We start from the raw sequence: 57,671 nt of genomic DNA, 5'->3' as shown, positions 1-57,671 counted from the left end.
CAGCAATATGCAATTTATACAGTTTCACCCGACTGCATTCTATAGTAATACGACAGGTCAACTACCTTTAATATCGGAGGCTGTAAGAGGCTTTGGAGCTAAATTGCGTACTGCTTCAGGAGAGCCATTTATGCATAAATACGATGATAGGGAAGAGCTGGCATCACGGGATATCGTAGCACGAGCCATTGATAATGAAATGAAGTTGCGTGGAGACGATTATGTTTGTCTGGATTGCCGACACTTAGATCAACGAAAGTTTCTCGAACATTTTCCAAATATCTATAAGCAATCTAAAGATGAAGGGCTGGATATGTTCATGGATTTGATTCCTGTGGTACCGGCAAGCCATTATCTATGCGGAGGAATCGATGTAGACTCATTTGGACAAAGTACAATAAAGAATATGTTTGCTGTGGGCGAATGTTCGAATACCGGACTTCACGGCGCAAACCGTTTGGCTTCCAATTCTTTGCTTGAAGCTCTCGTTTTTGCACATCGTGCAGCAATGAAAACGATAGAACGCTTGCATGAAGATAATTTTAATTATGATCATCTTCTAAAAATTCCGGAATGGAATCAGGAGGGGATGCGAGTGAACGAAGAAATGGTTTTGCTAAATTATCTTCGAAAAGAATTACAGACATTGATGAGTGATCTTGTTGGCATTGTGCGCAGCAATGCCCGTCTCAAAATGGCAAAGCAGAAAGAAGAAGAAATATACAAGTCTGTAAAAGAAATATATAAATTTTCGATATTATCGCCGCAACTTTCAGAATTAAGAAATCTGGCTAGTGTGGCTTATCTGATTATAACCCAAAGTATAGAACAAACCGAGAATAGAGGTACATTTTATAATAAAGATTTAGATATTCATGAATAGACCTTCATACGTAACTGATAGTAGATTATATCATTTTATTGATGAGGCCATCAAAGAAGATATTGGCGACGGAGATCACTCTACATTGGCCAGTGTGCCTGCTGATCTTCAGCAAAGAGCTCATTTGATCATAAAACATGACTGTATCTTAGCCGGTGTTGATCTGGCAAAAGAGATATTTCATTATTATGATAAAAATCTGGAAATAGAAATCCTCAAAAATGATGGGGATCAAGTAAAAGAAGGCGAGATCGCATTTATTGTATCAGGTGCGGCTCGGTCGATTCTCACAATGGAACGCTTAGTCCTAAATTGTATGCAGCGTATGAGCGGAATAGCTACATATACGCATCGGATGGTAGAGTTGCTGGCAGATACAAATACACGTATTCTGGATACCCGAAAAACGGCTCCAATGTTCCGTATGTGTGAGAAGTGGGCTGTGTATATCGGCGGTGGTCAAAATCATCGTTTCGGTCTTTTTGATATGATTATGCTAAAAGACAATCATAACGATTATGCCGGAGGAATAACCAATGCTGTAGAGGCCACAGTGAAATACTTGAAAGAGAACAATAAAAATCTCCGAATAGAGGTAGAAACACGCAACCTGAAAGAAGTAGAAGAAGCTTTGGCTACAGGTGCAGTGGACGTTATTATGCTCGATAATATGTCTTTATATGAAATGAGTGCTGCTGTAAAACTAATAAACGGAAGAGTAAAGGTTGAAGCCTCGGGGGGTATTACAGAAGATATGGTGCATGATATAGCTAAGACCGGAGTTGATTATATTTCTTCGGGAGCAATTATATATTCTGCTCCAAATATTGATTTAAGCCTTAAAGCATTTTAATTTTTATCTGAATTGCCATGAAAGCAGAAGAGATTCTATCCTTACGTCTATCAAACCATCAACTTGATGGTTCATTCCTGGGCGAGGCATACGAGTTGGTTTCGTGGATGGGAGCTATTCAGGCACAAGACTATAATATGGCGAAATGGGGCATCGGTATACGTATACCCCAGATTACCGATCAGAAGATTGAAGCGGCTTTGGACAAAGGTGATATTTTACGTCTTCATATCTTACGTCCTACTTGGCATTTTGTAGCCAAGGACGATATATACTGGATGCTATATTTGAGCGTTCCGAGAGTGAAAACTGCAATGCGATCTTATGATAAGGATCTGGGACTTGCCGAACCATTTATAGCCCGTACAAATTCAATTATAGAAAAGGCACTTCAGGGAAATTCATTAACACGCCAAGAGCTGAAAGATGTAATAAATAGGGCAGGTATAGATGCGGATAATAGAACCGTTAATCATATAATGATGCATGCCGAGTTGGATGGCGTTGTATGCAATGGCGAGATGAAAGGCAAAAAACAGACGTATGCTTTGTTGCAAGAAAAAGTTCCCAAAATGACCAATCAGTTCGATAAAGATGAATGCCTGTATAAATTAGCGTTCAAATATTTCAGGAGCCATGGCCCTGCTACTTTAAAAGATTTTATTTGGTGGTCGGGATTGACTACAGCAGAAGCCAGACAAGGGATAGCTCTGATAGGGAGCGATTTTATTCATGAAACAATAAATGATCAAACTTATATTTTTCACAGAGACTCTAAACTCGTCAGCAGTGATAATTTGATAAATCTTTTGCCTGCTTTTGATGAATTTACAGTTAGCTATAAGGATAGAAAAGAAAGTCTGCATATAGACCATCACCATAAAATAATAACAAGTCCGGGAATATTCAGACCTGCTATCAGCCTTGACGGCAAAGTTATCGGTACTTGGAAAAAATCATCAAAAAAGAATGAAACTCTTGATACCGAACTCTTTTACGCATCAAGTAAGAAAACGCACAATTTGGTTACTAAAGCTATCGAAGGATATAAAAAATACCTACTTTAAGTATATATCATATACACTACAAATACAACATAAAATGTAAAAGTAAGGAAGATAAAGAAGCTATTTATTCCTATCAGAACAAAAGATTTTAAATTCGATACGAATCTGTTTTCTTCAAAAAACACCCTGTTTCCTCTGAAAAAATAGAATGTTACGTATAGCGTAGCAAAAGAATATAAAAGAAAATAGAATGTGGTATTTAAGTTTAACCAATCGAACAGACAGCTTAGAGTCGTTGCTATAGTTATCGTTAGCAAGGTCGTAGAAAAGAAATGTAATGTAAAGACAGCACTGTCGAAATAATATTTTTTCTTTTTATTATGGAACAACCATAGCCAAAAGGCAAAGAGAGGCATATATATAAAGAGAACTTTCGGGATGTTGTGAATGAAAAACTCGATAGCTTTTTCTCCTTTTTCTTTATCTTTTACATTTTTTAATATACCTGCTATAAATTGTTTTGTCTCATTCTCTGTCTTTTCATCTACACCCGAATTATTAATTTTATCTTCTATCTTGCTGACTTTCTCCGGTATTTTAGCCTCATTAATGAGATTTTTTTTATTTACGTCCAGCTTTGCTATAATCGTATCTAAAGAGTCACTATTTACATTTTCGCTGATCTCTTTTTGTATTTTTTCTTTGTTAGGTGCTGATACTTCAGGAAGGAGAGGGGGGATAAAAAAGGCAATGAAACTGATGAATATATAAAGAGTAAAAGGGTTCACATACGATTTTCGTTTTCCATTCATATACTCCAATGAGAGTTTACCGGGAGAAAGAAACAGATATTTTGCTGTTCTCCAAAATGAACTGTCGTAATGCAAAAAATCGAAGACAAAATGAGTAAATACATGATGGAAAGATTGCCTGCTTTCGCTGTTTTCTTGTCCACATTTAGGACAGTAGTGCTGTTCAACAAAAGCTCCACAATTTTGGCAAGTCTTGTTGATCCTGATTTTATGTTTACTCATAGTTCAAAAAAAAGCTATTATAGTTATTTGCTGAATCGATAGGTGATACCTAGTGTACCGTATATATTGTAGAACGTGAATTTAATAGGATTTGATCCCGAATAAAAATAAGGAAGAAGCCCCCAGGTAAAACTGCCATAAAACCCGATACGGTTATTTAAGCGATATTCACCTCCTGCTAATAGTCCAAAATCATAGTCACGAGAGTCGTCCCCAAAGTCGAATGTTGCACCCTCTCCGCTTATTTCTTGTTTCTGACCTACCGGAGAGTCTATTCTGATGTATCCATCATTTACATATCCGTCAAATGTGGATGAAAGGGTTTTTGCTGCATATACGCCCAGTTTCACTTGCCATTTGTCATTGAATCGGTATGTGCCATATATTGGTATGGTAAGATAAGTCATATCTACATTTGTTACATTCTTTCCTACAAAGTAACCTGTAAGCTTTTCGCTCCCTTCGGTCAGAGTAACACTTGTGTACATGTACTTCACATGATCGGAAACTCGCATCCCTTTCCAATCGAGACTTAGTCCTGTACCTACACCCCATCGTTCGTTGAGTTTATAGACTAGATTGAATCCTAATTGAGGGTTGAATTTTGGGTTGTAACTATTAATCTCTCTTACTTCAGCCGGAATAGGCACAGGAGCAGTTGCTCCCATATTAAACCCTAGGATAAAGCTCAGATCAAATGTTTTGTTATCAGAATTCTGCGCTGAAATATTATTACTTATCATTAATACTGTTGCAAGTACTAGGATGATGTTATATTTTAATCTCATCGGATATATTCTTATTTTATAGGATCAGATACTAGTTCAAGGTCATCAGCAATGAGAGTACTCCCGACCGCTCCCTGGTATTCGTTTCCATCTTTGCTTGATGCCAAAACAATCGTAAGACGATAATCATTTTTCGTAAAATCAAGATCTTCTTTATATCTGAATGGTATAGAAAAATGTATAAACCCATTGTTCGCTGGCGCTTCCACTATACTTTCGTCAGTATGAGACCATTTGGCTGTTCCTACAACTCTAGGCGATGTCAGAATTGATTCCCCATCAAGAAATTCTTCGTTTGCAGGAGCACCTTTACTCACTTTGAATATTATAGCATACATCGACAGCGAATCTGTTCTGTTTGCTATAACTTTTCCATCTCTACCTGTAAAAATATCGCCCGAGGTATATTTGTAGTAGCCATTGAACATGATTGGTTTACCATTTTCTTTCGGATGAGCCTGTCCCAATATTAGTGACTTTAGAGGGTTAGACATATTCGCGGAAAAAGCTCCTCTAAAAAGTGATCCCGAAAAAATAGGGTAGTCTATTCCAAAAACCGTTGTGCCTTTTATTGTGCGTAGTATCGCAGCATATTTTCCCTTAACACAGTCGGTCGTTTTATCAGTAGGATAATGATCCAACTTTAATGATCCGGTGCCTACCAAAATAGATAGTCCCGAGTTTGCATTACTCCATAATAGATCACTTAAAATCGGATACGGTGCTTTTTCTGTACCCGCTGTTGTCCATTCTTCGAACGTATTTTTGAGACTAATCTTGGAGGTTACTGTTACAGTATATGTTTTTGTATACTTCCCATCTTAGGAAGTTACTGTGTACATAACATTTTTTCCATTCGAAAAATCTTGAGAAGTTCCCGATTTTGGTTCGATCGTAGCACCCGCAGTAACTTCAATTATTGGTGTAAGGTGTGAGTAATCAGCATTGTCAGAAACGAAAAGCTGAACAGTATGCTCTGTTATAGCGCGAGTGATAAATACTCCATCTTCAACTTTCATATCTATAATGTCCGCCTCCATATTTAGCGGCTCATCTTTTATGCATGAAGTAATACTTAGCATACACAAGATAAATAGTGATAGATTCTTAATATTCATAAATTATTCTAAAAGAAACGATGATAAAGTTACACAATGATTTTGTGGCAGAAGTTTTTAGTTTTGTAAATTAATGCTTTTTAACGCTAAAATCTTCTGAGATAATTTATCATATTTCCTTCTGAGAATATGATATAGTTCCCGAATAGAGTCACTTCCTAGTAGTATATTTCAGTAGGAGTACTACTTAGTTCAACGTATAGGTTTTCATTTTTGACTGAAAAACGTACTTTGTTTTCCTTCGAGAGCCAACCTAATGCAAGAAGTATCAACGAATTTTTGTAATGTGTTAATTCTTCAATTTCCTGAACCGACATTTTGCCTCTTTCTGACAGATACTGCCAGATAGCTGTGGCGTTTATACGAATATCTTTTTTTAGCATGGCGAATAGTTTTAGTTTGGTTAAATAAAGCATATCTTATATGTAAATATACTAATTTTAATTGATTAACGTGACAACTAAGCCTCCTAATATTGTACCAAAACCACAATTTACCCAAGATTCAGCTGAAAGGGGATATGTTCCCCAATAACATGCAAAATAGTACCAATAGATATATGAGGCTATGAAACCGATCAACATACCTATCAGTACAATTTTGTTATGCAATATAAATTGTAATATATCTTTCATTATTGATTAAGCTAAAGAATATAGACCCGCATGACTTGTTTCAGGGAGTATAAGGGATTCTTCTTGTACACTTGGGAATACCGCTTCTCTAATGGCTCTGGCAAACATATTGTTTATTTTATGTCCAGGACAATTAGCTATAACTTTTCCCTTTATAAAACGACCGACTAAAGCTAAATCACCTACAATGTCTAACAATTTATGTCTGGCCGGTTCATTCGGATAAAGCAAAGGCTTGTTCATGATATATCCTAGCTTTGTAGAATCTTTTCTTTTTGCTCCCAGCATGTCAGCTAATAGATCGAACTTTTCTTGCTCTATTGGCTTATCGTATATAACAATAGCATTATCCAAATCTCCACCTTTCACTAAGTTATTATTGAGTAGAGATTCAATTTCTTTTACAAACACAAATGTTCGTGCAGAAGCAAAATCTTTTGGAAACTCAGATAGGTTATGCATTGTTGCATCTTGCCTTTTTAGGAATGTAGAGTTGAAGGATATATGTGATTCTATACTAAAAGACTCATCCGGAATTAGTATCATTGACGATCCGGTCGCTTTATCTACAACCTTAATTTTTTTGCGTTTTATCGAAATATATTCTCTTGCTGTATTCTGTATTTCTGTACCGACTTCTTTTATTTTGCTCACATACAAAATAGAGCTTCCATCTAATATCGGGAATTCAGGTCCATCTACATCTATCAGGCAATTGTCTATTTCGCATGCGTATAATGCAGCCATAGCATGTTCTACTGTACTCACATTAACACCATTGGCTGATACTACAGTTCCTCTTTGGGTAGCTGTAACGTTCTCTGCCAAAGCATTTATAATCGGTTTCCCGGGTATATCTACACGTCTGATCTTATATCCATAATTTTCAGGTGCCGGATTGAATGTGATATGTATATTTAGTCCTGTATGCAATCCTTTCCCTTGTAGGGAAAAACTGTTTTTTAAAGTACGTTGATAAACCATAATAATATTTCTTTAATTTTATATTTAGGGAATCTTGATCAGGCATGAGCCTGCAGAATATCCCCCGCCGAAGACCGATATGCATATCAGGTCTCCTCGTGCGATTTTTTTTATATTTTGTGCCAATACCAATAGGGCACCTGTTGAGCCGGTGTTGCCTAACTCTTGAATATTCGTTAATACTTTTTCTTCGGGTATTGCTAGTTGTTTCGCAACATTCTTTAATATTCTCATATTAGCTTGATGTCCAATGAAAAAGGTTAGATCATCTAACGAATATCCGTTGATTTCGACTATATCCTTCGTGTTTTGCGCCATATATGTGCAAGCCTGCATAAAAACATCCTTGCCATGAGGCATTTTCAAACCATCTCCTTTCGGATCAAGATACACTGCTCTCGAAGCTAATCCTATATGACCTAATCCTTGTGTTGTGATATCTATAATCTGAGGATCTTTTTCTGAATAGGACTCGGTTGAGAAAAAGTAAGCCGTAGCTCCGTCTCCCCACAAATGTCCAGATACGCAATCTGTATCATCCGAATATGTTGAGTTCCGATCGGCACAGATAAGCAATGCTTTTTCGGCTATCTGCGATGCGAAGAAAGAATATATGATTTCTATCGCATTGAGTCCCGATGAACATGCTGATGATACAAAGAATACTTTTGCATTTGATATATTGTATTTGCGCTGTACATAATGCCCTGTTGTAACAATTGTATCGCTAGGCGTATATGATGCAAAAATAATCAGATCTATATCTTCTATTTTGTAGGGAAGATCCGGTAATGCCGATTCTATGGCTTTGCTAGACATATAGTCTATCGTTTCTTCCTGCGAAGCTCTTGAACGAGTTAAGATTCCTGTACGTTGACTTATCCAATCACTTGTTAATCCGTTTATTTCGGTGAAATAATCGTTTGGAATCCTTGTTTTCGGGACGTAATATCCTATTGAGTTAATAAACATATTAGTGTGTTGTTTTATATTACCTACAACTATTTAGCAATCCTACTATAGATAATTTCCAGATTGGAGGTTGGAACTAAACCCATAATGCGACTTATTTCTTCTCCATTTTTAAGTATCAAAGTACAAGGAACCCCGGATATATTATGCCTTTTATATAATTCGGAGTTCTTATTTACTTCCGATCTGTAAAACTTACTCTTTTTGTTTGTTAGCTGATTTATATTATGCATCATTTTACCACAAATATTAGAGTCTTCTTTGTAAAAAATAATAGACACAATCTCAGTCGAATTTTCTATTTCAGACAAATCATATATTTCTTCTATTTGCGCAATCTCATTTTCAATAGAGTATGAGTTCCCGTTTATAGATATTAATCCTATAATATTTACCAGAATAAAAAAAAGGACGAATAGTAGAACGAAATGCCATGTCTTGAAACGAAATTTTTTTAATTCAAACATTCTTAAAAGAAATTATAGAAATTAGGTTTTATACAAATACCTACTCTTATATTCATCGTGTATTGATTGTAGCCGAGCAGACTCTCTCCGTACCCTTGGTAGAAACGAGCAAATAAATATTGGTTTGATCTGTCTGACATTTTAAATGCAGCGGTGAGTGTTGTATTTACATTACCCCATCCTTTTCGAGGATTGATATCTGCTGAAAGCCACCAGCGATGTTTATCACTTGTGTAGTTGACCGATACAAAGCCGAGTCCTCTATAATCTAGCAAATCTTTATTATTCCCCCCGTCTACATATGGAATCCAAACTTCCCCAGAAATATTGAATCGGGCGTTGAAATAATATTTCATTGATAAACTTAAATAGTTCCAACTTCTGGATTCTTCTTCATCACGCCCGTTGGATTCATGTTTCAACTGTACGAAGGCGGCACCAACTACTCTGTCTTTATACAATATATACTTTCCAAGCCCTACACCCGGATTGTAGTTTGTATCCCTGAATGGACTTGATTGAGCATATATGTTCCAAAATGATTTTTGTGTATAAGTTAAATACAAAAATGATTTGAAAGGTAAGATACTTCTAGTCAGTCGTTGTCTTATACTTAGCTGGAAAGTTACATCAGCAGAGTTTTCTGTAATTTTCTCATCCAGTGGTACCCCCGTAACAAAATAGGTGTCTCTATATACAGCGAATGCAGGCATTCGGTCTGCCATTTTTATAGCATCCCTCTCCGATATTTCTAAATGCCTTGGACGAAAAATGTGAGGGTCTTTCATTGCACTGTCGTACTGCTGACGTATGCTATCGTTGCCTAAATACATTAAATCTGTATCATTTTGAGCAAGTAGTGTAACTGATGAAATAATAAATATTATAAATATATAGCTTCTTAACATGAGGTAATTAGTATTATAAATTGTCTAATGATGATGAGTGTATAAATGAATTCTCTTTTCTGAGCGTTGTCTTGATATTTTTTTCTATGTTGCTGTTTTTATAATGAACATTCATTCACATTTCATTGTTCATCAACGCTATACTTTTATTAGGCTATATAAATAACGCATTACTTCCATCCTCCGATTCATATCCTGCATAACATTAATAGCGAATGAAGAATCGTTACAATCCCTGTCAGAGGTTTCTTTCACACTTGTATTATTAAACAAGATAGCTAAGATATCGATGTCTATATCATCCTTAATTTCACCAGCTTTTATACTATTTCGCATAGCATCTTTCCATGACTCCAAAGATCGATTGTTTATTATTTTGAAGCGTTCCAAGAAATTGGGATAATGCTTGCCGGCCTGTATTACAAGAGCTGTATAATTTAAGAAAATGGTATGAGTAACCCCTGCTCTGGTAAAAGCATTGACAAATATTTTTTGCCGCCTATGCATTACTTCTATAAATTTCTCTAAAGAGTATGTATGCTTATCCATATTGTGCTGCAACTTATCGAATATCTTAAAGAAATATTCATCGATAACAGCGTTAAAAAGCTCTTCTTTATTTTTAAAATAGCGATACAACGCACCCCTAGACATCTGTAATTCTTCTTGTAAGACAGATATTGAAGCACTATCATAGCCTTTATTCATGAAAACATCAAAGGCTCTCCTTAATATATATTCTCTACTATATTTCATTATTTGAGTTAAAAATAAAAGACGTGAACGATCGTTCACGTTGCAAAGATCATGATAAAATTTAAAAATGCAATATCTTTTTTGTTAAAAAATATTTTGCAAATGCTTAGGTTTGGATATGCAATCAATAAGATTAGCGATGATCTTATTGATTGCTAGAGTATAATAGAGGGTGATTATTTGTCACGATAAAAATCGTGGATGGAGAGGGGATTTAAAAAAAATGTTTGTTAAGAAAATCCATGAATTTGCTTTTATATGATTCGGAGACAGGAATATATTCTTTCCCGAAAACGATACAATTTCGTTCTATTGTTTTTATTTTTTTCAGATTGACAATAAAAGAACGATGTACTCTCATAAATAAATTACTTGGCAGTTTTTCTTCAAGCGATTGCATACTCATTAAAGAGCTAATTGGTTCTTTTTGATTTTCGAGATGGAACTTCACATAATCTTTCTGGTTCTCTATATACAGAATATTATCAAAATCTATTTTTTCCATTCTGTAACCCGATTTGATAAATATACTTGTTGTTGAATGGGATATATTTGCCAGTTTAAACCACTCTAGTGCTTTGTTTGTTGCCTGTAAGAAATCTGTGTAGTTGATTGGTTTGAGTAAATAATCCAAAGCGTTTACACGGAAGCCTTCAACCGCATATTGATCATATGCTGTAGTGAAAATAATACGTGTAGATGCATGTATTGTTTTTGAAAACTCAAGTCCATTGATCTGAGGCATATTGATATCAAGAAATAGTAGATCTATCTGTCTCTCATTTATTGTGCTGATAGCAGATAGTGCGCTATTAAATGTTCCAACTAGCTCCAGATAAGATGTTTTTAAGACGTATGATTTTAGTAAATCGATAGCCAAGGGTTCATCGTCTATTATTATACATTTGAGAGTCATACTGTTATTTCTGTTTTTTTGAAATCTATCCTCAATAATGTAAAGAAGCGATCAGAGCGTTTTTCTGCGATGAATTCATATCTGTCGGGATATAACAACTCCAACCTCTTTGTAAGATTTACAAGTCCGATTCCTGAATTATGAGTTTCCATATTTTCAGCTTTTTCAATCAAGCTATTTTCTACAGTGCATAAAACACCTTTTCCCGGATCAACCAAGATACTTATATTAATGAAGCTATTATCTCCATTGTTTATTCCGTGTTTAAAAGCATTCTCAATAAGTGTAATAAACATCAGGGATGCAATCAGATCTTTGCTTCCTGCGCTATTTATTTCAACATTGAGCTTTACCGTAGAACTAAGACGAAGTCTCATCAAATCGATGTAGTTTTTTGTGAATTCCAGTTCTTTATCCAATGGTACAAATTTCTGATCATTATCATACATAACATATCTCAGCAAGTTGCTCAAGCGATGTACTGCATTCTGAGCTCTGTTTTGATCTATGGCAATAAGCGAGTATATGTTATTTAATGTGTTGAATAGAAAATGAGGATTCAGCTGACTTCTAAGATTTCGCAAATCCGCTTCTAATTGTACACTTTTTACTTTCTCGAAAGTGATAGAATCTTTATACCAACGGGCTGTCATTTTTATTGCAACACTAAGACCAATGAGAAAGAAAATAGACATATAGTCTATAATAAATTTCATCAAAGGAGGACCTCCGGGACCACCTCTTCGATGTTCTTCCATTCGTGGGAATTCTCTTGGATGTTCCTGCATATTGACAGGTATGGAAAAAACGAGCAGGTCTGATATTACTGTTTGTAATGCAACAATAATGATAACAAGCACAATATTTATACTTATATAGGTAATAATCTTACGGTTGAATAAAAATTTCTCTATCAAATATAAATAATTGAGGTAAAACAGTATCGCTAGTAGGGCAACACGTATACAATAATTGTAGAAAGGCTTGATATCAAATACCCCTTCTCTTGACATCAGATAAGTAGGAACAATTAAAACAATTGTCCAGATAAGTACATGTGGAAATATTCTTATAAAGTTTTTCATCGTTATTCGTATCTGAGTGCATCTATAGGGTCGAGAGTCGACGCTTTTTTTGCCGGATACCACCCAAAAAATATTCCGGTAGCGGTACATACTATAAAAGACAAAGCTATAGTATAAACTTGAATATCTATAGGCCATGCTAAAATATTTTTCACAATATATGCACTGCCAATACCAATGATCACGCCTATAACGCCTCCTGTAACGCTCAATAGTATAGATTCTATAAGGAATTGCATCAATATATCAAATCCCTTGGCTCCGATAGACATTCGCAAACCTATTTCCCTTGTGCGCTCGGTTACCGAGACATACATGATATTCATGATACCGATGCCACCAACAAAAAGAGATATTCCGGCAATACATGCCAGCAAGATAGTCATCATGTCGGTTGTAGAACTCATCATGGTTATTAGTTCCTTTTGCGATCGTACATTGAAGTCATCTTCCTGATTACCTGTTATTTTATGTTGTTGCCGCATTATATTTTCTATACTCGAAATGGCCTGATCTGTAGCAGCTTCGCTAACCGCCGAAACCGATATGGATTGTATATAAGTTATTGCCAATATACGCTTTTGTACCGTAGTGTAAGGTGATATCATCAGGTCATCCTGATCCATTCCCATTGTATTATCGCCTTTTGATGTTAATACGCCGATGACTTTGAACGGGATTTTATTGAAACGTATCGTTTGGCCTACAGGGTCTTCTCCATTCGTAAATAGGTTCTCAACTACAGTTTGTCCTATCACACACACTTTTGCAGATGTCTTTACATCGGCATCGGTAAACATTTCACCTTGTGCTATTGTATATTTGCGGATATCAAGAAAAGAAGGATTTACCCCATAGATAGATGTTGGGGCATTATTTGCTCCAAAAATCACTTGCCCCGAAGATTGAACTTCTGGCGATGCTGCAGAAATGAATTCTGCCTGATCTACTATTGCCTGATAATCTTCCATCTTTAATGTTTGCATGCTGGAAGAGCTTTGGCGCACACCCCCAAATTGTCCGGTTCCGGGACGTATATTTATCATATTAGAGCCCATCGTGGAAATCTGATCCTGTATACTTTTTTTAGATCCTTGACCTATTGCAAGCATCGTAATAACGGCAGCTACACCGATAATTATACCAAGCATAGTAAGGAATCCCCTAAACTTGTTACCGCTAAGGGCTCGTAATGCTATTTTAAAGAGATTGATGAAATTCATTTTAATATATCAGTTTTCTACCGGTAATTTAGCGAGAAATTCTTTTGCCGATTGAATATTTGTATTCCTTGTATCTTCTTTGATACGTCCGTCTCGTATAACAATATTACGACTGCTAAATACCGATATTTCAGGGTTGTGTGTAACGAATATAATAGTACGTCCTTCGGAGTGTAACAGCTGCATCAGTGATAATATTTCGAACGAGGTACGAGTGTCCAAATTCCCTGTTGCTTCGTCTGCTAATATGATAACAGGCTCGTTCACTAATGCTCTGGCAATGGCTACTCGTTGCATTTGCCCTCCCGACATTTGATTCGATTTATGATTCAGTCGGTCTCCCAGTCCTACATCTTGCAAAGCCTTTATGGCTCTTTGGTGACGATCTTTTGCCGATATATCCGGATTGTACATTAATGGTAACTCTACGTTTTCAACAGCTGTTGTTTTTGCCAGTAAATTGTAAGACTGAAATATAAATCCAATCTTACGATTGCGGAGAGTTGCTCTTTCATTTTTACCCATTTTGCGTACAGAAATCCCATCCAAATAATATTCACCATCGGACGGTGTATCCAAACAGCCCAGTATATTCAATAAAGTAGATTTACCCGAGCCGCTTGTACCCATGATTGTGACAAATTCGCCTTCGGATATACTAAAGTCTATTCCTCTCAAAGCATGAACCGTTTCATCCCCAACAATATAGTTTCGCTTGAGGTTTTCAACTCTTATAATTTCTTTAGTCATTACGTTATTTTTTCTTATTGTCTTCGGGGCGTTTTGGCATAAAAGGGCTAGATTCTCCATTGCCATTGGTTTGTCCTTCGGGTTTATCACCATTTGTCTTTTGTGATACTCCGGTTACAACTTCCTCTCCTACATGCAGTCCTTCTATTATAGCTGTATGTATGCCGTCGGTTTTACCAATAGCAATATGTTTGGGTAATAGCTTATCTCCTTCCTTTATCCATACTATTTTCTGAGTTTTATCATTATTAGAATCAACAGGACCTCTTTGTTCTGATACCTTTAACCCTTCTATATCTTTCATTACTTCGGGTGCAGGGTTGAAACGTAAAGCTTTTGAAGGAATCAATAGTAAGTCTTTTTCTTCCATTGTATAGATGTTTACGTTTGCTGTCAGCCCTGGTTTTAATTTGAGATCAGGGTTGGGAGCATCTATTACAACTTGATATGTAACTACGTTAGATGTAGTTGTTGCTTCCAGTCTTACCTGCACTACTTTCCCCTGAAATTCGTCTTCGGGAAAAGCATCCACAGTAAAAGATACTCGTTGTCCCTCTTTTACTCCGCCTATATCTGCTTCATCTACATTGGCTATTACGCGCATCTTGGTCAGGTCGTTTGCGATGGTGAAAAGAGTCGGAGTGCTGAATGATGCAGCTACCGTTTGTCCTTGTTCTACAGCACGGGAAACAACTACTCCGTCTATTGTGGAAGTAATAGTTGCATAACCAAGATTGGTTTGAGCCTTTAATACGGCTGCTTTGGAAGATGTTACAGCCAGTTGAGCGGTTTTGTATGTCGATTCGGCATTTTCCCAATCAACCTTGCTGATCGCTTGTTTTTCCCAAAGGCTTTTTTGCCTCTCATAATTTTTCTTTTGAAGATCCAGATCCACTTGTCTCGATTGAAGTGCTGCATTAGCATTTTCCAGTTCAGATGCGAGTAAGCGTTTATCCAGTTCGGCAAGTACTTGTCCGGCCTTGACCTCCGAATTGTAATCCACATATATTTTAGATATTACACCCGAAACCTGTGTACCTACTTCTACTAGGGTAATGGGTTCTATTGTTCCTGTCGCTGTGATGGCTATAGAAAGGTTCCCTTTGTCTACCTTAGCTGTTGTTAATGTAGTTATTGTCTTTTTCTCTTGTGGGAATATAAGAAAAGCTATACAGCATAAAGTGAGTACTATAGCTCCTATTATCAGATATTTCTTGGATTTTCTTTTCATCATTATCTTATTAAAGCGTTAATTCTTGTCCTTGATAGAAATTTAGTAATTTCAAACTTAGCAATGCTGTATATTTGGCTTGCAGTAAAGACTGTAAAGCATTGGCATAATTATTTTTTTCGGTAGTGAGTTCTACTGTATTGCGCATTCCTAATGAATATTGCTCTAGTACGAGCTGATAACTCAATTCCGAAGATTTTACTTGATCCTTAGCTGCTCTATACTTGCTTTGCCCCGATACTGCATCTTGGTATAAGGTTTCTATCGTCTTTAATAATGTTTTTTCTGTATCTATCAAGTCAAGTTGAGCTGTCTGTATGTCGAGTTCTGCCTTTTTTACGTTTGACTTGTTTTGTTTATTATCGAAAATAGGCACACTAAGCGTAAGTCCTATAGACTGATTGAAATTTCGTCCTATTTGTGTTGCAAAAGAGGGTGAATTATTAAATATATTACCGGTGCCCATACTTCCTGTAACAGAAACAGTAGGTAGATACCCAGCCTTTGCAGATGATTTACTGAGATTAGCCAGCTGTATATTTAATTTGCTATTTGCTACTTCGGGCATTATATTTAGAGCTCTTCTGTAAACTTCGTATTTTGAAGGAATAAATAATAGTATATCTTCGTCATTTATCTCAGGAAATACAATGTCTATCTCTTCATCATAATCTAATTCGAGCAATTGTTTCAGTTGTAACTTATAACTTTCGTAAGAACTTTGTGCTTGTACAAGATTGTATTTGTCGGAACTATATTGAGCTTCCACCTGAGCATATTCACTGTGTGTAATACTTCCTGCATCAAGAAACTCTTTGCTCTGTTTCAATTGCTCTTCATCCGATGCTACAATATTCTCGTTGTTTTTTATCGACTCTCTACTATATAAAATTTGTAAATAAGCCTGTGTAATAGATATCTCAGTCTGATTACGGATATTTTCTGTATTTAGGTTTTGAGCTTCTTTTTTTAGTTGAGCTTGTTTAATATTATTCTTATTTTTTCCACCATTGTATACTGTCCAGTTTGCATTTAATGTATATTGCCCATTGAACAATCCCTCATAATGATAATTCCCGGCACCATCCGGTGACTGAGAGTTTGTGTATCGCTGCGAAACACTTCCGCTTAAACTCGGAAACAATGCAGCCTTCGATTGCGAAATATCTACATTGTAACTTTCTGTAGTGATAATGGACTTCTTTACTTGGATGTTTTCTTGTCTGGCATAGTCTATGCACTCTCTTAATGTCCATTTTTTTTGAGAGAAAGCAGCAACCGGAATGAAGAGTCCGGTTACTGCCATTACTAAACCTAACAAATTTTTAGTAAAATAAATGCTCATCTTTAAATTGTATCTTAATGTTTTCAAAACATTCCATCTGGTGATTCATCGGGAGCTGTACCTTCGTTTGGCATTACTGAAGGGCGTTGATCTCCTTTCTCTTCGAGTCTCCTTCTGGGTGGTTCGCGGAACTCCACGCTTTGTTTCTTTTCAGCAAATATGTGGTATTGTTCGGCTGTAAGTATAGACTTGTACTTTTTGTCGTATTTCTCTTGTTTAGTCTTAATCTTCTCGTCTGTTTTACTTATTTTTTCTGTAAGTTTTAATCTTTCTTTATTCGCTATTCCGGGATTCTCTGATCTCATTTTTAGCTCTTGTTTCTCTTGCATCAATTTGAAGATATCCTTCCGTTCATCCGAAATCGTTTTACTCAATTTCTCTCGTTGTTCAAGGGTTAGGTTCGGAATGTCAGGTATACCCATAATAAAAAAGCTCTCGTCTCGAGAATTACCTTGATGCATAGGGGCATGGCCTTCCCCTCGTCCTTTGCCTCCTCCGGGAGGTCTTCCTCCTCCCATACCTCCCATAGAGCCTTGTGCAGCAAGACTGCCGCATACTATAGCAAGGGATGTTATCAGTAATATTTTCCTCATTTTATTTCTCTTTTTACTCAAAAGTATATTTGTGTATTTCGCTACACAATGGTAATCGATGAATAAGTCTGTTTTATCGACAAATAGATCATATTTAGGTTTGATCTGTTGGCTAGTCCAGATATTGGCGTACCGTAACTAAAACGAAACGTTTTCTTGAATTAAACTTATTGAGGGTGTAGTTCTCTTGTAACAAAAATGTAAGTGATTTGCAATGTAAAATATCAAATAAATATATGTTTAAAATTGACTATTCAGTGAAAAAGAAGAACCGCAACTTACTAAAATCAATGTTGCTTGTATTTGCTTTATTATCAATAACTACACTTTCTGCTCAGACCATTCTGACCGGAAGTATTGTAGATGCAAAAACAAAAGAATCTCTACCGGGAGTTACCATTTCTGTTAAGAACACAACAATAGGTGCTATTTCTGATGAAGATGGAAAATATGAATTGAAGCTTAGTCCGGGGAAATATACCCTCGTAACTTCTTACATCTCATATCAACCATTAGAAATTACAGATGTAGAGATCAAAAAAGGAGAGCCCACTGTAGTAGATATTCCCATGATAGAAGCATCGCATACATTAGGCGAAGTATACGTTGTAGCCTTGGGACGTATAAATTCTGAAGTGTCTTTACTCAGCTCTATACGAAAGTCGAACGCAGTAGTCAGTGGGGTATCCTCACAGCAAATTGCAAAAAGTCAGGATCGCGATGCATCGGAGGTGATAAGACGTATTCCGGGCATATCGATTATAGATGATAAGTTTGTTGTAGCCAGAGGGCTTTCTCAAAGATATAATAATGTATGGGTAAATAATAGTGCTATACCAAGCTCGGAAGCCGATAGCCGATCTTTCTCATTCGATATATTGCCAAGCTCACAGATAGAAAATATTATGATTGTAAAATCTCCCCAACCAGAGCTGCCGGCTGACTTTTCGGGAGGTTTTATTAAAGTAGAGACAAAGGGAATCCCAAACGAAAATTCTATCCAGGTCAGTTACGGAGCCGGTATAAATACGCAAACTCAATTCAAAGATTTTAAATACAGTAAAGGTAGTGGAACAGACTTTCTTGGATTTGATAATGGTATGAGAAGTCTTTCTAATGCATTTTCATCCGGACGTATAGATAATGATAATTCTCAGCAGGTAACAGATCTCACTCAAACCGGATTCAATAACGATTGGCTTGTAAAAAACAAGAAACCATTACCCGATCAACGTTTAGGTTTTGTTATCAACCGAAAATACGCCGGAGCCAACAACAGTATGTGGGGACTTATAGCTGCTCTGAATTATAGCAATACAAGTAAGACTTTTACCGATATGGAAAACTCCCGATATGGAGTTTATGATTCGGACAATGATAAACCATACTTTACATTTAAATATAAAGACAATCAGTACAACAATGATGCAAGGGTAGGGGCTTTGGCTAATCTGATATACATGCCGAACGATAAACACCATTTCGAGTTTAGAAATATATTGAATCAAATAGGTAAAAACAGATATACTGAGCGCGAAGGATATCAGAATACAAGCGGCTTCTACGGGCAACGAAAAGCAGAATATATCTATAGCAGTCGTCTTGCTTATTCTGCCCAATTTGCAGGGAAGCACACCTTGACCGAGAAAGATAAATTAGATTGGGTATTAGGTTTTTCTTACAGCAATAGAAATCAGCCTGACAGACGTATTATCAACTGGGAGCAAAATGGTTATCCGGGTGATGCACACTATATGGAATACCAAATCGATCAAAATGATATAACACGCGACTATAACAAACTAAACGAATATAATTATTCCTTTTCTGCCAATTATACACATGATTTCTCTTTTGATAATGGGTTTAAACCGTCTATAAAAGCAGGTGTATATGGAGAATATAGAGATCGGAATTATAATACACGCTATTTTAAATATCGCTGGATACCTGAGAATCTGGATGAAGACTTTGGATATAAAGATGTTTATACTCAAATGCTGATTCCTCAAAACTATGGAGCAACCAAGCTGTATATTTATGATGATACTGATCGATTAAATGATTATTCGGGAACAAATACGCAGGCTGCAAGCTATATCGGCTTCAATATTCCACTGAATAAATTGAATATTTATACCGGAGTTCGTTTAGAACACAACAAAATGTCATTGAAGAGCTATACAACAATATCGGGAGATAAGTCAAAAACATCAGATTATAACTATACGGATATATTTCCTTCTTTGAACGCTTCTTACAATTTATCTAACGATCATTTAGTAAGATTGGCTTATGGGCGATCTACAAACAGACAAGAATTTAGAGAAATATCATCATCGTCATACTATGATTTCGATTTGTTCAGTTTTGTTTCGGGTAATCCTGACTTAAAGCCTGCATATGTCAATAATTTTGACTTAAGATATGAGTTTTATCCTTCCAACTCAGAAATTTTCTCGGTAGCTTTATTTTACAAAAACTTTACGAATCCGATAGAATGGACTTATCTCGACGGAGGTGGAACATATATCTATACTTTCAAAAATGCGGATAAGGCTAACAACTATGGTATTGAAGTAGACATAAAGAAAAGTTTAGACTTTATAGGGCTTAATAACTTCTCTTTAACCTTCAACGGGTCTCTGATAAAAAGTGAGGTAAAGTTTAAAGAAAGAAGTAGTGCCAACTACGATCGTCCTATGCAAGGTCAATCTCCTTATCTGGTAAATACAGGTATATTCTATCAGAACGAAAAATTGGGAATTAATGCGACGGCGCTCTATAATATAATTGGGAAACGGATAGTTGGTATTGGCCGTGTATCTACTACTTCTGGTGGCTCTGTGAACAATGATATTCCTGATATGTATGAGATGCCAAGAAGCGTAGTAGACTTTATTATAACTAAAAAATTCGGAAAGCATTTTGAATTAAATGCTGCAGTAAAAGATATACTTGCCGCAAAAGTAAAGTATGCTCAATTTCCTAAGTTCATAGATGCTGATGGTAATACACAAGAAAGAGAACAAATAACAAAAGAATTTAAGACCGGACAAAATATATCATTAACAGCTAGATACTCTTTTTAGAAAACAAATTATAAATCAGAAAATAATACATTTTAATAATATGAATATGAAGACATTAAATTTATTTAGAAAATTATTTTTAGTTGCATCTATCGCTATTCTATCAGCTTGTTCTGATAATGGCAATGATGATCCAACAGTAGATCCGTCTAAAGAACAGATCCTATTTAACAATGGTACAGAAATAGGTAATGGTGAACAGGAATTTAGCATAAAAGAGAGCCATACACTTGCAAAAGGTACTTATGTATTGAAAGGTTGGGTATATATCGAAGATGGTGCTACACTGACTATCGAGCCGGGTACTATTATCAAAGGTGATAAAAATACAAAAGCAGCAATTATAGCAAAAAGAGGAGGAAAGCTAATCGCCAAAGGAACAGCTTCTGCACCTATCGTATTTACTTCTAATCAGGCGGCAGGAAGCCGTAAGCCGGGAGACTGGGGAGGTATTATACTTTGCGGTAGAGCAAAAAATAATATCGATATCGTAGATGGAATGCAAATAGAAGGTGGAGTAAATGCCAAACATGGTGGTAATGACGATAATGACAACTCTGGTGTAATCAGCTATGTGAGAATTGAATATGCCGGATTTCCTTTTGCAACAGACCAGGAAATTAATGGTTTGACAATGGGATCTGTAGGTCGTGGCACACAAATAGACCACGTACAAGTATCTTATTCTAATGATGATTCTTTTGAATGGTTTGGCGGAACTGTAAATGCTAAATACCTTGTAGCATATCACGGATGGGACGATGATTTCGATACAGATAATGGTTACTCAGGTAATCTTCAATTCCTTTTAGGTGTTCGAAACCCTCAGATTGCAGACCAATCTTTATCTAATGGTTTCGAATCAGACAACAACGCAAATGGTACAACCGACGAACCATATACAAAAGCTGTATTTAGTAATGTGACTCTAATAGGGCCAATCGGACAAGCTACAGATTTTGCTAATACAACTCAATACATTACAGGTAATGGACTAAATCCTAATAATGGATCAAGACTAGGTGTATTCCAAGCTGCAATACAAATTCGTCGTAACTCTCGTTTGAATCTTTTCAACTCTGTTGCAACAGGCTATCCGGTAGGTTTAATATTAGACAATCAGAAAGGAACAACTCAAAAATGGGCTGAAGACGGCACACTTAAACTACAGAACAATGTTTTTGCCGGAATGAACGTTCTTGGTGCTGATATCAATAAACAATCGCCTACATGGACAGACCAATTGTCAACCAATGGAACATCTATAACTGACGAAACAAAAGCATCATTCTCAAGTACATTCTTTAAACTAACAGCTAACAATAATAAAGTTTTGACTAGTATTTCAGACCTGAAATTGAAACAACCAAACAGTAAAGCAAGTAATCCGAACTACGGTCCTGTTTCAGGTAGCCCTGTAATTGGATTGGCTTCTTTCTCAAATGCTTCGTTGTCAGATTCATTCTTCACAAAAGTAACCTATTCAGGTGCTTTTGCCAGTGACTCTAGCAATGATAACTGGTTGCAAGGATGGACAAACTTTGATCCTCAAAACACTACTTACTAATAATAACAGAAATTTTCAAAATGAGAAAAGGTCGGATGTGAAAAACATTCGGCTTTTTTATGCTTAATATTGGGGGATATCAATAAGCATATAAGTGCATAAAATAGAAGAGAATGCAGCGTATATTCTCCTTTCTTAATATGACTCTGGAATTGCATTGTTTTAACAAAGAGAAATTATATCACGGTAAGATTAACCCTTAAATTGATACTTTAATCATATCTTTGTGTCTTTAAATCCATAATTTTTAACCATAAAAAGGAGATTATGTCCACATACACAGAAGATAACCGCAAGGTCACTACTCGCCGCCTGATAGAAATGAAACAACGTGGCGAAAAAATTTCAATGCTTACAGCGTACGATTTTTCAATGGCATCTATTATCGATCAGGCGGGAATGGATGTTATCTTGGTTGGTGACTCCGCCTCTAATGTAATGGTTGGTAATGTTACTACTCTTCCGATGACTCTGGAACAAATGATTTATCATGGGCGTTCTGTCATGAATGCAGTTAAACGATCACTCGTTGTTGTTGATATGCCATTTGGTACAGTGTCAGGTAACCCATTAAAGTCTCTCGAATATGCTATCCGCATGATGAAAGAAACCGGAGCTGATGCTATTAAGGTAGAAGGTGGCGAAGAAGTTATCTCGGATATCAAGAAGATAATCGATGCCGGTATTCCAGTAATGGGGCACTTAGGGCTTATGCCACAATCTATAAATAAATATGGAACTTATAATGTGAGAGCAAAAGACCAGTCGGAAGCAGATAAACTACTAAAGGATGCTCTTAAACTTCAGGAAGTAGGTTGTTTTGGTGTCGTATTAGAAAAAATTCCTGCTGAACTGACAAAAGAAGTTACATCAAAACTATCAATTCCTACTATAGGTATAGGGGCGGGACCTCATGCCGACGGACAAGTTTTGGTAGTACATGATATGCTTGGAATAAATAAAAATTTCTCGCCTAAATTCTTACGTCGTTATGCAGATTTACATTCTGTAATGACTGAAGCTGTTCAGAATTATATCAAGGATGTAAAGACTTCTGATTTTCCGAATGAGAACGAAAGTTATTAGAGCTTGATCTCTGTTGCAAAGTATAGCTGATCTATTAAATATTATAATATCTATAAAAGGAGTTGACAATAAATGAAGGTTTGTATTGCAGAAAAACCAAGTGTTGCAAGAGAGATAGCAAGTATTTTAGGTGCGAATGCTCGTAAAGACGGCTATTTTGAGGGCAATGGCTATCAGGTAACATGGACCTTCGGACACTTCTGTACACTCAAAGAGCCTCACGAATATACCCAGGAGTGGAAAAAATGGTCTCTATTCGTATTGCCGATGATTCCACCTCGTTTTGGTATAAAGGTTATTGATAATGATGGTGTTAAGAAGCAGTTTTCAGTTATTGAAACCTTGATTTCTCAAGCTGCTGAGGTTATAAACTGTGGAGATGCCGGACAGGAAGGAGAACTAATTCAACGTTGGGTATTGCAAAAAGCTCAATGCAAAGTTCCAGTAAAACGTCTGTGGATATCATCATTAACCGAAGATTCGATACGCGAAGGGTTTAATAATCTTAAAGAAGAACGGGTCTTCGATAAGCTTTATGAAGCCGGATTGTCCAGAGCAATAGGCGATTGGCTGTTAGGTATGAATGCTACTCGGTTATATACTGTAAAGTATGGGCAAAATAGATCGGTACTGTCTATCGGACGAGTGCAAACACCTACATTGGCACTAATTGTCAACCGTCAGCTCGAGATTGAGAACTTTAAGCCTGAGCCCTACTGGGAGCTAAAAACAGTTTATAGAGAAACGACGTTCTCTGCAACTAAAGGACGGTTTCTGGTAAAAGAAGAAGGTGAGAAGTTTCTTGAAGAAATAAAGCAAGCTGATTTTGAAGTAACAGATGTATCAGTAAAGAAAGGCGAGGAGGCACCTCCACGCTTGTTTGACCTTACTGCTCTACAGGTGGAATGCAATAAAAAGTATGCATTCTCGGCAGAAGATACATTAAAGACGATACAGTCGTTGTATGAAAAGAAACTGGTGACATATCCTCGTGTTGATACTACATTCCTTAGTGATGATATTTATCCTAAAATTCCCGCTATCCTCCGTGGTATAAGTGGCTACGAAGAGCTTGTAAAACCTTTATTGGCAGCAGCAAAGATTCCAAAGTCAAAAAAGGTTTTTGATAATAGTAAAGTTACCGATCACCACGCTATTATACCTACAGGTGTAAGGGCGAATGCGATAGCAGGTAACGAACAAAAAGTTTATGATCTTATAACAAGGCGTTTTATTTCAGCTTTTTATCCAAATTGTAAAATAGCAACAACGACCGTTCTAGGTGAAGTAAATAAAATAGAATTTAAGGTAACGGGCAAACAAATTCTGGAACCCGGCTGGCGAGTAGTATTTGAAAAGCAAGCAGAAAGTCAGGATGAAAAAGAAGAGGATGCCGATGATAACATACTACCTGCTTTTGAAAAAGGAGAATCGGGGCCTCATATCCCTGCCTTGAACGAAAAATGGACTCAGCCACCTAAATATTATACCGAAGCAACTTTGTTGCGTGCCATGGAAACCGCAGGGAAGCTTGTGGATGATGACGAGTTACGTGATGCCTTAAAAGAGAATGGTATAGGTCGTCCTTCTACACGGGCCGCAATAATAGAAACTCTGTTTAAACGGAATTATATCCGCAAGGAACGAAAGAATCTGTATGCTACTCAAACAGGGGTTGAGCTTATTGGTACAATCAAAGAAGAGCTGCTAAAATCAGCCGAACTAACGGGAATCTGGGAAAAAAAGTTGCGCCAGATAGAACGAAACGAGTACGATCCTCGTCAGTTCATTGACGAGCTCAAGCAAATGCTAATCGAGATTGTAGCCAATGTGAAAAATGATTGGGGAATGACTATTACAATACAAGAAGCCGTAAAAGAAGAGGCTAAATCAACAAAGAAACCTGCGAAGGAGAAGAAAAGTACTGAGAAAAAAACAACACCAAAGCCTAAGAAAGAAAAGAAAACCGAATCTAAAAATAGCGAGCCTCTATCTTGTCCTTTATGCAAAGTCGGTAAAATATTGAAAGGGAAAACGGCTTACGGATGTTCTGAGTGGAAACAGGGCTGTACCTTCCGTTTGACTTTTGATGAAGTTGGTGATAGTTTGACTGATGATGAACTAAAAGAAATATTTGAAACGAAATATAAATCTTAGCTATTTTTGTGACAGTCACATATAAAAAGAAAGAGCTATCAATCAATGATAGCTCTTATTTTTACCTTAAGTTTTAATTACTTTTTCTTATCTGTAGCAGCTTTGTCTTTGCAACAAGCTTTTTTCTCTCCGTCTTTTGTACAAGCTTTTTTGTCGGCAGCAGCTTTATCTTTACAGCATGCTTTCTTTTCTCCGTCTTTAGTACATTCTGTTTTAGATTTAGGACAATCTTTTTTAGGTGCTTTGTCTTGAGCCATTACACTTGTTGATGCAATTAAGGCTAAACACATAATTGCCGACATGATCATTTTTTTCATACTTTGTACGCTATTAAGTGAATATTAAGATTTTCGTTTGGATACAAATATAGTAGCAAATCAAATAGAATTTAATTAACTAAAGTTAAATTTGATAATCAAATACAGTAACTATTCCTAATTAATATTCAAATCGGCCAAATTCACTATCAATAAGCAGTTCTGTCTTCTCCGACTTCTCAACATATCCAACGATCTGAGCATCGATACCGAAAGATTTTGATATATCAATTACTGCCTCTGCATATTCTGACGGTAAGTATATTTCCATACGATGCCCCATATTGAATACTTTGTACATTTCTTTCCAGTCGGTTCCCGATTGTTCCTGTATCAGTTTAAATAAAGGCGGCACAGGGAACAAGTTGTTCTTTGTTATCTTTACTTTATCTACAAAGTGGAGAACCTTTGTTTGTGCACCTCCGGAACAATGTACCATACCGTGTATTACCGGACGTAATTTATCCAGTATCTGTTTTATAACAGGAGCATAAGTACGAGTAGGAGATAGAACCAATTTACCGGCATCAATTCCTAACCCTTCGATCATATCCGTTAACTTCATATTGCCTGAATAAACCAGATTGCTAGGAATAGACGAATCATAACTTTCCGGATACTTCGTTGCCAAATAGTTCGCAAACACATCATGGCGGGCAGATGTTAATCCGTTGCTACCCATACCGCCATTATACTCTTTTTCGTATGTGGCTTGTCCGTATGAGGATAGGCCGACAATCACATCACCATCCTGTATATTGTCATTAGATATTACATCCGATTTTTTCATGCGGCAGGTAACCGTACTGTCCACTATTATTGTACGTACGAGGTCGCCTACATCGGCAGTTTCTCCACCGGTAGGATATATATTTACTCCTAGTGACGATAATTCTTCACAAAGATCATTTGTTCCCTGTATAATGGCAGAGATCACTTCGCCCGGAATCAACATCTTATTACGCCCTATAGTAGACGACAATAAAATATTATCAGTAGCACCTACACACAGCAGGTCGTCTATATTCATTATCAATGCATCTTGTGCAATACCTTTCCAAACCGACAGGTCGCCGGTTTCTTTCCAATACATATACGCTAACGAAGATTTTGTTCCTGCTCCGTCGGCATGCATGATATTGCAATATTCGGCATCGCCACCTAATATATCGGGGATTATTTTACAAAAAGCCTTAGGGAATATTCCTTTATCGATGTTTTTTATAGCATTATGTACATCTTCTTTCGATGCTGAAACGCCACGCTGGTTGTATCGTTGGTCACTCATTATTATATGAATATATTTAAGCTGCAAAGTTAATAAAATAGAGGTAATATCGAAATAAGAAATACAGTTCTAATTTTTGCAATCATACAATACTATATATAACTCTCTTTTAGGCGAGAATTATGTGAAAAAATGAGGAGAAATTAAGCGCATACTTACATGTAAATTTTATCTTTGTTGAAATAGAAGTCATCTTGACTTTTTAGTTTTCTTTATTGCTACTAAAATATCTTTCAATTTATTATAATATGTCATTTTCACAGTCATTGTTGCGCAGTAGAGGGAATGGTATCGCATCTGTTTCTTTCTCCGAACTTCTTTTTGACCTTATCTATGTATTTGCCGTCACCCAGATATCTCATTATCTCCTACATCATCTTACATGGCTTGGATTTTTACAAAGTGCAGTAATCTGGTTTGCCATGTGGATGGCTTGGCAGCATACTACATGGATGACTAATTGGTTTGATCCTAATACACGAAAAATACGTATTTTTCTGTTTATCTTAATGTTGATAGGGCTTATCATTGCTGCAGCGATACCAGATGCATTTGGAGATAGGGGGCTCATATTTGCCTTGTGTTATATTGTTACTCAAATCGGACGTTCGGGTATTATTCTTTTCATGCTTGGCAAGAAGTATCATCTGACAAAGAACTATACTCGTATATTAATATGGTTTTTTATCTCAGCCGTATTCTGGATCGTAGGAGCTTTGGAAGAAGATTTCATTCGATTGATATTATGGACTATCGCTGTTCTGTCTGACTATATAGCTCCTATGCATGGTTTTTATCTTCCCATTCTCGGTCGTTCCGATTCGAGCAAAGAATGGACAATTGAAGGACACCATCTGACTGAAAGGTGTCAGCTTTTTGTAATTATTGCTTTTGGAGAAACCATATTGATGACAGGTGCATCGTTGAGCGAATTTGAAGTTTGGACACTTCCTGTTGTGGCAGCAGCCCTTTTGTCTGCTGTCAGCAGTCTGGCTATGTGGTGGATCTATTTTGATACGAGTAGCGAAGTAGGTGCTGAAAAAATCCAGAAAGTGGACGACCCCGGAATGTTAGGGCTGAAATACCATGCTGTGCATGTGGTACTGATAGGTGCACTGATAATGAGTGCTGTTGGAGATGAACTGACTGTCAATCATCCTCTTGGCTATATTTCTTTAGCTGCAATCTTTGTCATAATAGTGGGACCTGTCATTTATCTTGTGAGTAACATGGCCTATAAATGGCTTACTTGCCATATTATAGCAAAATCGCATATTGTGGGCATAATAGCTTTATTGCTGATAATTCCGTTTTCTCCATACCTGAATCTGTTAATAATTAATGCCTTGTCTGTGTTCGTATTTGTGGCAATCAGTATTTATGAAATAATGAATCCAAATGTTGAATGACAAAAATTGAGAACAAGAGTGCTAGAAATATGTTTTATAAATAAGAAACAAAACTTATAATAGAAATGAAATATGGAAACAAAGGAATATGAATTGATAAATAATACAGATGAAAGCCAGTATGAATTTCATGTAGGAAAATACATTCCCAAAATAAAATATATGAAATCGGTCAACAATGAGATTTATCTGACACATACCGAAGTACCTTCCGAACTTGGAGGTCAGGGCATAGGCAGTCAGTTGGTAGAAAAAGTGTTGCAGGATATTGAGATGCAAAAACTTCAATTAGTACCATTATGTCCTTTTGTTGCGGGATATATACAAAAACATCCAGACTGGAGGCGTATTCTTATGAAGGGAAGGGGATAAATGTATAACGTAACATATCTTAAAAAAAGAATCAATTAAAAAATATTTCTATAAAATGGAAAAAGTAATAGAATACACAAACGGGGAAGTGACCGTAATATGGAAACCTGAAATATGTAAGCATGCGGGTATTTGTGTTAAAATGCTGCCAAATGTTTATCATCCTAAAGAAAGGCCATGGGTAAAACCTGAAAATGCTACCACTGAGGAACTAATAGAACAGATAGATATGTGTCCGTCCAAAGCTCTTACCTATCGGATGAATAAGACCTAATTTACTCTTCTACTTTATCCTTAAACTTTTTATATATAAATACTTTATCAAATTCAGACTTATATTCAAACTTATTTATATAGTCAAATCGTAAAGCGGAAGATTCTGTACAAAAAAATGGTAGTGATAACAAGCTAATTCTAATCAAAATAATTTCTATATTTAGAAGTCAAGATGACTTTATAATAAAAAAGACTTTAATGCAAGAAGAAATATTTCCTCTAGTAGATGAACAAGGTATTGTAGTTGGACAAGCATCACGTAGTGTCTGTCATGATGGATCAAAGTTGTTACATCCTGTAATTCATCTCCACATCTTTAACTCTAAAGGTGAATTGTATTTACAAAAACGTTCTGCTACAAAAGATGTACAGCCCAACAGGTGGGACTCTTCCGTGGCGGGGCATATAGATTTAAACGAGACACCCGAAAAAGCAGCATTGCGCGAGGCTTCCGAAGAATTAAATATATCGGATATTATACCTCGCTATATAACCAAATATATAATAGAGACAGATCGGGAACGTGAATTAAGCTATTGTTATTATGCTATATACAATGGTGACTTTATACTAAATACCGAAGAGCTTGCCGACGGACGTTTTTGGACGATCGATGAGGTACAAAAAGAGTTGGGTAAAGATGTATTTACCTTAAATTTTGAATCCGACTTCAGATTATTCCTACACAAAGGCTCTCAAAATATAACTCAATATTAGTCCTATATTTAGTTGATATATTCGATGACTTGTTTTAGATCTGAAAAATCTGAAATTATAAAATCGGCTTTACCTTGAAGTTCATTTTCGGAAATTGTAGTGGAAACACCTACAACACGCATTCCGGCATCTTTGCCTGCTCGTATTCCATGAAAAGAATCTTCGAATACAACACATTCTGAGGGAGATACATTTAGGTCTTCCGCAGCTAATAGATAGCATGCCGGATTAGGTTTACCTTTGGTTATGCGTGCCGCTGTAACTTCGGTATCGAATGTTTTGGATAAATTTAATATATCCAAAGCACGTTTCATTTTGAAGTCCTGCGAACTAGTTACCAATCCTATTTTATAGTTATTGTTTTTCAGATACTCAATAAACTCCATCACACCGTCTACCAAAGGAAAGTCCATTTGCAATTCGAATTCACCTAATTCTCTCTCTACGGTTTTTACTTCTTCTTTGGGTAAGTGGCTAAAATATTTTTTTAGTATGTCCGGACTAGTTGTTCCTTTTACTTTCAAAGCAAAATTTTCGATACCTAGATTATATTTTTCACCTAAAGCATCAATGTATATATCATATTGAGGCTCGGTGTTCGCTATCACTCCATCAAAATCAAACAGTACGGTTGTTATTTTTGTCATATTTCAATATTATTTCTTCTTTTCCGCTGCAAAGGTAAGGTTTTAAATCGTTATTAACAATTAGCGTTTGATTTGTAAAGAGTTAGTATGTTTTTCTGTTTAAAATATCTATTATAAAGTACTGTTGCGATTGAAATCTAAATTCATTAATCGCTTGTTACTTGTAAAAAGCATAGCAGAAAAGTGACAATAATAATTATATAAAAAAGTGTCACCTTTGTCACCTTTTGCTATGTAATTGTTTGCAGTATATTGTGTTGTGATATATTCCGGATTGTCACTTTTTGTACCATTATATAAAGAATGTCATAAAAGTTGGAATTAAGGTGCAATTAATACTTATTTGCTAAAGAATCGGTGTTGTAAAAAAGCCTCTTTATTTATTTTATTTATATTTTTGTATATTTGATTGTTTAAGATGAGAAGAATATTCCTGATAGGATATATGGGTGCTGGAAAAACAACAGCAGGGAGAGAGCTTGCAAAAGAGCTTAATCTAGAATTCGTTGATTTAGACCACTTCATACAGGCTCGCTATCAAAAAACAGTAGGACAGATTTTTTCAGATGTTGGAGAAGGTGAATTTCGTAATATTGAAAAGAGCATTCTGAAAGAAGTAGGTGAGTTCGAAGATGTAGTGATATCTACAGGTGGAGGCACACCTTGCTTTTTTGATAATATAGAGTATATGAATCAAGTAGGTACAACCATTTATTTGAAAGCATCGGCTGATGTGCTGGCTTCGCGATTGAATGATTGTAAAGATAAACGTCCTTTGATAAAGGATAAAAATGAAGAGGAACTACTTCGGTTTGTAACAGATACTCTAGAAAAGAGAGAGCCTTTTTATTCAAAAGCGAAAATTATATATGAAACTGAGGTGTTGGTCACTCGTGAAGATGTAAATGAGTATGTTCGGAAATTAATAAAATTATTATGAACTTAAGTCTGATTCGTTTTTTAGCAGGTATTACTTTGTTATCCTGTATTATTTCACTCTCTGCCCAAGAAAAGCAATATAGTTTCAATAAAGATAAATCGAAATTGACTCTCATTGTTGAAAAAGAAAATACAAAATTATTAGTAGTAAAAAACAATGTAAAAAGAAGAGGCCTTCCACTCAAAGAGGCTAAGATTTATACATTAGATATAGCTTCCGACACAGTTGGTACATGGTCGGTATTGCCTACAAAAGAAAATGTTTGGAAGTTGTCTTTTGATATTCCTGATGCCAAAGGGTTTTATATAGGATTCGATGATTTTTATTTACCCGAAGGGGCTCAATTATATGTATATGAAAAAAGCAATGTGAAAAATGCTATTGTATACAAACATGAAGATAACCCACAAGGTGGAGCTTACTCTCTCGAGAATCTGAAAGGAGATAATGTTGTACTTGAATATGTAGCACCACAAAATCTAGGAACTCCACGATTGCATATATCCGATGTAGGGTATAAATATGTTGATGAACAAGGCGACCCAATCAGTGGCTTTAATACTGCCTCTAATTCTTGTATGGTAAATATAAATTGTGCAGAAGGTGGCTTTTGGAAGAATCAGAAAAAAGGAGTGTTGCAATTGCGTGTCAAAAGAGGAGGTAGTACTTATCTTTGCTCGGGTACGTTAATTAATAACACGAGTGAAGATAAAACTCCCTATGTGTTAACAGCATATCATTGTTTTGAATACTTATCGTCGTCAATAATATCTAATACTGAATTCTTTTTTGATTATGAGACCCCCGAATGTGAAACAGAAAACAGACCCAACTATAAATATCATAAAGGTGCAAAACCATTGGTACTTAATTCAATCGATGATGGTTCTGACGGTGCTTTACTTAGGTTGTCTGAGTCAATTCCCGATAACTGGGATGTCTATTACAACGGTTGGGATAGAACAAATGATGGCGCGAGTGTAACAGGTGGAGCGGTAATTCATCACCCTCTGGGAGATGTTAAAAAAATAACTCTATTTAATAAACCTCTTACTTCGAGTAAATGGGATCCGGACTCTGAAGACGAGCCAGATGGTACTCAATGGAGTGTGACTTATTATAAAGGCGCTACAGAGGGTGGTTCTTCGGGAGCTCCTCTCTTTAATCAAAACGGTTATGTGGTGGGTACATTATCAGGAGGAGAAAGTAATTGTTCAAATCAGGGGTTAGCTGATTCTTTTGGTAAATTTTGGTTTCATTGGGATCAGTACTATGATGCAGATCAGCATATGTCTAAATATTTGGATCCCAATAATACAGGAGCTACTAAATTGAAGGGGTTGAGTTCGCTTGGAACTGACGAGCCAAATCCTGATCAACAACCAGAATTCCTCATATATTTTAAAGGTGATGTCTTGCGCATATATGCTAAAGATATATTAAAGAAAGTAAGTATTGCAGACTTAAACGGACGAATATTGTATACTAAAACTACAGGTTTTGATTCTTCTATATTTGAAGAAACGTTATATGGATGGCGTCCGGGAGTATATATTGTCTCTGTGGATGTTTCGGGAAGGTCTACGAAGTCGATAAAAGTAATGAAGTAAAGAAGAAAGATCCAATAATAAAATGGCTAAAACCAAAACAGTATATGTTTGTAACAACTGTGGAAATGACTCTCCTAAATGGTTAGGGAAGTGTCCTGTATGTGGAGAGTGGAATACTTATGTAGAAGAGATTGTTAGTAAAGATAGCTCATCGAGAGGGAACTCCAACTTATTTGAAACATCTAAGGCGAAGCCATTATTATTGAAAGAAGTAGAAACGGGAGAAGAACCTCGTATAGACTTGCACGATGGAGAATTGAACCGTGTGCTTGGAGGAGGACTGGTTCCCGGTTCGTTGGTGCTGATTGGTGGTGAACCCGGCATCGGAAAGTCGACACTTGTTTTACAAACAGTCTTAGGACTGAGAAAAATAAAAACACTATATGTTTCGGGAGAAGAGAGTGCCAGGCAATTGAAATTGCGTGCCGATCGTATAAACTCCAATAGTGAGAACTGTTTTATCGTATGCGAGACAAATCTCGAACAGATATTTGTTCATATACAAAATCTAAAACCGGACTTTGTTATCATAGACTCTATACAGACAATATTCACAGAATCAGTAGAATCGTCTCCGGGTAGCGTATCGCAAGTCCGCGAATGTTCGGCTTCAATCCTTAAGTTTGCAAAAGAGACAGGAACCCCTGTGGTTCTTATCGGGCATATAAATAAAGAAGGAAGTATTGCCGGACCAAAAGTGCTGGAGCATATTGTAGATACAGTACTGCAATTCGAAGGAGATCAGCATTATATGTATCGTATCTTGCGAAGCATAAAAAACCGTTTTGGGAGTACTGCCGAACTAGGTATTTACGAAATGAGGCAAAATGGGCTTCGTGAAGTTAGTAATCCCTCCGAATTGCTATTAACTCAGAATCACGAAGGGCTGAGCGGTGTTTCTATTGCCGCAGCTATAGAAGGAATACGTCCCTTTCTTATCGAAACTCAGGCTTTGGTAAGTACTGCTGCTTATGGGACTCCTCAACGTTCGGCTACAGGTTTTGATCTGCGACGGATGAATATGTTACTTGCGGTATTAGAGAAAAGAGCAGGATTTAAGCTGATACAAAAAGATGTATTTCTTAATATCGCAGGAGGGCTTAGAGTGAATGATCCTGCTATGGATTTGTCAGTAATTAGCGCTGTATTGTCTTCAAGCTTGGATATCTCCATAGAGAAGCATGTTTGTATGACTGGAGAAGTGGGCTTGTCGGGTGAAATACGTCCCGTAAATCGTATTGAACAAAGAATATTGGAAGCAGAGAAGCTGGGCTTTTCTAAGATACTTGTTCCTCAAAATAACCTGAAAGGATTTACCTCGAAAGTAAACATTGAGATCGTGCAAGTACGAAAAGTAGAAGAAGCTTTTAGGCAATTATTTGGATGAAAATATAACGATATTAGAATCGTATCAAAAAGGAGTATTGACGACATTATCTTTTTTGCTTATTACGTTATTTGGAGGTTTGATAAGTATGTCATTTTCCATTGTATTACAACGGATAAAGAAAAAGATAGAAGAATAGTTTATAATGAATTACGAAGAAACACTAGAATATTTATATAATCAATTACCTGTTTATCAAAAAGTAGGAGGTACAGCCTATAAAGAAGGATTGGATAACAGTCTGTCCCTTGATAAATATTTTTCACACCCTCATACCCGATATAAGACGATTCATATTGCAGGAACAAATGGGAAAGGATCTACGTCTCACCTTTTGGCCGCAACGTTGCAACAGTCTGGTTACAAGGTTGGATTATATACATCTCCGCATCTAGTTGACTTCAGAGAGCGTATCCGTGTAAATGGAGAGAAGATATCGAAACAATATGTTTTGGATTTTGTTACAAAACACAGAGAGGCTTATGAGCCTATACAGCCTTCTTTCTTTGAATTGACGATGATGATGGCTTTTCAGTATTTTGCCGATACAAATGTTGATGTTGCAATAATAGAAGTCGGACTAGGAGGAAGACTGGATAGTACTAATATTATAACACCGGTGTTGAGTATAATTACCAATATTAGCTTCGATCATATGCAATTTTTGGGCAATACACTAGAGAAAATTGCGGCTGAAAAAGCAGGTATAATCAAGAAGGATATCCCCGTTATTATTGGAGAGGCAGAAGGTGATGTCCGTAAGGTGTTTGGAGATACTGCAGAGAGGGTAGGAGCGCCTATCATTTTTGCAGAAGATGAAAAACTGATACACTCAAGCTTGCGTACTGCCAGTGGGTGGTTGTATGATACAAAATACTATCAGCAGCTCAAAGGTGAACTTTCGGGTTATGCCCAGATAAAAAATACGGCGACAGTACTATGTGCTATACGTGAACTTCAAAAACAGGGCTATGTAATACCATCGAAGGCTGTATATAATAGTTTTGCCTATGTGAATGAATATACCGGACTAATGGGACGCTGGCAAATATTACAAGACTATAATCCCAAAATTGTATGTGATACAGGGCATAATGAAGCCGGAATGAAATATATATCAGAACAGCTTGTAAACGAGCGTTATGATACCTTACATATTATTCTGGGTATGGTAAATGACAAAGATATTTCATCTGTATTATCCTTACTCCCTAAAAAGGCTATTTATTACTTTACTAAAGCGTCTGTACCTCGATCGATGAACGAACGAAGCTTGCAAGAATTTGCTGTCAAAAAAGGGCTTACAGGCTATTCATATCCTACAGTGAAAGAAGCTATTCGTGCAGCAAAAGATTGGGCTACACCAAGTGATTTTATATTTATAGGAGGAAGCAACTTCGTTGTAGCTGATGCACTTATCGAATTCGGCTATGAATAGAAGCAATACAGGGTATTAATTCTTTTGCTCTTTTTTTACTTTACTATGTTGCGGCTTTAGTGCGTTGAGTATTGCACTATCATATCCATACACATCATCAGCATAGTATAGCATATCGTCGTCAGGATACATATAGACTGTGTAATAATCGATGAATAAAGAAATCTTGTCTTTAGGATTAAGAATATCTGGGAGCTTTTTTAACTTGTTTTCTTGTGCGAGCTTCTTTCCTGCTTTTGACATAGGTTGTTTATCTATACTATAAAATAATTGATCTTTGTATATGTCGTCTGATGTTGTCGACATACAAAAGAAAGCCAGATCGAAAGGCTTTTCTACTCTGACACATCCATGACTTACGGTTCTATTTTTTCTTCCGAATGCCGCTTTAGATGGGGTGTCGTGTAGATATACCGAAAATGCGTTGTTAAACATGAATTTTATTAAGCCGAGAGCATTACTTTCGCCGGGACTTTGACGAATTGTATATGAAAACTTAGAAGGGTCGACTTCTTTCCAGTTTATAGTCGTAATATCTACTTCTTTGCCGTTCCTATACAGTTTCATGTTGTGACGCTTAATGTATGTCGGATCTTTTTTTTGTAATACTGCTACTTCTTTCTGTGCTATACTTGTTGGAATATTCCATATCGGATTCAGATTCAAGTAGCTGATATCACTTTGTAATAAAGGCGTTTTATTAGTAGCAGTGCCAACACAAACCTTCATGATCAGAGGAAGGCTATCTTGCTCCGTGGCCATAAGATATGCCGATGCAACATTTACTTCGATATGCTTGTTATGCTTTGCTTTTGTCATTTTCCAACGATACCGTTCCATGTTAGCCTGTAGCTTTTCGAGATAGTAATCCAATGGCCTGTTTAGCGCATCTATAGTCAGCTTGCCTACTTCTTTTTCTTCCGGATATGAGTTCTTTTTTCGGAATACATTTATTGCCTCGAGCAGATTTTCATCCAAGATCATATCTGAAGAATCATCTCCGATAGAGTCGCCTTCTTCCATAATATATTCTCCTGTTAGGGCTAATCTTCTGGCAATTTCAGATATATGTTTATTTTTATCTCCCAACTTATAGGTTTCTGTACTTGTTATCTTTTTAAATCCTTGTTCTTTGTTATCTTTCAGATTTTGGTATTCTTTTTGAAGTCTCAGATAGATCGGGTCTGTAGGCACAGAATTAATGATACTAGAGATCGGATCTTCTTTCAACCCCTTATATATCTCTTGATAGAAAGCAGAGTCGGCGGTTAATACTGATATATCATAATCTTTTTTGTACAATTTTTTAGGGTTGACAAAACCGTATTTCATCCCTTTGATGTATTTTACAGCAGTCAGAGTAGAAGTCAGTTCCAGATCAACCATCTTTTTATACAGATCGTCAAGGTTATACAATCCTGCGTCTATGGAATCTGTAATAGCTTCTATTCTACTCGCAGAGAAATATTCTGATGATAAACCATGTTTATCACTTTCTTTCAGAACAGAAACAAAGTCCTTTATTCTCGCTACGTCTAATGTATCATGTGACCAAACAGGATGATATACATCTTCGGTATAAAATGGCAGCAATAGGGAGTCTTTTAGAATAAGCTCATGTATAGTCTCTTTTATCTGCTGAGGATTATAGTCGGGATATAGTCGTGCAAATTTAGACTTAGCTACCTGTTTATTTGTCGATTCGCTAAGCTTTGTAGTTTCCTTTTCTTTACAGTCCGTGAAGCTAAAAATTAAGAATGCTAAGACTAAAGAAATGGATAATGTTTTTTTCATAAAAGTAAAGTTGATCAAGTACAAGTGTTTTTATAAAGACAAAATTATACAAAAAGTTATGATAGTACAAACGTGTTAAGGTGCCTGATGTTATTATCGTTATATCAAAAAAATAGCATCAGCAACAATTGTGTGAAAACGATTCGAGCAAACATGGATACCGGATACACTGTAGCATAAGCAACGGCAGGTTCATCACCGTCGATAGTAGAATTGACATAGCTTAAAGCCATCGGATTAGCCATACTACCACATAGCATTCCTACATTCCGGGCAAAGTTGATCTTATATACTTTCATCCCTATCAGAGCAACAATAAGTACCGGAACAACTGTAAGTATAAAGCCAAAACCAATCCATATCAATCCTTCGGTTTGGAATACTGTTTCGAAAAAGTGTTCTCCTGCTCCGATACCCAGACAAGCCAGATATACTGTTAAACCAAACTGGCGCATCAGTAAATTGGCACTTTGCGTTGTATAAGTAGTAATATGAAATCGAGGGCCAAATGATCCCATCAAAATTCCTACAATAATAGGACCGCCGGCAATCCCTAACCTGATTGGAAAATCCATTCCCGGAAAAGGTATAGGTAACGCTCCTAGTATAAGACCTAGTGCGATTCCAAGAAATATTGCTATCAGATTTGGTGTATTCAGTCGCTTTTCCTCATCACCAAGTATTTTAGCAACATTGTCTATCGATGCTTTTTCTCCTACTACAGTGAGTTTATCTCCAATTTGTAGCATAAGATCCGATGATGCTAATAGGTCTATACCTGCACGGTTAATACGTGTTATGTTTATTCCATAATTATTGCGCAGTTTCAAGCTTCCGAGTTTCTCACCGTTTATTTTGCTATTGGTGATAATGATTCTTCGTGATACTAATTGGCTATTGTCTATGTGGTTCCAGTCTATATCTTCTTTATTCCAGTCAACGTTTTCTTGTTCTCCAAATAGAACTTTGATATGTTCTACATCGCTTTTTTTAGATATAATAAGCAAGTGGTCATTATGTCTGAGAATACTCGCAGAAGTAGGAATAGTAACTATACCATCGTGCCAGATACGTGAAATAACGAAATGCTTAGCCGTTAATTTCATTATATCAACTATCGATTTTCCTTCTATAGCCGGATTAGTTATATGAAATTCACCTACGTGCATTTCATTTTCTTTCTTTTCTGATAGCTTCGCAAATTCATCGTTTGGCACAAAGCACTTTCTAAGAAATATTATAGCCAGAATAACTCCCACTACCCCTAATGGGTAGGCAATGGCTGTAGCCAAGGCCATGTCGGCTATTACCCTTTGATTTCCGCTAATTTGTTGTAATGCCTGCTGAGCCGCACCAAGAGCCGGTGTATTTGTAGTAGCACCGCATAATATTCCTACCATATTAGGAAGGGATATGTCACTCGCATAGCTGAATATAACGGTGAGGATTAGTCCTAGAAATACAACTCCCAAGGCAAGCATATTCATACGCAATCCTCCAGCCCTTAAAGATGAAAAGAATCCCGGACCTACTTGCAATCCCAATGCATATACAAAAAGGATCAGTCCAAAATTTTGAGCAAAGTTGAGCATGTCTTTGTTCAGGTCGAAATTGAAGTGACCAATAACGATACCAACAAAGAAGACAAAAGTAATACCAAGAGAGATATTGAGGAGTTTTAGTTTTCCTAGCTGTAGTCCAACAGCAGAAACTATAGATATAATTATAATTGATAGAACCGATGGTGATTCTATTATGGTTTTCATAAACCAATCCATACAATTTACTACTTAGAAATGGACTGCAAAGGTAAAACATTTAATGTGAAAGAGCCAATATCCGCATGTGAAAAATAAAAAGAGAGAAGAATATATATTTTCCGTCTCTCATTATTCAATTACAGAAGCTGTTAATGATAATTTGTGGACTTCCTATTTCTTGCAAATGTTTGTGAATATACACCACTTACAAGCTTCTCCGGTAGGTGTTTGCGTAAATGATGTTTCAGGGTCGAATATCTCATCGAGGCACGTATCGAAGTACTCTTTGAATTCTTGTCTATACATTGAAAAGTCTGTTATATGGTCATCGTTGCGTCCCGATTTATTAATTACTCCCGGCTCAAATTTAGCATCGAATAGATTTCGGAGATAGTATATGCCTGGTTCTATTATTTTATTCGGATATTTTTGCATATAAAGATGTGAATACATAAATACCTGCATCACTGCTTTAGGGCGATCTTTAAGATCTTTATCAAAAAGATCTTTCATTTCTTTATATCGTAATACTCCTTTTCCTGTCTTATAATCGATAATACGGGTACGGCCTTTAACTTCATCTACACGGTCGATAAATCCTTTTAAGGATACAACTTTCCCCGATGGTAGAGTATATTCCATTTTTATTCTTTCTTCTGAGTCGACATAGATAAAAGGTGTAAGTCCCGCATCAGTAACTAAAACTTGTTTGATATATTTACGAAGCACTTCTCCGGTCAGATAATTCTGCCCTGTCAATTTTTTTATTTTGTCAGTTTTAAAATAGTTTTCAGCAAAAGATCGTTCTATATTTTCTGTCAGCAGCTTTTCATCCTTTCTGATCTTGTGTAACAAGTCCGCAGTAATCATCTTTCCCTTAAATGGATCGTACAACCATTCCATTATTGAGTGAAAAATTGTTCCAAACATACTGGCCTCTATTGTTTCCACTACCTCATCCTCTTCTGCCATGTTTTCTACTACAGAGAAATAAAACTGTAGAGGACAATTGAGATACATATTGATAGCACTGGCAGATAGTTGTTTGTCTCCTCCTTGCAAAAACACATTCATCTTTTCCTGTATCTCAGGAGTTTTAGATACTGAAATGGGAAGACTCTCGGTAGAAGAAACTTTATAAACAGTGAGCTTTTCCCTTATATCGAATGAATTGGCATATAAATGTTTTATCTGTTTAAAATAGCGGCTCACTTCGCCCGATTGTAAGCCTTCGGTGCGAGTATCATACAAAAGATAAATTCGTTTAGCCCGGTTTATCAAACGATAAAAGTGATAAGCAAAAATACTGTCCTGATGCTCGTAAGTCGGTAAATCAAATCCTTTTCGAAGATTATATGGTATAAAAGAACTGGTAGCACGTTTGAGAGGGAAGATACCTTCATTCATCGATAGGATAATAAGATTGTCGAAGTCTAAAGCACGAGTTTCGAGCACTCCCATAATTTGTAATCCAGATAAAGGCTCTCCCGTAAAAGGCACGCTGATGTTTACTATCAACTTTTTCAATAATTTGAAATACGTATCAATTTTAATTTCAAAGGATACATTTTGCAAAGCATCGTTCATTTTATTGATCGTCTTGTAGTATTCCACAATGAATTCGCCTTCAATGTCTACCGAACGGGCACTTATTTGCTCTTCTTCGTTCTCTGTTTCTTTCTGATTATACAAAGATCTCCTTAGTGTTGATAATATATCTTTTAAATACTCAGGTGCATCGTACCAATTATCTATTGTTTTGAATATGAGACTAAATAACGGATGAATTTCTAATTCCTTGACCGATACTATAATCTTATTGTATTGAAGTATATTTTGTCTTAGTTGTTTAGCTTCCTGTTCGGCTATATTCGTTATATATCGGTGATTGAGTATAGCCAATACCGGTTTGTAATAAAAGCCTGCGCTATTTTCGGATCTTCTTACATTCTTTTGCAATTCAAAAATGTGTTCCATCAGTCCCGAAACAGAACTATTGTTCAGGCTATACCCCATTGTTATGTTTATCTTATCTATCTCTTGGGGTATGGAGTACAGCGTTGGCAATAGAAGATTTTCATCAGGTAGCACTAACGCTGTATTCATAGCTTGATCGGATGACACTATCTGATTTTCTGCCAACAAAGACTTGATGATTGTATGCACATATTTAGCTTGTCCTATGGATGACGGAATGCCAATAGCTTCCACTGTCGGTTGATCAAGGCTTAATTCTTCCGGTTGTAACGCGAGCTGAGACGGAAATTGCACCTTATTCTTATCCATAAAGAAAGATGCTTTGTTCTGAGGATCGCGCACTAAAGGTGATGAGTAATCCCAATAAAAATCGGCAATACCTTTTTTATGGAGGTAATTAAGTAATTTCTCTTCGGATTTGCTATGCCCGTTTAGGCCTATAAATATTATTTTTTCGTATGGAAGTTCATAATCCGGATTCTTTGAAAAAGAATCTATTACATCTCTGAAAATCATTCCTTCATAGGCTTGATTTTTTTCTGCAAGTTGGTTTCTTAGAGAAGAGTATAGCTGAAAGAGTACTTCCCACATTTCGAGGAAGTCTTTCTTTTTGTCATTTTCTCCTACAGGCAAAAAGTTTGACCAGAAACGTCGTATAACTTCTATCTGTGTTTCGGTTAAGTATGAAAATCCGGCGTCAATATCTTTTAAGTCTTTTATATTTCTGAACAGTTGGTGTGCATCAACCAAATATTTATCGATGTCGTCAAAATCATTGAGCAGCATTTCTCCCCAATATAGAAATTCATCGAATGTTTCGTTGGTCTTACCTACCTGTTTGTATATATTGAACAACATAAAAAGCATCTCAATGCGATCTGCTTTTTTATATGGACTTAGTTGTTCGAACAAGTCTGCTATTGTCAGTATTTGGGGCGAAAAAATAGGCTTATCCGCTATCTGCGATAAGTAATGTTGGAAAAAGACTCCGGCTCTACGGTTCGGAAAAACAAAAGTATAACGACTTATATTTTGTCCATCGGCCTTATAGTATGCTTGAGCTACATTGTATAGAAAAGGAATCATTTTTTTAGAAAGTAGGTAAATCAATTACATACAAAAATACGAATTTAAGACATTGGCTGTATTATTTTCTTCAAAAGATTACCGGGTAAAGTTTTTATTCTTGATGAAGTGCTTTATAATTAAAATAGATTCCTTACACGACTATAAAGATTCTGGTTCTCTTATGAGAAAGGGATGCATTTAGTATGCACCCCTTTGCCAATTTGGTTAAATGTTTAATTTTTATAATCTTACAAGGCTCATTGATTTTGTTGCATGAAATAAGCTTTACCGTTATTATACCATACTTCAAATCCTTTTGATTTTAGCAAATCCATGATTGGTACGGGCTTGAATGGTGCAGTTAATTCCATAATCTGATTGTTTTGCAATTCCTTTGATAACCGGATAATCTCTTGCATGGGGTTTTCTCCAGACTCTATAATAGGACGAGCATCAAACCGAATTGTGATATTCATTTCGCCAAACCATTCCGGCTTATTTTTCTGTTCATTCTCTATATCTATTGATTCATTACTGTTATCAATAGGCAACCCGGCGGCTTGGCGCAGTGTTTCAAGAAGTAGAATAGGGGAGATGCCCGCAACTATTGCAGCCTGCTGTAATGTCGTAACCTTTGCTACAGTACGGCGCAAAATAGGATTCCGCAGTTTAGAGAATGCAGGAGAAAGTTCCAATAGTGTACCCTCTAACTGAGGATATGCATCCAGCAAATCAGAAACCTTTATATGTAGATTAATATCCATGACTCTTTATTTTGAATAAGAAAGTAACCTCTGATCTCCTTCCAGCTTTCGCAAATCGGTTATATCCTGAGTAATTTCTATCACGCCTAAATATTCTCCGTCCTGTCCCCTGAGAGCGGTATAATCTATATGCACAAAGCGTCCTTTGAAGTTAGATATCCAAAATGCGGCTTTGTTTTCTTTGCCGGTCTTGAAGTCATCAATGATTTGTTCTACGATATGAACACTGTGGGGAGGATGGCACATACGTACATCACGCCCGATAATAGAACGATTTCTCTCAAATACACGATTAGGACTGTGAGAAAAGAACTTTACTTTATCATCTTTATCAACAAAAGTGATATCTACCGGAAGAGTAACAAAAAGAGCTTCTAACTCTTTTATATCGAAGCTGCCTGAAGATAGCTTAATTGCATTACCCGGCATAAAGATCGCTTCTTCTTGCTTTACACGTTCGGGTTTCCACTCTACGCTTGGATCATAAAGGCAAAAACCGTATATCGTTGTTTCCTTATGTATTTGATACCAATTTTCTTCAGTGAGTGTATCCAAGCACATCGGCAATAGAATTTGTTCTTCTTTCATTATCATGCCTTCTATTGCATCGATTGCAGGTTGCAAAACCAACGAGCAAACCGTTTCCAGCTCTTCTCTTGTCAGTTCGCTTTTGAGAGCTTCATGAGCGGCTTTCAATAATTCCCGGGTTTCATCATGTTTTCCCCACATCACCTTCGGTGGACCTGTAATTCCTGCCTTCTCCAGAAATGGAAACAGTAAATACTCTTTGCGCAAATAGTGTTTATCTACATCCGATAGTTGATTAAAGAGGCTTCGCAATCCCATCGTATAATCTGCAATGTCACTATCTTTCAAGTTTTTCAACACATCGAACATCCCATAAGTCAGGTCGATGCGCTTTTCCAGTTCTCTGTTTTCTTTGATAAAAGTATCTACAGGATGTCCATCAGGTACACCTTTGGCGGTTGATGTATCTATACTTCCGTCGAGTACAGCCGTGTGTATATCACAGAGACGTAATATATCTTCTTCGGGAAGACCTTCAGCTATCAATTCCTGCTCTACCTCTACTACCTCATTGTATGGAACCGAGTGTAGTAAATTTATCAGATGGCTTTTCACTTGTTCGGGAGCTTCGCCGTTATGTAATTGAAGAATAAGATGTTTAAGTAACTCTTTTCTTTTTTCGGAATTATTGATTAGCTCGCTCATCGCCTATTCTTTTATCATGGTTAATAACATCTTAAAAGACTCCACAGCTTGAAGTGCATGGGTTATGTTAGCCGGCATTATAATAATCTCACCTGCCTTTACCCTGTGAGGTTCGCCATTTATGCGAATCTCAGCTTCACCATCCAGTACTTGTACAAGCGCATCGAAAGGTGCTGTATGCTCGCTAAGTCCTTGTCCCTTGTCGAAGGAAAATAATGTAACATTTCCTGCTCGGTTTTTAAGTATTTGTTTGCTTACTACTCCTCCTGTGGAATAATCGATTTGCCCCGCAATATTGAATACGGTTGCTTTAGCGAATGTATTTGTTTCCATTTTTAATGTTTTATGTAATTATGTGCTGACATTATGAAGCAAGAAACATCTTCATATCTTCGTCAGGTGTGGTAATAGAGCCAATACCAAAATTATCAACCAGCACTTTAGCCACGTTAGGCGATAAGAATGCCGGGAGTGTTGGCCCTAAGTGAATATTTTTTACACCGAGTGATAACAATGCAAGAAGAACGATAACAGCTTTTTGCTCGTACCATGCAATGTTGTATGCAATCGGTAATTCATTAATGTCATTTAGTTCAAAAACTTCTTTAAGTTTCAGCGCAATCAAAGCGAGAGAGTAACTGTCGTTACATTGTCCGGCATCGAGAACACGAGGAATACCACCTATATCACCCAGAGGCAATTTGTTGTAGCGATACTTAGCACAACCGGCAGTAAGGATAACTGTATCTTTAGGTAGATTTTCTGCAAATTCAGTATAATAGTTACGTCCTTTCATACGACCATCGCAACCTGCCATTACAAAGAACTTCCGTATAGCTCCTGTTTTTACAGCGTCAACGACCTTATCAGCAAGAGCAAATACCTGTGCGTGAGCAAATCCTCCGATAATTTCTCCAGACTCTATTTCAGTAGGAGCTTTGCATTGTTTTGCATGCTCTATCAATTTTGAAAAATCTTTAGGCTGCCCGTCTTTTCTGTCTTCTATATGTTGGAAGCCGGTAAACCCTGATGCACCGGTAGTATATACTTTATCTGCGTAGGTTGACGTAGATCGTGGAGGTACAATACAGTTAGTTGTAAATAGTATTACGCCATTAAATGATTCAAAGTCTTCGTTCTGACGCCACCAAGCACTACCATAGTTGCCTACAAAATGGCTATATTTCTTAAATGCAGGGTAGTAATGTGCCGGAAGCATTTCGCTGTGTGTGTAGACATCTACGCCTGTTCCTGCTGTTTGTTCTAATAGGTCTTGCATATCACGCAAGTCGTGACCAGAGATAAGAATACCAGGATTATTGCGAACTCCGATATTTACTTTGGTAATTTCAGGATTTCCGTATGTAGAAGTATTTGCCTTATCAAGCAAAGCCATTGTTTTTACACCATATTCACCACACTTAAGCACAAGAGCTGTAAGCTCGTCTCCGCTTAATTCTTGGGTTGTTGCAACTAAAGCTTCTTGCATAAAAGCATGGATGTCATCATCCTCATATCCCAGATTTGACGCATGTTCAGCGTAAGCTGCCATCCCTTTGATTCCATAGATAAGAAGTTCACGCAACGAGCGTATATCTTCATTTTTAGTTTCAAGGATTCCTACATTTCCAGCCTTCACTTCCATTTCTTTTACGCTTTCGGTAGTCCAAGTAATACAGTCACAATCTAGGTTGGGTGTAGTGTTGCCTCCTTTAGCTTTTAATTCGAGTAAAAGTTCGTCTCTCAGATTTATAGCTTCACGTACACGTATTACGAAACGCTCTTTGTCGAAGTTTGCATTGGTGATTGTCATAAATAATGACTCCATTACAAAGCGGTTTGTATAAGCGGATATTTCTACACCTGCTTTACGTAACTCTACTGTACTATATGAGATTCCTTTGAGAAGAAACATTAACAAGTCTTGAAGATTAGCAACCTCCGAAGTTTTTCCACAAACACCTTTTACCGTACAGCCTGTATTGTGAGCTGTTTCCTGACACTGATAACAAAACATATTCATATTCTTAGTTTTTTAGTTAATTATTTTTTATAGAATGATTATTCCTTTATTTCTGAAAAATTGGTTATATAGTAAATTTAACTCCTGATTATTGTGACTACCTGTTATTTCCTATGCAAACATACGATGGTAGTAAAACTAAAATCGTAACATTTGTTACGACTGTGAATTATTTTTTGTAACTTTGTAAAAAATTACAAGACTATGAACTCTGACTTACTCTTTTTCTGTACAATGTGTCGTGAAAAATCTCAAGAAGAGATTGCTCGACTAAAGTGTACGATAGATCATACTATAAAGCATTATAAAAAAGGAGAATATATCGCCTATCAGGGCGATGTTATTTCACAGTTATATATGTTATCAAAAGGGAAAGTAAAAACAGAGATAGTTTCCGATTCGGGGCTTACTCTATCAGTAGAAGAAATTTCAGCTCCTTATCCTTTGGCTGCTGCTTTTATTTTTGCGGAAAATAATCGTTTTCCTGTGGATGTGATAGCTCTTGATGATAGCGAAATCTTATTTATCACCAAAGACTCTGTGGAGAAACAAATGGCTAAATGTCCCGGATTTTTGCGAGGTTTTATGGCCTTCAATGCCGATCGTGTCCAATTCTTGTCCGAAAGGCTCAAAATATTCTCACAAAAAGGAATTAAAGCTAAAATAGCATATTACATTTTACAGCACGATAAAAACGGATCTTTTGAATTAGGGAAAAGCATCGCATCTCTTGCCGAGTATTTTGGTGTAGAACGTCCTTCCCTATCCAGAGCTATTTCAGAAATGGCTGCCAGTGGAATCATAGAATTTGAAGGAGGTAAAGGTAAAATACTAAACTATAATGAAATAAAAGAATTGTTAGGATAATTGATATCCGAATATCTTTTGTCTTACTCTATAATAATAGAGAACCGAATTTTCTATTCTATCTATATAGCTCTGTATTGTCAATATACATGTACACTCCCTTGTGCGGCCGGTAGATAATTTACCCCAATCCAAGTTATCATCAGTAATATGAATGCGATAGGCAACGCCCAAAGCGCAACTTTATCATATTTACCATACAACCGTATATGTATATACGCGAGATAAGCCATGGACGTAACAAAAGCCCATGTTTCTTTAGGATCCCATGACCAATAATGTCCCCATGCTTCTTTTGCCCATACAGCACCCATCAGCATTCCTAATACAAGGAATCCAAATCCTACATAAACGATATTATCTATAAAATTGAATATCTTTTCATCAGAATAACCATTACGGTGTACTTTTCGTAATTGCACAAAAGCTCCGATAGTAGCAGCTCCAAACATAGCGTAAGAAAGAATATAGGATGTGACATGAGGTACAAACCATTCGCTTTGAAGAGCAGGCATCAAATTTTTAGAATGTATTTCGGGCTTAAATAAATTGATAAACACAAAAACTGATGCTACCAATGCAGAGAAAGATAATAGCCAAGGATATTTCCATCTGCGATACGCTAGGTATCCGACCGAAGACAGAAAGAAAGAATACCATAAGCGAGTTTCACCCATCGTTCTCATTGGCGGACGTTCGATATGTATCCAAAAGCCTGTGATAAATGCTGCAAATACAGCAATACCACATAGCATTAATATATCAGCTAATCGCTTTTGTGATCGATACACTATAATTCCGGCAGAAAACCAGAGTATTACAGCAGGAAGTGCAAACCATATAAAATTATTCCAATTCATATTCTTATCTTAATACTATTATTCTTTGTTGTTGTCATTCTCACTTCTATGCTTAACCAATCTGCCATTCCAAATTAAAGCGATTGAACCTAGAGCGATAAAAATAAATCCGATATATACCGGTATAACCCAAGGGTCGTATACAAGTTCCATGCTACTGTATGAAGATAAGCGTCCGGCCTGATTATCATATCCGTATTGATAGATTGTCCAACTTCCTATACGCATTGGTTTATTTACTTCTATTGTTCCTTTTTTTATTGTGCCATCAGGTGTGTATGCTTCTATATCCGACATAAATCGTTTTGGCTCGGGAACGCTCATTACCACACACTGGTGTTCATCGAGGGGAAGGGTCATATAAAGTTGTGCCTGATTTCCTCCGCATATCCATCCGGTGGTATCTTTACCTTGAGATACATTGAATGCTCGTATTTTGGCAGCCGGAGTTGCTCCGGGCATAGGTACCTCCCTATAGGTACTATCGCTATTGCGTACTGCCTGATGGATATATTCTTTCAATTCAATCTTCCATCCATTAAGTTGTCCTTGAGCTATCTCTGTATCTATCTGATAATAGTCCGGCTTGTCTTCTGGCAGAGGTTTTCCACTTTTGCGATCTATAATAGTTAGTTTGGGTGGATATTCCTCCATATCAAAATCGTTTAGTTGTATCGCAATCGGTAATTCCTTTACGTTTTCATCTTCATCATAAACTCTCCACTCTACTTCTCCTTCACGTATGTGCATCAGATAACGTTCAATATCAGCATGTCCCAGTCCTGCGGCGAAAAGTGTAATCCATAGTCCGATATGGTTTAAGTAAAATGCGTAGTCCTTCTTGCGAAAATTAAATAAACGGCGAACGATAAGACAGCCAAGTGATAATAGGGTGATAAAGTAAATGAGTATGAAAGCCCATGAACTTGTCATACTGTCGAAACCCAGACTTGAAAATATGTTTTCCGAAACTTCGTCCGTATGGCTTGTCGTTTGTGGAGTAAGCCCCATGATGATCGTAAGAATGAGTAATGCTGAGATTAAACAGACTGAAGAGGGAATACCACTAAACCATAGTATGAAATGGTTCTTACGAACAAAAAGCGAAAGAATACATAAAATCAGTATAATACCTCCAACCAAGAGATTGGAAGGGAATGCCAATAAATAAAAATTAAAATTACCAATTGTGAGTTGAAGGAGAAATCCGACCAAAAGGATTCCGCACGTAGCAACAATGCTTTCAGGATATCCCCAAGACTGTTGCCACATTTTTCGATTATTTGTTTTTTCCATCTGTTTATATAGAAGAGAGCTATTATTTTTTTGTCGAGAATAGTTTAGGTGTTATATTTATAGATACCCATCCCCAATCTTGCCAGCTTTTATGGTATCCGCCTTTTACTACATCCATCGATTTGCTTCCAAGCATGAACGAATAGCCTGCCATAAGTTTTACATCAGGCATGATTGACCAATTTACCTGAAAGTCAAACTCAGAACCTAAGCCTTTGTCTATTTTTTCATTTGATACAACAACTTCATTTGCAGTCAAGAAATAATGATAATTCAAAGATAGATCGACTTTTTTCGAGGGCTTGTAGAAAATGGCAAGTTGGTTGTCCCATAACCCCGGATTGAGACCATTCGCAAATGAAGAAGCATAGAAGTAATCCATTGTTCCATAGAACTTATGGTGTGTACCATACAACGGATCAAATGCTTTTTGCTTTGTGTCATCCTGCTTGTTTCCACTCAGATAGTCACTGCCTACACCTAATGACCATTTAGAGTCTATTTTGAAACCTGCAAAAAGACTTCCCATAAAGGCTGATACTTCTTTATTTGACTTATTTTTTCCTGTTTGATAATAAAAAGAACCTTTGATATCCCAACCATTTGCTATATAAGTCAAATAAGTCCCAAAGGTTTGCATATACTTGTTGGATGAATCTTCTTCGCTTCCGTACTGAAGACCCAGATTCATTGCAAGTAATGAGATGCCGAATGGGGTCTCTTTATTTCCATAGTGATACCAAAGTGTTTGCATATTTTTATAAGGCTGTCCTCCGGCTTCATAAAAACTTCCTCCTTTTATTTTTTCATCGTTCTGGTTTAAAGCCAGGATCAAATGCAAAGTGTTTATTTTATCCGCATATCCTAACTTTAATACATCATGATAGCGTCCCGAAACGTTCCAATCGAGCCCACCTAATATACGTTCATCGTCATAAGATAATGCTTGTCTTCCTAATTGGGCAAAGAATCCATTGTTAAAATTTAATTTAGCCCATGCTTCGTTTAGCATGAAACGCCCATTTTTATCTACTTGGGGATCTTGCCCCCAAACTCCAACGTGCTGTCCTGATAGTTTTAATTCTAGATTTGAACGTTGAAAGTCCATTGAGATTCGAGCACGGTTGTTTATGAAAGTAGCGGGGTGTTCACCTTCATTTCTGGCGAACAAGGCCCCATTGCGATATTCTCCCCGTGATCGTAGTTGCGCCGATATGGAAAATATGTCTTCTTGATTATTCTCTTGTCCTAATAATGTGAGAGGGAGTAATAGCAACCCTATTATGAAAATCTTTCTCATAATGATTATAGTTTAAAAAGCGCCTGCAAATGCTATATTCGATGAATGCAGACGCCCTTGAGGTAAGAAAAAATTAGTTCATAGCCAGCTTTCCTTCTGATTTGGCTTTTTCTATCCAAGTAGGAAGTGTTGTTTTAATCCACTTATCTTTGTCCTCACGAAGCTTTTTCATATCCAGTCCGATATATTCCTGAGCTTTTGATTTTGTAGAAATATCTGGCATTTTAACGTCTGCAACTCCAAGAGTGAATAATACTTTTTGCAGTTCCAGTTGTGCTTGTAGCGTACGGTCTAAACTATGAGCAAGGATTCGTTGAGTTTCTACAGGAGCATGGAAGGATGCACCGTGAGAGGCCACAGCAAAATCCCAACGCCATTGAGCCTGACGAATCAATTTCAAAGACTCTTTCATTTTAGCTTCATCTGCACCATTGTCCCACGCTGCTTTAGCCATTACATGGGCTTTAGCAAGTTCTACTTCTATCCTGTTTCTAATCTCTAATGCTTTATCCTGATATTGATAAACATAATTTTTTAGATTCTCTTCACTATCTCTATGGCATGTTTGACATGTTGATGATACATTTTTAAGCGGACTCATTACCTGATGGTTAGAATACTTAATGCCTCCTTCGGACATATATGGCATGTGACAGTCGGCACATGATAATCCACGTTGAGCGTGTGGTCCTAAAAGGAAAATTTCATAGTCAGGATGCTGTGCTTTTAGCATTGGAGCTTTGCTCAGATGATGCACCCAGTCTGTATAATTTGCATTGTCATAATATTCTTCCATCGATTCTACTGTCATACCTCCATCCCAAGGGAAGGTCAGATATTTACCGTCACCCTTAAAGAAATATTCGACATGGCATTGGGCACATACCAGAGATCGCATTTCCTGAGGAGTTGCTTTTGTAATATCTTTGCCTTGACGCTCAAAGGCCTCTATCAAAGCCGGGCGAGTGATAGTCAGATTCATCGTCTTAGGATCGTGACAATCGGCACAACCTACAGGATTTACAATCTCACTGCCAAACTGACTCCATGAGGCTTTGTAAAAATTCTCTATTCCTACTTCATGCATCATTCGTGGTACATCAGGGCTCTTACAAGCCCAGCAAGTAGCAGGTTGCATATCTTTGTGTTCATGATCAGGTGTTCCGGTACGAAGTGTATGCGTCACATCTTCTATCGTATACATATGTCCGCGTGGAGCCGAATAGTCTCTGGAAAATGCATAACCAGCCCAAAGAACAACCATTTCGGGACGGCTTTCGAGTACATCTTCAGGCATATTGCCTAAATGCTTACTACGGAAATCCATTTCTTTTGTTTTTTTCCAAGTATCGTATTCACGAGGATAATTGATACCCCATTCTTCACTATTGGTATTAATTCCTGTAATCTCTATCTTTTTATTATTATACAGAGTCGCTATTTCAGCTCTACGTTCTGTAATAGATGCTGCTAAAAGTCCAAGCATAAATACCAAAACCATTACTACCGCAAAAATCCCCCATCCAATGATCGGTTTTCGCCTGATTGCTTCTGCTAATTTCTTTAACATATTGGATCTTATTTTTTATTTTTCATAATATTATTCAACCAATCCGGTACTGCTGACTTTGGTAACGGAACAATCGCGTTCGGTGAAGAAGATAGATTACTCACGATGGTGTGAGGAACTTCCCGATGACAATCCCAGCAAGCTTTTCCTTCACCTTCTTTTACCTGTGTGTAGTTTATCATACCGGTATTCACAAATTCTGTATTCAATTGAGTATGGCAGCGAATGCAGTTATCCATGATTACTTTTTTACTGGCATCTCGAGGACGGATAACCTGTGGTTCAGCATTTAATGTAAATACTGCAGCATGATAAAGTCCATCCATAGCTTTGAATGCATATTTATTTATGACATTATCATGTGGTACATGGCAATCGTTGCAATTGGCCCATTCTCGGTGTGCGCTGTGTTGCCATGTTTGATAATAAGGGGTCATAATATGGCAATTGATACAAGCTTCGGGATCATCAGACAGATAAGAATGTGCCCGGGACATATAGGCCGTGTATCCGCCAAGTCCGGCTATGATTCCCGCTATAACAAATAGTGGAACAACAAAATTCCGTGGTATTAGATTTAGAAGTTTTCTCATTTTATTTACCAATGAACACTGTTATAAAACAAAGATATTATATAGAAATGATAATTTCCGTAACAAATGTTACGTGGTGTTGTTTTTTATTAATTAATTTAGAGCTACTTATATCATTTCGTCTCTTTTGAGAGTTATCCAAATATGTTATCCTGTTTCAATGGATAATTAAAGTCGTGTCATAATATTAAAGAATAGAGTATCTGTTTATTGAAATAATTTATTTGTAATAGATACTTATACAGATTTTTTAGTTGTATGAGAGTGAACCGTTATAAAAGACGTATATAAATGTTTGTTATTCACGACAAAATACAAATTATTTTTTATTCTTCAAAGAATTTTGTTCTTTGTTTTAACTTTTTATTTGCTTAAGGTTTAGCTTGGTCTCTATTTGTCCTTTTCATCTAAAAGCGGTAATTTTGCGCACAGCTTTTTTGAAGCACTAAAAAAACATACAAAAGAAAGAAATGAATAAGAAGATATCAGATTTTGAGATAATGGCACCTGTTGGCTCTTACGACTCTTTAGCTGCGGCTATACAGGGTGGGGCAAACTCTATTTACTTTGGAATAGAAGGGCTGAATATGCGAGCCAAGTCTTCTAATAACTTTACAATGGATGACTTGAAGCAGATAGCCGCTATATGTAAAGAAAATGGACTAAAGAGCTATTTGACGGTGAATACAATAATTTACGACAATGATATCTCGTTGATGCACCAGATTGTAAATGCTGCAAAAGAGGCTGAGCTTTCAGCCGTAATTGCTTCTGATGTAGCTGTGATGATGTATGCGCGCAGCATAGGTGTTGAAGTTCATTTATCTACACAGTTGAATATTACGAATACAGAGTCCTTAAAGTTTTACGGGCAATTTGCTGATGTTGTTGTATTGGCACGCGAGCTGAATCTCGATCAGGTGGCTTCTATCTATAAAGATATTGTAGAGCAAAATATAAGAGGTCCTAAAGGGGAACTTATCCGTATCGAAATGTTTTCTCATGGAGCTTTGTGTATGGCTGTGTCAGGCAAATGTTACCTGAGCTTGCATGAAAGAGATTTATCTGCAAATAGAGGGGCATGCAATCAACTGTGCCGCCGCAGCTATATTGTAAAAGATAAGGAGTCGGATATCGAACTTGAAATTGACAACGAATACATCATGTCTCCAAAAGATTTGAAAACCATTCATTTTATGAACAAAATGATGGATGCCGGTGTACGTGTATTTAAAATAGAAGGGCGTGCTCGTGGTCCCGAATATGTGCGTACTGTAGTCGAATGCTACAAAGAAGCGGTGCAAGCCTATTGTGAAGATACATATACTGAAGAAAAGATTGAAAAGTGGGACGAACGCCTTGCTACGGTCTTTAATAGAGGATTCTGGGATGGTTATTATCTTGGTCAGAAACTGGGAGAGTGGTCTAGCAATTATGGCTCAGGAGCAACAAAACGAAAAATATACATAGGTAAAGGGATTAAATATTTCTCAAATCTTGGTGTTGCCGAATTCTTGATGGAAACACAATCGTTGAAGGTTGGTGACGAAATACTTATTACCGGGCCTACTACAGGAGCAGTAACACAGATCGTAGACGAAATTAGAGTTGACCTTCAACCTGTAGAAGAGACAGTAAAAGGCGAGAAGTTCTCTATTAAAGTGAATGAGAAAATCAGACCTTCCGACAAACTATTTAAGCTAGTAGCGGTAGAACGGAAGAAGAAGTTTGTAGAAAAGATATAGCAATATTATTTTTTCAGATTCCTTTTTATATTAAACTTCACGATCTTCGTAACTAGATTCAATGGTAAAGGTTTATCCAATGGCAATTGTATTGCTCCTTTCGATGTTTTGTATTGTGTGAGTTCTTCTTCGAAGGCAATAATAGCTTCTGCACCCGGATATAAACCGATGTGCTTTTTATGACCTGCAAAGTGTATAAGATTTCCATTCTGATGAAAGGTGGGCATTTGCCAACTGATTTTTTCGATTGCATCAGGTGCAGCTTTTTTGATGGTTCTTCTTAGTTTATCCATCAATACCTGAATATTCTCAGGAAATGAAGCTATATATTCATCTATATTTTGCATAATTATAATCTTTAGTTCTAATTAAATAAATTTGTAAGGCTTGAAAATTAAATTCAAGCCTTACAAATTTATTTAAAATTATTTCAATATGAACTAAAATAAAAAAAGGTGGGAGTATGTACTCCCACCAATTCAGAATTATATTCGTTATAAGTCTTGTATATTTTCTTCTATTTTTTTTGCAATTTCTTCAAATTCAAATTGCTCAATCTTTATTCTTGGATTTGAAAGGCTCATATCTGATTCTTTATTTATAGGAATCAAGTGTATATGAGCATGAGGTACTTCAAGGCCTACAACCATTATACCTACACGTTTGCAAGTAATGGCTTTCTCAATAGATTTTGCAACTTTCTTTGCAAAAATGACCATATATTTTAAAATATCGTCGTCAAGATCGAATATGTAATCGACCTCCTGCTTAGGAATGACAAGGGTATGTCCTTTTGCCATCGGATTTATATCCAAAAATGCAAAGAACCTCTCATCTTCAGCCACCTTATATGATGGTATCTCACCCTTAACAATTCTACTGAAAATACTAGGCATAAGTTTATAATGATATATCCATAATTTCGAAACTCATAATTCCCGAAGGAACTTTTATTTCGGCTATATCTCCCACTTTTTTGCCCATTAATCCTTGCGCGATAGGAGTGTTTACAGCCATCTTGTTTTCTTTCAAGTTAGCCTCGCTCTCTGCAACGATTGTATATGTCATCTTTTGGTTATTTTTCGTATTGCGTATTGTAACCTTGTTCAATATTTGCACAACGTCTGTTCCTATTGAATCTTCATTGATCAGACGAGCATTTGCCAATAGATTTTTCATTTGGGCTATTTTAGCTTCAAGTAGCCCCTGAGCCTCTTTGGCTGCATCGTATTCAGCATTTTCAGATAAGTCTCCCTTGTCTCTAGCTTCTGCTATTTGTTTCGATATAGCAGGCCTTTCCGTAGTTTCAAGAGTGTTGATTTCTTCTTTCAACTTTTTGTAACCTTCCGCGGTCATGTAAGTGATAGCCATGGTAATTAAAAATTAAATTAATTCCTACTGTTTTTTAAATTTTTGATTGTTTTTAAAGCGACAAAAAGAAAAAGAATTCCTGCCGTTAAAGGCCAGAACTCCTTTTCCTTTTTCATTTTATCAAAAACAAAGATATACTATATTTTTCGTATTTTCAAATATTTGGAAATACTTTTATAATAATTTTTGAACTTCTGAAGCTAGGTTATCAGTAGATAAAATTCTTTTTACAATCTCTCCATTCTTGTTTAATAAATATGTAGTAGGGAAGCCCTGAATGTTGAATTTTGCAAGCCATTCAGAGTTGAGTAGTTTACTATCTCTTACACATATCCAAGGTAAATTTGTTGCTGCATTTTTCCATGCATGTATATCCGTGTCAAAAGATACTTGGTACACTTCTACATTTCCTTTATTCTTACTATATACATTATTGATAAGTATATTGTGAGCCGGAGAAAAATCTGTTTGGTATGCAGTAAAATCGAGTATAACAACTTTTCCTTTTAATGAAGATAAACTTACCTCCTTGTTATTTATATCAGGTAGCGTTATATTATAAAACACACTGTGATCTGTAGCCTCGGTATTCTCTAGTTTTTTCATTGTTTCTTCCTGACTTGCCATTTGTTTCAACTCAGCCAAAGTAGTCAGCGTAAAAGTCTTTAAATGCTCTGCTCGTGGTGATTTTGATTTATATAGGTCCCAAACGGTAGCAACAGCTCTGAAAGCTACCAAGTCATTTTTATCATAAGGATCGAATATTAAATATCCATCTACTTTTTGAAATAAAGCAAAATAGCTGGCTAAGCTTTTTGAGTCAGATAAGATTAGATCTTTAGCTTTCGTTTTATATTCATCCAGCGCTTTTTGAATTTCTGCGACATATTGATCCTGTGATATTTCTTTACTTTCAAATTGTTTTCTCAAATCAGACACAGTCCGACTAAGCTTGTTTTGGGCAAAAACAATATCTTTTATTTTCACAGAGCCTTCAGATCCCTCTATTGTATATTCCGAAGCAAATGTAGGTTTGCTAGCATGTACAGTAATTGTTTCTATAGAGTCTATAGCTAAGTTTATGGATTGTTTATCGATTCTTAGTAAATAGAATTCAGGATATCCTAATGCAGGCTCTTTAAATTTGAAATTCCCATCTGCATCTAGTTTTACTGAGTCTATGATTGTTGTTTCATTCAAAGACCGTCTTTCTAGATATAGCATTGTGGTGTCGGCATTGGCAATCTTACCCTCTACTGTAAAATGAGGACCTTTATTCTGACAAGATGCAAAAGTGATGACCGCAAGAGTAATAATAGATAACTTGGAAAAAAGAAATGTTTTCATGTATAATGCATGTTATAATTATATAAGTATTTAGCGGAACAAAGATATTAATTATAATTATTATGTGATTCTCCGCAAGAGTTTCTTTCCAAAAATATTTTCATATATATATAATATAGTAAGGTTAGGATTGCTCTTTTTGATGGATGCTCTTATAGTCAAAAAAACAATCATTGATTAAGTAGTTTTGTTTAAGGGTTTTGTATATTTCGGTTAAAATATTTTGAAAAAAAGGCATTAAAATATTTGGAG

General features: G+C 36.5%; 54 protein-coding genes (1 of these 54 running past the window's edge). 17 read left to right on the top strand and 37 right to left on the bottom strand.

The window, feature by feature from the left end; genetic code table 11:
* The 3 genes in view from nadB to BGO84_RS01270 are tightly spaced (at most 17 nt apart) and all read left to right on the top strand, a layout consistent with a single transcriptional unit that may run on beyond the window.
* A protein-coding gene (nadB, locus tag BGO84_RS01280; protein ID WP_135104396.1) for an L-aspartate oxidase crosses the window boundary here: on the top strand, nt 1-883 show its 3' portion. It extends 701 nt beyond the left edge of the window; only the last 883 of its 1,584 coding nucleotides appear in the window; its start codon lies beyond the left edge, outside the window; the stop codon is at nt 881-883.
* Nucleotides 876-1,736 carry a carboxylating nicotinate-nucleotide diphosphorylase gene (gene nadC, locus BGO84_RS01275; RefSeq protein WP_291026934.1) on the top strand — a complete coding sequence of 287 codons (861 nt, stop codon included), beginning with the start codon at nt 876-878 and terminating at the stop codon, nt 1,734-1,736. Before nadB ends, nadC begins: the two co-directional genes overlap by 8 nt.
* Before the next feature lie 17 nt (nt 1,737-1,753).
* On the top strand, nt 1,754-2,803 hold the full coding sequence (locus tag BGO84_RS01270; RefSeq protein WP_291026932.1) for a winged helix DNA-binding domain-containing protein: 1,050 nt from the start codon (nt 1,754-1,756) through the stop codon (nt 2,801-2,803).
* Here BGO84_RS01270 and BGO84_RS01265 read toward each other — a convergent pair.
* The 18 genes from BGO84_RS01265 to BGO84_RS01180 form a co-directional block, all read right to left on the bottom strand.
* Nucleotides 2,800-3,777, bottom strand: a complete 978-nt coding sequence (locus tag BGO84_RS01265; RefSeq protein ID WP_283687643.1) for a DUF3667 domain-containing protein — start codon at nt 3,775-3,777, stop codon at nt 2,800-2,802. The two genes, BGO84_RS01270 and BGO84_RS01265, sit on opposite strands and share 4 nt — an antisense overlap.
* A 23-nt stretch (nt 3,778-3,800) precedes the next feature.
* Nucleotides 3,801-4,565 carry a porin family protein gene (locus tag BGO84_RS01260; protein ID WP_291026930.1) on the bottom strand — a complete coding sequence of 255 codons (765 nt, stop codon included), beginning with the start codon at nt 4,563-4,565 and terminating at the stop codon, nt 3,801-3,803.
* 11 nt (nt 4,566-4,576) lie between these two features.
* Nucleotides 4,577-5,341 carry a PCMD domain-containing protein gene (locus BGO84_RS01255; protein WP_291027148.1) on the bottom strand — a complete coding sequence of 255 codons (765 nt, stop codon included), beginning with the start codon at nt 5,339-5,341 and terminating at the stop codon, nt 4,577-4,579.
* 45 nt (nt 5,342-5,386) lie between these two features.
* On the bottom strand, nt 5,387-5,683 hold the full coding sequence (locus tag BGO84_RS01250; protein ID WP_291026928.1) for a hypothetical protein: 297 nt from the start codon (nt 5,681-5,683) through the stop codon (nt 5,387-5,389).
* Between the two features lie 158 nt (nt 5,684-5,841).
* Complete coding sequence (locus tag BGO84_RS01245; protein WP_135104478.1) at nt 5,842-6,066, bottom strand: winged helix-turn-helix domain-containing protein; 225 nt, start codon at nt 6,064-6,066, stop codon at nt 5,842-5,844.
* Between the two features lie 57 nt (nt 6,067-6,123).
* Nucleotides 6,124-6,318 (bottom strand): hypothetical protein, encoded by a 195-nt coding sequence (locus BGO84_RS01240; protein ID WP_135104402.1) that lies wholly within the window; start codon nt 6,316-6,318, stop codon nt 6,124-6,126.
* Between the two features lie 6 nt (nt 6,319-6,324).
* Nucleotides 6,325-7,302, bottom strand: a complete 978-nt coding sequence (locus BGO84_RS01235) for a UDP-3-O-acyl-N-acetylglucosamine deacetylase (RefSeq protein ID WP_291026926.1) — start codon at nt 7,300-7,302, stop codon at nt 6,325-6,327.
* Between the two features lie 24 nt (nt 7,303-7,326).
* Entirely contained in the window at nt 7,327-8,274 is a 948-nt protein-coding gene (locus tag BGO84_RS01230) for a ketoacyl-ACP synthase III (RefSeq protein ID WP_283687648.1), read from the bottom strand.
* Between the two features lie 29 nt (nt 8,275-8,303).
* Complete coding sequence (locus tag BGO84_RS01225) at nt 8,304-8,741, bottom strand: thioredoxin family protein (protein WP_291026924.1); 438 nt, start codon at nt 8,739-8,741, stop codon at nt 8,304-8,306.
* 2 nt (nt 8,742-8,743) lie between these two features.
* The gene (locus tag BGO84_RS01220) at nt 8,744-9,649 is read right to left on the bottom strand and encodes a phospholipase A (RefSeq protein WP_252638772.1); all 906 of its coding nucleotides are present in this window, start codon (nt 9,647-9,649) and stop codon (nt 8,744-8,746) included.
* A gap of 138 nt (nt 9,650-9,787) precedes the next feature.
* Nucleotides 9,788-10,405: a TetR/AcrR family transcriptional regulator gene (locus BGO84_RS01215; protein WP_135104407.1), complete on the bottom strand. Its 618-nt coding sequence runs from the start codon at nt 10,403-10,405 to the stop codon at nt 9,788-9,790.
* A gap of 214 nt (nt 10,406-10,619) precedes the next feature.
* Nucleotides 10,620-11,321, bottom strand: coding sequence for a LytTR family DNA-binding domain-containing protein (locus BGO84_RS01210; protein ID WP_291026922.1), 702 nt, complete (start codon nt 11,319-11,321; stop codon nt 10,620-10,622).
* Entirely contained in the window at nt 11,318-12,406 is a 1,089-nt protein-coding gene (locus BGO84_RS01205; protein WP_291026919.1) for a histidine kinase, read from the bottom strand. Before BGO84_RS01205 ends, BGO84_RS01210 begins: the two co-directional genes overlap by 4 nt.
* A 2-nt stretch (nt 12,407-12,408) precedes the next feature.
* Complete coding sequence (locus tag BGO84_RS01200; protein ID WP_291026916.1) at nt 12,409-13,629, bottom strand: ABC transporter permease; 1,221 nt, start codon at nt 13,627-13,629, stop codon at nt 12,409-12,411.
* Between the two features lie 9 nt (nt 13,630-13,638).
* The gene (locus tag BGO84_RS01195) at nt 13,639-14,379 is read right to left on the bottom strand and encodes an ABC transporter ATP-binding protein (protein ID WP_291026913.1); all 741 of its coding nucleotides are present in this window, start codon (nt 14,377-14,379) and stop codon (nt 13,639-13,641) included.
* 4 nt (nt 14,380-14,383) lie between these two features.
* Nucleotides 14,384-15,613 (bottom strand): efflux RND transporter periplasmic adaptor subunit, encoded by a 1,230-nt coding sequence (locus BGO84_RS01190; RefSeq protein WP_291026910.1) that lies wholly within the window; start codon nt 15,611-15,613, stop codon nt 14,384-14,386.
* Nucleotides 15,614-15,620: 7 nt separating this feature from the next.
* Entirely contained in the window at nt 15,621-16,955 is a 1,335-nt protein-coding gene (locus BGO84_RS01185) for a TolC family protein (RefSeq protein WP_283687655.1), read from the bottom strand.
* 23 nt (nt 16,956-16,978) lie between these two features.
* A complete protein-coding gene (locus BGO84_RS01180) occupies nt 16,979-17,548 on the bottom strand; it encodes a hypothetical protein (protein WP_291026908.1) in 570 nt (189 codons plus the stop codon).
* Nucleotides 17,549-17,784: 236 nt separating this feature from the next.
* On the opposite strand from BGO84_RS01180, the gene BGO84_RS01175 reads away from it, so the two are divergent.
* From BGO84_RS01175 to BGO84_RS01160, 4 genes are all read left to right on the top strand, one after another.
* Nucleotides 17,785-20,640, top strand: a complete 2,856-nt coding sequence (locus BGO84_RS01175; protein ID WP_291026905.1) for a TonB-dependent receptor — start codon at nt 17,785-17,787, stop codon at nt 20,638-20,640.
* Between the two features lie 46 nt (nt 20,641-20,686).
* Nucleotides 20,687-22,207 carry a hypothetical protein gene (locus BGO84_RS01170; RefSeq protein ID WP_291026902.1) on the top strand — a complete coding sequence of 507 codons (1,521 nt, stop codon included), beginning with the start codon at nt 20,687-20,689 and terminating at the stop codon, nt 22,205-22,207.
* Nucleotides 22,208-22,474: 267 nt separating this feature from the next.
* Nucleotides 22,475-23,293: a 3-methyl-2-oxobutanoate hydroxymethyltransferase gene (gene panB, locus BGO84_RS01165; protein ID WP_135104417.1), complete on the top strand. Its 819-nt coding sequence runs from the start codon at nt 22,475-22,477 to the stop codon at nt 23,291-23,293.
* Between the two features lie 72 nt (nt 23,294-23,365).
* A complete protein-coding gene (locus BGO84_RS01160; RefSeq protein ID WP_291026899.1) occupies nt 23,366-25,450 on the top strand; it encodes a DNA topoisomerase 3 in 2,085 nt (694 codons plus the stop codon).
* A 77-nt stretch (nt 25,451-25,527) separates the two neighbouring features.
* Here BGO84_RS01160 and BGO84_RS01155 read toward each other — a convergent pair whose 3' ends face one another.
* Together BGO84_RS01155 and BGO84_RS01150 are read right to left on the bottom strand one after the other, a co-directional pair.
* On the bottom strand, nt 25,528-25,767 hold the full coding sequence (locus tag BGO84_RS01155; RefSeq protein WP_135104419.1) for a hypothetical protein: 240 nt from the start codon (nt 25,765-25,767) through the stop codon (nt 25,528-25,530).
* A 121-nt stretch (nt 25,768-25,888) separates the two neighbouring features.
* Nucleotides 25,889-27,055, bottom strand: a complete 1,167-nt coding sequence (locus BGO84_RS01150) for an AIR synthase related protein (protein WP_291026896.1) — start codon at nt 27,053-27,055, stop codon at nt 25,889-25,891.
* Between the two features lie 248 nt (nt 27,056-27,303).
* Between BGO84_RS01150 and BGO84_RS01145 the strand changes: the two genes are divergently transcribed.
* The 4 genes from BGO84_RS01145 (at nt 27,304) to BGO84_RS01130 (ending at nt 29,829) form a co-directional block, all read left to right on the top strand.
* Nucleotides 27,304-28,464, top strand: coding sequence for a low temperature requirement protein A (locus BGO84_RS01145; protein ID WP_291026893.1), 1,161 nt, complete (start codon nt 27,304-27,306; stop codon nt 28,462-28,464).
* 72 nt (nt 28,465-28,536) lie between these two features.
* Nucleotides 28,537-28,836, top strand: coding sequence for a GNAT family N-acetyltransferase (locus BGO84_RS01140; protein ID WP_291026890.1), 300 nt, complete (start codon nt 28,537-28,539; stop codon nt 28,834-28,836).
* A gap of 55 nt (nt 28,837-28,891) precedes the next feature.
* Complete coding sequence (locus tag BGO84_RS01135) at nt 28,892-29,110, top strand: (4Fe-4S)-binding protein (protein WP_135104423.1); 219 nt, start codon at nt 28,892-28,894, stop codon at nt 29,108-29,110.
* A 200-nt stretch (nt 29,111-29,310) separates the two neighbouring features.
* Nucleotides 29,311-29,829: an NUDIX domain-containing protein gene (locus BGO84_RS01130; RefSeq protein WP_291026887.1), complete on the top strand. Its 519-nt coding sequence runs from the start codon at nt 29,311-29,313 to the stop codon at nt 29,827-29,829.
* A gap of 8 nt (nt 29,830-29,837) precedes the next feature.
* On the opposite strand, the gene BGO84_RS01125 is transcribed toward BGO84_RS01130, so the two are convergent.
* Complete coding sequence (locus BGO84_RS01125; RefSeq protein WP_291026884.1) at nt 29,838-30,476, bottom strand: HAD family phosphatase; 639 nt, start codon at nt 30,474-30,476, stop codon at nt 29,838-29,840.
* Between the two features lie 418 nt (nt 30,477-30,894).
* Between BGO84_RS01125 and BGO84_RS01120 the strand changes: the two genes are divergently transcribed.
* The 4 genes from BGO84_RS01120 (at nt 30,895) to BGO84_RS01105 (ending at nt 35,851) form a co-directional block, all read left to right on the top strand.
* Nucleotides 30,895-31,416 carry a shikimate kinase gene (locus BGO84_RS01120; protein WP_283687667.1) on the top strand — a complete coding sequence of 174 codons (522 nt, stop codon included), beginning with the start codon at nt 30,895-30,897 and terminating at the stop codon, nt 31,414-31,416.
* The gene (locus BGO84_RS01115) at nt 31,413-33,026 is read left to right on the top strand and encodes a trypsin-like serine protease (RefSeq protein ID WP_291026881.1); all 1,614 of its coding nucleotides are present in this window, start codon (nt 31,413-31,415) and stop codon (nt 33,024-33,026) included. The genes BGO84_RS01120 and BGO84_RS01115 overlap by 4 nt, the downstream gene beginning before the upstream one ends.
* A 22-nt stretch (nt 33,027-33,048) precedes the next feature.
* On the top strand, nt 33,049-34,413 hold the full coding sequence (radA, locus tag BGO84_RS01110) for a DNA repair protein RadA (RefSeq protein WP_291026878.1): 1,365 nt from the start codon (nt 33,049-33,051) through the stop codon (nt 34,411-34,413).
* 145 nt (nt 34,414-34,558) lie between these two features.
* Nucleotides 34,559-35,851: a folylpolyglutamate synthase/dihydrofolate synthase family protein gene (locus BGO84_RS01105; RefSeq protein ID WP_291026875.1), complete on the top strand. Its 1,293-nt coding sequence runs from the start codon at nt 34,559-34,561 to the stop codon at nt 35,849-35,851.
* Between the two features lie 15 nt (nt 35,852-35,866).
* Here the strand turns inward: BGO84_RS01105 and BGO84_RS01100 are convergent, their stop codons facing one another.
* The 7 genes from BGO84_RS01100 to hcp all read right to left on the bottom strand — a co-directional run bounded on the left by BGO84_RS01100 (nt 35,867) and on the right by hcp (nt 46,464).
* Nucleotides 35,867-37,645: a L,D-transpeptidase family protein gene (locus BGO84_RS01100; RefSeq protein ID WP_291026872.1), complete on the bottom strand. Its 1,779-nt coding sequence runs from the start codon at nt 37,643-37,645 to the stop codon at nt 35,867-35,869.
* A gap of 104 nt (nt 37,646-37,749) precedes the next feature.
* Nucleotides 37,750-39,423 (bottom strand): putative transporter, encoded by a 1,674-nt coding sequence (locus BGO84_RS01095; RefSeq protein ID WP_135104431.1) that lies wholly within the window; start codon nt 39,421-39,423, stop codon nt 37,750-37,752.
* A 153-nt stretch (nt 39,424-39,576) separates the two neighbouring features.
* Nucleotides 39,577-42,468, bottom strand: a complete 2,892-nt coding sequence (locus BGO84_RS01090; RefSeq protein ID WP_291026869.1) for a PD-(D/E)XK nuclease family protein — start codon at nt 42,466-42,468, stop codon at nt 39,577-39,579.
* Between the two features lie 239 nt (nt 42,469-42,707).
* Nucleotides 42,708-43,214: a DUF1858 domain-containing protein gene (locus BGO84_RS01085; protein WP_291026866.1), complete on the bottom strand. Its 507-nt coding sequence runs from the start codon at nt 43,212-43,214 to the stop codon at nt 42,708-42,710.
* 6 nt (nt 43,215-43,220) lie between these two features.
* Complete coding sequence (locus BGO84_RS01080) at nt 43,221-44,447, bottom strand: DUF438 domain-containing protein (RefSeq protein WP_291026863.1); 1,227 nt, start codon at nt 44,445-44,447, stop codon at nt 43,221-43,223.
* A gap of 3 nt (nt 44,448-44,450) precedes the next feature.
* Nucleotides 44,451-44,780, bottom strand: coding sequence for a cupin domain-containing protein (locus BGO84_RS01075; protein ID WP_291026860.1), 330 nt, complete (start codon nt 44,778-44,780; stop codon nt 44,451-44,453).
* A gap of 31 nt (nt 44,781-44,811) precedes the next feature.
* Complete coding sequence (hcp, locus tag BGO84_RS01070) at nt 44,812-46,464, bottom strand: hydroxylamine reductase (RefSeq protein ID WP_291027146.1); 1,653 nt, start codon at nt 46,462-46,464, stop codon at nt 44,812-44,814.
* 210 nt (nt 46,465-46,674) lie between these two features.
* Between hcp and BGO84_RS01065 the strand changes: the two genes are divergently transcribed.
* Nucleotides 46,675-47,337, top strand: coding sequence for a Crp/Fnr family transcriptional regulator (locus BGO84_RS01065; RefSeq protein ID WP_252638821.1), 663 nt, complete (start codon nt 46,675-46,677; stop codon nt 47,335-47,337).
* Nucleotides 47,338-47,417: 80 nt separating this feature from the next.
* Here BGO84_RS01065 and ccsA read toward each other — a convergent pair whose 3' ends face one another.
* From ccsA to nrfH, 5 genes are all read right to left on the bottom strand, one after another.
* Entirely contained in the window at nt 47,418-48,197 is a 780-nt protein-coding gene (ccsA, locus tag BGO84_RS01060) for a cytochrome c biogenesis protein CcsA (protein WP_291026857.1), read from the bottom strand.
* Between the two features lie 18 nt (nt 48,198-48,215).
* Nucleotides 48,216-49,493 (bottom strand): cytochrome c biogenesis protein ResB, encoded by a 1,278-nt coding sequence (locus BGO84_RS01055; RefSeq protein ID WP_291026854.1) that lies wholly within the window; start codon nt 49,491-49,493, stop codon nt 48,216-48,218.
* A 22-nt stretch (nt 49,494-49,515) separates the two neighbouring features.
* The gene (locus BGO84_RS01050) at nt 49,516-50,793 is read right to left on the bottom strand and encodes an alginate export family protein (RefSeq protein WP_291026851.1); all 1,278 of its coding nucleotides are present in this window, start codon (nt 50,791-50,793) and stop codon (nt 49,516-49,518) included.
* 73 nt (nt 50,794-50,866) lie between these two features.
* Nucleotides 50,867-52,363, bottom strand: a complete 1,497-nt coding sequence (gene nrfA / locus BGO84_RS01045; protein ID WP_291026848.1) for an ammonia-forming cytochrome c nitrite reductase — start codon at nt 52,361-52,363, stop codon at nt 50,867-50,869.
* Nucleotides 52,364-52,371: 8 nt separating this feature from the next.
* The gene (nrfH, locus tag BGO84_RS01040; protein ID WP_291026845.1) at nt 52,372-52,956 is read right to left on the bottom strand and encodes a cytochrome c nitrite reductase small subunit; all 585 of its coding nucleotides are present in this window, start codon (nt 52,954-52,956) and stop codon (nt 52,372-52,374) included.
* Between the two features lie 470 nt (nt 52,957-53,426).
* Between nrfH and BGO84_RS01035 the strand changes: the two genes are divergently transcribed.
* Nucleotides 53,427-54,701 (top strand): peptidase U32 family protein, encoded by a 1,275-nt coding sequence (locus tag BGO84_RS01035; protein ID WP_291026842.1) that lies wholly within the window; start codon nt 53,427-53,429, stop codon nt 54,699-54,701.
* A 5-nt stretch (nt 54,702-54,706) separates the two neighbouring features.
* On the opposite strand, the gene BGO84_RS01030 is transcribed toward BGO84_RS01035, so the two are convergent.
* The 4 genes from BGO84_RS01030 to BGO84_RS01015 form a co-directional block, all read right to left on the bottom strand.
* Nucleotides 54,707-55,048: a DUF1801 domain-containing protein gene (locus BGO84_RS01030; protein WP_291026839.1), complete on the bottom strand. Its 342-nt coding sequence runs from the start codon at nt 55,046-55,048 to the stop codon at nt 54,707-54,709.
* A gap of 147 nt (nt 55,049-55,195) precedes the next feature.
* Nucleotides 55,196-55,597: an HIT family protein gene (locus BGO84_RS01025; RefSeq protein WP_291026836.1), complete on the bottom strand. Its 402-nt coding sequence runs from the start codon at nt 55,595-55,597 to the stop codon at nt 55,196-55,198.
* Between the two features lie 4 nt (nt 55,598-55,601).
* Complete coding sequence (gene greA / locus BGO84_RS01020; RefSeq protein WP_135104445.1) at nt 55,602-56,072, bottom strand: transcription elongation factor GreA; 471 nt, start codon at nt 56,070-56,072, stop codon at nt 55,602-55,604.
* 174 nt (nt 56,073-56,246) lie between these two features.
* Nucleotides 56,247-57,419 (bottom strand): TlpA disulfide reductase family protein, encoded by a 1,173-nt coding sequence (locus BGO84_RS01015; RefSeq protein ID WP_291026833.1) that lies wholly within the window; start codon nt 57,417-57,419, stop codon nt 56,247-56,249.
* Between the last annotated feature and the right edge of the window lie 252 nt (nt 57,420-57,671).

The sequence above is a fragment of the Dysgonomonas sp. 37-18 genome (assembly GCF_001899125.1).
Taxonomy (GTDB): Bacteria; Bacteroidota; Bacteroidia; order Bacteroidales; family Dysgonomonadaceae; genus Dysgonomonas.
The sequence above is the reverse complement of the archived record's forward strand: the minus strand, read 5'-3'. Positions and strand labels throughout refer to the sequence as shown.

Coding starts and splice junctions, on each gene's coding strand:
- BGO84_RS01050 (WP_291026851.1), bottom strand. CDS start 50,793: ATGAGAAAGATTTTCATAATAGGGTTGCTATTACTCCCTCTCACATTA.
- BGO84_RS01135 (WP_135104423.1), top strand. CDS start 28,892: ATGGAAAAAGTAATAGAATACACAAACGGGGAAGTGACCGTAATATGG.
- BGO84_RS01105 (WP_291026875.1), top strand. CDS start 34,559: ATGAATTACGAAGAAACACTAGAATATTTATATAATCAATTACCTGTT.
- radA (WP_291026878.1), top strand. CDS start 33,049: ATGGCTAAAACCAAAACAGTATATGTTTGTAACAACTGTGGAAATGAC.
- BGO84_RS01145 (WP_291026893.1), top strand. CDS start 27,304: ATGTCATTTTCACAGTCATTGTTGCGCAGTAGAGGGAATGGTATCGCA.
- BGO84_RS01180 (WP_291026908.1), bottom strand. CDS start 17,548: ATGAGGAAAATATTACTGATAACATCCCTTGCTATAGTATGCGGCAGT.
- BGO84_RS01245 (WP_135104478.1), bottom strand. CDS start 6,066: ATGCTAAAAAAAGATATTCGTATAAACGCCACAGCTATCTGGCAGTAT.
- BGO84_RS01085 (WP_291026866.1), bottom strand. CDS start 43,214: ATGGATATTAATCTACATATAAAGGTTTCTGATTTGCTGGATGCATAT.
- BGO84_RS01215 (WP_135104407.1), bottom strand. CDS start 10,405: ATGAAATATAGTAGAGAATATATATTAAGGAGAGCCTTTGATGTTTTC.
- nadC (WP_291026934.1), top strand. CDS start 876: ATGAATAGACCTTCATACGTAACTGATAGTAGATTATATCATTTTATT.
- BGO84_RS01115 (WP_291026881.1), top strand. CDS start 31,413: ATGAACTTAAGTCTGATTCGTTTTTTAGCAGGTATTACTTTGTTATCC.
- nrfA (WP_291026848.1), bottom strand. CDS start 52,363: ATGTTAAAGAAATTAGCAGAAGCAATCAGGCGAAAACCGATCATTGGA.
- BGO84_RS01185 (WP_283687655.1), bottom strand. CDS start 16,955: ATGAGCATTTATTTTACTAAAAATTTGTTAGGTTTAGTAATGGCAGTA.
- BGO84_RS01210 (WP_291026922.1), bottom strand. CDS start 11,321: ATGACTCTCAAATGTATAATAATAGACGATGAACCCTTGGCTATCGAT.
- BGO84_RS01235 (WP_291026926.1), bottom strand. CDS start 7,302: ATGGTTTATCAACGTACTTTAAAAAACAGTTTTTCCCTACAAGGGAAA.
- BGO84_RS01125 (WP_291026884.1), bottom strand. CDS start 30,476: ATGACAAAAATAACAACCGTACTGTTTGATTTTGATGGAGTGATAGCG.
- BGO84_RS01190 (WP_291026910.1), bottom strand. CDS start 15,613: ATGATGAAAAGAAAATCCAAGAAATATCTGATAATAGGAGCTATAGTA.
- BGO84_RS01220 (WP_252638772.1), bottom strand. CDS start 9,649: ATGTTAAGAAGCTATATATTTATAATATTTATTATTTCATCAGTTACA.
- BGO84_RS01090 (WP_291026869.1), bottom strand. CDS start 42,468: ATGATTCCTTTTCTATACAATGTAGCTCAAGCATACTATAAGGCCGAT.
- BGO84_RS01065 (WP_252638821.1), top strand. CDS start 46,675: ATGAACTCTGACTTACTCTTTTTCTGTACAATGTGTCGTGAAAAATCT.
- BGO84_RS01080 (WP_291026863.1), bottom strand. CDS start 44,447: ATGAGCGAGCTAATCAATAATTCCGAAAAAAGAAAAGAGTTACTTAAA.
- BGO84_RS01030 (WP_291026839.1), bottom strand. CDS start 55,048: ATGCAAAATATAGATGAATATATAGCTTCATTTCCTGAGAATATTCAG.
- BGO84_RS01100 (WP_291026872.1), bottom strand. CDS start 37,645: ATGAAAAAAACATTATCCATTTCTTTAGTCTTAGCATTCTTAATTTTT.
- BGO84_RS01175 (WP_291026905.1), top strand. CDS start 17,785: ATGTTTAAAATTGACTATTCAGTGAAAAAGAAGAACCGCAACTTACTA.
- BGO84_RS01205 (WP_291026919.1), bottom strand. CDS start 12,406: ATGAAAAACTTTATAAGAATATTTCCACATGTACTTATCTGGACAATT.
- BGO84_RS01130 (WP_291026887.1), top strand. CDS start 29,311: ATGCAAGAAGAAATATTTCCTCTAGTAGATGAACAAGGTATTGTAGTT.
- BGO84_RS01160 (WP_291026899.1), top strand. CDS start 23,366: ATGAAGGTTTGTATTGCAGAAAAACCAAGTGTTGCAAGAGAGATAGCA.
- BGO84_RS01035 (WP_291026842.1), top strand. CDS start 53,427: ATGAATAAGAAGATATCAGATTTTGAGATAATGGCACCTGTTGGCTCT.
- greA (WP_135104445.1), bottom strand. CDS start 56,072: ATGGCTATCACTTACATGACCGCGGAAGGTTACAAAAAGTTGAAAGAA.
- BGO84_RS01240 (WP_135104402.1), bottom strand. CDS start 6,318: ATGAAAGATATATTACAATTTATATTGCATAACAAAATTGTACTGATA.
- BGO84_RS01140 (WP_291026890.1), top strand. CDS start 28,537: ATGGAAACAAAGGAATATGAATTGATAAATAATACAGATGAAAGCCAG.
- panB (WP_135104417.1), top strand. CDS start 22,475: ATGTCCACATACACAGAAGATAACCGCAAGGTCACTACTCGCCGCCTG.
- BGO84_RS01015 (WP_291026833.1), bottom strand. CDS start 57,419: ATGAAAACATTTCTTTTTTCCAAGTTATCTATTATTACTCTTGCGGTC.
- BGO84_RS01260 (WP_291026930.1), bottom strand. CDS start 4,565: ATGAGATTAAAATATAACATCATCCTAGTACTTGCAACAGTATTAATG.
- BGO84_RS01025 (WP_291026836.1), bottom strand. CDS start 55,597: ATGCCTAGTATTTTCAGTAGAATTGTTAAGGGTGAGATACCATCATAT.
- BGO84_RS01095 (WP_135104431.1), bottom strand. CDS start 39,423: ATGGATTGGTTTATGAAAACCATAATAGAATCACCATCGGTTCTATCA.
- BGO84_RS01150 (WP_291026896.1), bottom strand. CDS start 27,055: ATGAGTGACCAACGATACAACCAGCGTGGCGTTTCAGCATCGAAAGAA.
- ccsA (WP_291026857.1), bottom strand. CDS start 48,197: ATGAATTGGAATAATTTTATATGGTTTGCACTTCCTGCTGTAATACTC.
- BGO84_RS01230 (WP_283687648.1), bottom strand. CDS start 8,274: ATGTTTATTAACTCAATAGGATATTACGTCCCGAAAACAAGGATTCCA.
- nrfH (WP_291026845.1), bottom strand. CDS start 52,956: ATGAGAAAACTTCTAAATCTAATACCACGGAATTTTGTTGTTCCACTA.
- BGO84_RS01120 (WP_283687667.1), top strand. CDS start 30,895: ATGAGAAGAATATTCCTGATAGGATATATGGGTGCTGGAAAAACAACA.
- BGO84_RS01055 (WP_291026854.1), bottom strand. CDS start 49,493: ATGGAAAAAACAAATAATCGAAAAATGTGGCAACAGTCTTGGGGATAT.
- BGO84_RS01195 (WP_291026913.1), bottom strand. CDS start 14,379: ATGACTAAAGAAATTATAAGAGTTGAAAACCTCAAGCGAAACTATATT.
- BGO84_RS01270 (WP_291026932.1), top strand. CDS start 1,754: ATGAAAGCAGAAGAGATTCTATCCTTACGTCTATCAAACCATCAACTT.
- BGO84_RS01200 (WP_291026916.1), bottom strand. CDS start 13,629: ATGAATTTCATCAATCTCTTTAAAATAGCATTACGAGCCCTTAGCGGT.
- BGO84_RS01225 (WP_291026924.1), bottom strand. CDS start 8,741: ATGTTTGAATTAAAAAAATTTCGTTTCAAGACATGGCATTTCGTTCTA.
- BGO84_RS01265 (WP_283687643.1), bottom strand. CDS start 3,777: ATGAGTAAACATAAAATCAGGATCAACAAGACTTGCCAAAATTGTGGA.
- BGO84_RS01250 (WP_291026928.1), bottom strand. CDS start 5,683: ATGAATATTAAGAATCTATCACTATTTATCTTGTGTATGCTAAGTATT.
- BGO84_RS01155 (WP_135104419.1), bottom strand. CDS start 25,767: ATGAAAAAAATGATCATGTCGGCAATTATGTGTTTAGCCTTAATTGCA.
- hcp (WP_291027146.1), bottom strand. CDS start 46,464: ATGTTTTGTTATCAGTGTCAGGAAACAGCTCACAATACAGGCTGTACG.
- BGO84_RS01170 (WP_291026902.1), top strand. CDS start 20,687: ATGAAGACATTAAATTTATTTAGAAAATTATTTTTAGTTGCATCTATC.
- BGO84_RS01075 (WP_291026860.1), bottom strand. CDS start 44,780: ATGGAAACAAATACATTCGCTAAAGCAACCGTATTCAATATTGCGGGG.